Below are 48,419 nucleotides of genomic sequence, written 5' to 3'. Positions count from 1 at the left end.
GTCAACACTTAAAAAAATAAAGCCTCAGTAACTACTAACTTTACCGGGGCTTTTTATTTATGAATGAACAGGAAATTATACCGCATTTATTCAGAACGGAGTTCAGAAAAATAACCGCCGTTTTATGCAAGACTTTTGGCAATGCATTTCATGGGATTGAAATGGCAGAGGATATAGCCAGTGAAACATTTTTATCGGCCATTGAAACATGGACCTATAAAGGAATTCCGGAAAATCCAACAGCATGGTTATACACAGTTGCAAAAAATAAAGCCAAAAATTATATTAACCGTAACCAACTTTTCGCTGGCAAGATTGCTACGGAACTTAAGCAATCGTCACCAACAACGCACGAAATTGAGATTGACCTGTCGGAAAAAAATATTACCGACAGCCAGTTACTGATGTTGTTTGCCGTTTGCCATCCTTCCATTTCAACAGAAGCCCAAATAGGTTTGGCACTTCGCATTCTCTGCGGATTTGGAATAGACGAAATTGCGAATGCCTTACTAAGCAATAAAGAAACTATTAACAAGCGTTTGTTTAGAGCGAAAGAAAAACTGAGGCTTGAGAATGTAAAAATTGAATTTCCCGGCGAGGCGGAAATTGATAACAGGCTCGACACAGTGTTGACAACTTTGTATTTACTTTTCAGCGAAGGTTATTATTCTGAAAGCAATGATAACATTCTACGCGAAGATCTTTGCATGGAAGCCATGAGATTAACTTACCTGTTAGCTGAAGAAGAACAAACCAATCAACCTAATGTAAATGCGTTGTTGGCGTTAATGTGTTTTCAATCGTCACGATTTGAAGCAAGGAAAAACAGCAATGGCGAAATGATTTTATATGAAGACCAGGACGAGACATTGTGGAATGATGAATTGATCTCTAAAGGTGCTTATTTTCTTCACAAAGCGTCGCAGGGTAATAGACTTTCGAAATATCATTTAGAAGCAAGTATAGCTTATTGGTACACGATTAAAGCTGATACGAAAGAGAAGTGGGAGAATATTTTGCAACTCTTTAACCAGCTATTGCAGATAGAGTATTCACCTGTTGCAGCGCTTAACCGAACGTTTGCCCTTTCAAAGGCTAACGGCAAAGCACAAGCGATTGTAGAAGCGGAAAAATTAAAATTAACCAACAATCACTTTTATTTCACGCTACTCGGGGAACTTTACAAAGGAATAGACGATATAAAGGCGAAAGAAAATTTTGTAAAAGCCCTTTCAATTGCAAAGACGGCGGCTGATAAGAAAGTCATTCAAAAGAAAATAGAAAATTTATGAGACCGGCTTAATAAATAAAGAGGCCGAAACAGAAACTGAATGAAGGTCACGAAAAGTGAAAAGAAAATTTAGAAGTTTAGTTTATATTGTTGACTGATTTATTAACTGTAAAATATAGGGATCATGGAAGATTTTGATGATGACAACGCGATTTATAAAGTTGTTGTAAACCACGAAGAACAATACAGTATCTGGCCATCTGCGAGGGAAAATCCATTAGGCTGGAAGGATGCTGGAAAGGTTGGATCCAAAGAAGAATGTTTGAAATTCATAAAAGAAGTATGGACGGATATGCGACCGTTAAGCCTTCGAAAAAAAATGGAAGAAGATCAGAACAATGGATAAAATATGGGGAATGTCGAACTTTGGTAGTTCAAATAAAAGCCCGCACCCGATTTTGCCGCCCGTTTATTCATAACGTAGTGCTTCAATAGGATCGAGCCTGGATGCATTTCTTGCAGGATAATATCCAAAGAACACACCGGTTATTGCACAAACCATAAACGATAAAAAGATGGATGATTCCGAAACAAGCGTAGGCCATGACAGGAAGTAACTAACCAGGCTAGACGCAGTTATGCCTAATGCTACTCCAATAACACCACCTGTTAAACTTATCAGAATCGCCTCTACAAGGAATTGTAGCAGAATGTCTATTCCCCGTGCACCCATAGCCATACGCAAACCAATTTCTTTGGTACGTTCAGTAACGGAAACATACATAATGTTCATAATGCCAATACCGCCAACAACTAATGAAATACCCGCAATTGCGGCTAAGAGTACCGTTAGTAACTGGCTGGTTGAACTAATGGTGCTGATTAATTCAGCTTGTGTTCGCACAGTGAAGTCATCATCATCAGTGGGTTTCAGCTTATGATCTTTACGAAGGATTTCTGTAATCTCAGCAGTAGCCGTATCCGAACTTTTTTCGTCAAGCGCAGACGCGTAAATCGTTTGAATAAATGTGATGGCCAATATTCTTTTTTGTACGGTAGTATAGGGAGCAAGTATAATATCGTCCTGGTCCTGCCCAAATGTATTCTCACCCTTTGCTGATAACACACCAATTATTTTAAAGGGTATTTTATTAAAGCGTATTACTTTGCCTACCGGGTCTTCGCCCGCGGCGAAGATATTAGTCTTAACTGTTTGACCTATGAGGCAAACTTTTGCAGCAGTCTTAACGTCGTTATCAGTAAATACTACGCCAGATTGCAATGGCCAGTCACGGATGCTGAGGTATTCGGGACTAACGCCCTGCATGGTTGTAGGCCAGTTGAGCGCTCCATTTATCGCCTGCCCGTTGGCTTGTACGGCAGGGGATACGGCAGTAACAAAATGAGCATCCTTGCGAATGGCATCTACATCTTCAACTTTTAAGGTCTGGAGGCCTGCTGCACCAAGCCTGGCACCACCGCCAACGGTTTGGTTACTGCTGGGCCTGATGTTAATCATGTTGGATCCCATGCCAGATAACTGGCTTCTTATACTGGCTTTTGAACCTTCGCCTATTGCAACCATTGTTATTACTGAAGCCACACCAATGATGATGCCCAGCATAGTTAGAAATGCCCTGAGCTTATTGCGAAGTAATGCTCTCCACGCTATTCGTAAAAGGTTTACTGCGTTCATTTTTCTTAGAGTTAATATTCATCGCTCTGCGGCAGTGCGGCCAATTCTTCTTTTGCGGAACGAACGTTTTCATTTTTTGAATCCCTTATCACTTTACCATCTTTTAAAGTAATGGTTCGGTTGCTAAATGCTGCTATATCCGGCTCATGCGTTACAAAAACAATTGTTTTTTTCTGTTGTTGATTTAGCTCCTGTATTAACGACATAATCTCATACGATGTCCGGGTATCCAGATTTCCGGTGGCTTCATCCGCAAGTATCATCACCGGTTCGTTTACCAGCGCTCTTGCTATAGCGACTCGTTGTTGCTGGCCGCCTGACAATTGATTAGGCAAATGATCAAGTCGGTCCTGCAGCCGGACAGCCGTTAATGCTATTTTAGCTCTTTCTTCTCTTTCTTTTGTTGATAATTTAGGATTGTACATAAGGGGCAGTTCTACATTCTCCAGTGCGGAGGTTCTTGCGAGTAAATTATAGGATTGAAAAACGAAACCAATTTTACTATTGCGCAAACCCGCGAGTTCGTTGCGGGAGAGTTGTTTAACGTTCACGGCGTCCAGCAGGTAATCACCATCTGTTGGTTTGTCGAGGCATCCCAATATGTTTAATAAAGTTGTTTTGCCAGAGCCGCTGCTACCCATAATCGTAATAAATTCACCTTCTTCAACCGTGAAGGAAACTCCCTTTAACGCATGTACTGTTTCGCTGCCCATTTTAAAATCACGCTTCAAATTATGAATATCCAAAATTTTATTTGCCATATCTTATCATTTTTTGCAGCTTTATTATCTAAAAATAAAATCATGTAAGCGCCTGCGTTAGTGATTAAATAAACCAGTATAAAGCTGATTACATACTTTTAACTTCTCTTATTAATTAACCCGGGGGACGACCTCCGCCACTTTTTTTAGGAGTTCTTGGCCGCCGCTGAGGCATGAAAGGGCTTTTTTGAGTTTTGCTTTTTAAATCTGCTTTCTTTTCCTGCGTATACCCGGTCACCACTTCATCACTAGAATTCAATCCTGATATTACCTGTACTTGTGTTTCATCGTCCATGCCCGTTTTAATACGCTGCAATACAAGAGCGCTATCTTTTTTCAACCATACGAAGGATGTTTTCATGGAGTCATTGCCGGCACTGCTTCCGGGAGATGCACCAGCACCCCCTTGGCGTGACACTCCTTTTTTACCATTGTGCGACTGTGGTATTCCCTGTATCGTATATTTCTTTGCCAAAATCGAGTCGGGCTGAAAACTGAGCGCCCGGGCTGGTATCAGTAAAACATTATCCAATTCCTTTGTATAGATGGTGATGTTGGCTGTCATACCCGGTTTCAATTTCATCTGGTTGTTTGGCGCATCGATAATCGTCGTGTAGGTAACGACGTTAGATGAAACGCTTGAACGTAGCCTGATATCCTTAACTACCCCTGCAAATGTATCTGAAGGAAAAGCATCAACGGAAAAAATAACCCGTTGTCCCTTGGCTACATTACCTATGTCTGCTTCATCGACTGCAGCTTGCACCTGCATCTTGGTAAGATCTTTTGCAATGCTAAAAAGGGTAGGTGTGTTAAAGCTTGATGCGACTGTTTGACCTTCGCTGATATTTCGCGATAGCACTGTGCCATTGATAGGTGAATAAATTTTTGTAAAGGAAAGGTTTTTTTTCGCCGACATTAACTGCGCAGAAATTCCATTTACATTATCTTTTGCACTGTTATAACCATATAAAGCCGTTTCGAGGTCTGCTTTACTTATAGCGCCCACTGCGTACAATTGACTTTGTCTCTCATAATTGCTTTTTTGATAAACCAGGTTCGATTGAGCAGATTGCAGGTTTGCCATGATCTGGTCTACCTGCGCCTGGAAAATGGATGGGTCAATCTGTGCAAGAAGTTGTCCTTTTTTTACGGTGGAATTAAAATCAGCGTATACGCCTTTGATAGTACCCGAAACTTGTGCACCCACATTAACGGTATCAACAGGTTGAATAGTCCCCGTAGCCGTAACCGAAGTTGAAATCGTTCCGTATTGGGGTGTTTCAACCTGCAGTTGTATTATGGTTTCATCTTCCCTGAATCTCCAATACCAGGTGGCTACGCCAACAGCGGCAATCAATAACACCCACCAGATCCATTTAATTTTTTTCATCTTTTAAAACTTTGTTGTTGACTTCATACTTTATAATGTAACAGGCACGCCCGTGTAAAATGAATAAATCTTGGTATATAAAACGGCGGTGTATTTAGCTTGTGTGTAAGCCTGCAATGCCTGCACATAAAGGTTTTTTTGAAGTTGTAAATCAAGGATGTTTATTGCACCCAATCCCAGTTCAGCTGTTGTGATCTTATAACTTTCTTCATTCGCCTTTAATTGTTCTGTTGCTGCAGCATATTGCGCCAATGCATTTTGAAGATTGATATAAGCTTCCTGCACCTGTTGATTTAATATAGTTTCCGTATTGATCAGCGAAAGTGATGCCTGCTGGATTTGTATCTGCGCTTTCGCAATATTTGTTTTATTAACGCGCCTGCTATAAATAGGTATTCCTAACGTAACTCCAAGCGATTGATAAAAATTATTATTCAATTGCGAACCATATTTGTAATTCTGATTGCCTGAATAGTTTGTAGCCAATCCGGCTCCGACACTAACGGTTGGCCTGGCCGCAGCTTTTATCAGTTCGAGATTTGTTTTCGCAAGTTGAATACCCAGCTCACTATTTTTTACTTCGGGCCGTTCATTTTGCGCTGCTGATTGTGCCGAGTCAAGGGCGGGATATAATTGATCTACTATAATAGTATCCGGCACATTTATGTTTAGCTCGTATGCGGATGGTAACTGCAAAATTTGCTTGAGTGTTACCACATTTAAACGGTAACTGTTGTTGGCATTTACGAGGTTATATTGGTCGGTTGCCACCTGTGCCTGTAGTTGTACAAAGTCCTTTCTTGATAGCGCTCCGGCATCAAAACGCTGCTGACCTTGTTTAAGCTGCTCCTGGGATGTGTTAAGTATTTCTTTCAGGTAAGTGATATTTTCACCTGCAAGCAATATATTAAGATATGCCTGCGTAATGCTTAACGTGATATCATTTTCCGTTTCCTGTACATTAAGATTTGAAGATTGTAGGGCAAGCTGGTTGTATTTTATGTTGTTTTTGAGATAGCCACCGTTATAAAGCGTGAGAGAAGAGCTTAAACCATAACTGCTTGAAAAATTAGTATTCGGTTGAAAAATGCCCGTAGTTATATTTTGCGTTTTCCCATTCAACAATGATTGTGATACCGTTCCTGAAAGATTGGGCAAAACTGCAGCTTTCGCTTGTTGTACATCTTCTTCAGCAGAATTTGTATTAAGGCGCAAAGAGTTAATTTGAATATTATTTTGTTTAGCATATTTTATGCATTCTTCCAAACTCCATTTTGCCGGTAAATGCATAAGGGTTGTATCCTGCGCAAACAAAGAAAAGGGTAGAGGAAAAAGCAATAAACTGGTTATTGTAATGATCTTTTTCATGTAAATACGCTCTATCAGTTATTTTACTGTTCGATAAAATATCACTTAATGGGATGTCAAAAAATAAAATTCCCTTCGCCCAAAATATATTTTTACGTACTTTTTCACGGAAGCAAATAATATTTGGTGGACTGCTTTTCAAATGATATTGATTCCAAAGAGTAGGGAAAGCCGCGTCATATTTCTGAAGACCAACACATTTTGTACCAATAAAGGTGTCAGTGAATCAGTTGACGTTTAGAGATTCATCGGAGCTTTCCAAAAAGTATGGTCAATTTAGAAAAGTGACAAATGCTTCGTTCATTTTACTTTGAGAGGCTGCGTCCACTAATGCGAGTAACAAAAACTGTAAAATTCAGGCATTCGGAAAATTTGTAAAAAGTAACATTTCGGCAAAAAGATACAATAGTCCCTGCAAAAGATGTTTGTTTGGCGATTCTATCGGGCGTTAATTTAGCGCCTTGCTATAAAATATTAATTTTCAACCGGCGTTTTATACCTGGCAAATATTATCAAACATTTAATTAAATACTTATTCAGTGGCATTATTTTTAATAACTTGTAGGGTAACTCAAGTGCTGGTATTTTGATAGTGTAGATGCCTGATAATCAAAAGTAAATCTGTAAAAACAATATATCATGAAAAAAATAATCGATCTTAAAGACCTGCTGAAACATGAAATACTTGACTTGTACTCGGCGGAAGAACAAATTATTGATGCCCTGCCCGACATGATTGAAAAAGCAAATGATGCGGGATTAAAGGAATCATTAAGCAATTATCTCAACGTTTCTAAAATACATAAAGACCGTCTTGATTCAATAAAAAAATCTTTAATGGGTAATGAGGAAGAAACAAATGACGGATTTTTTTCCAGCCTTTTTGGTGGAAGTAATAGTGTTACATCCCGGGGAGTAGAAGGATTAGTTAAAGAAGCCGGCAAGATTATGAATGAAGATATGACGACCGAGGCAATGGATGCTGCCATAATCGCCTCCGTACAAAAGATGGGACATTATGAAATAGCAGGATATGGTACTGTCAGAGCTTATGCATCTGAATTGAAGCTTGATTCCATCGCAATTGAACTGGGAAAAACCCTTTTTGAAGTGTATGAGGCAGATCGGTCATTGACAAAATTGGCCGTGGGCCAGGTAAATCCTGATGCAGAAAATGCAATAGGTAGTCACGAAGAGGAGGGAGCAATGGAGGATGATTATGACAGGTTAACCAATTCCATATCAATTATGAGTTCTTCTGACCCAGAAGCGGACGATTAAACTGATCGTATACTAAACAAGTGAATTACCAGGTGTAAAGACAAATTGTTTTTCATTATAAATCCATATTGGCATTTAACGCCGCCCACGTAATTGTTCCGTTCACAAGCTTCAAGGTGTAGTGGTAAATGCAATAACCCTCATGTTTGTATATGTGAAAGGAATTTTTTTCTAAAATTTCCGGAGCTATCGATCTTGCAAATTATTATTGATGCTAAAAGAAAGCCTCAACGCAAACCATAATTTATTTTTTTGCCAATTGCATTTAGGGGTCTGAATAATTGACTTAATTTTAGTTTCTCAACCAGAAAATATTTTTGCAGATGGACAAGATACCAAAGCCCGCTCCTGGTTATCCCACTTTTTTTCAACAATACATGGACAACGTACCCAATGATGGGCGCCTCGTTAAACATCTAACAGATATTATGATAGAAACAGAGAAACTGGTTTCGTCTCTTTCTGAAAATCAACTAAGATATAAATATCGGGAAGACAAATGGACAATTAAAGATATCCTTGTTCATCTCTGCGACTGTGAAAGAATATTTATCTACCGGGCAACAAGAATTGCAAGAGGCGATAATACTGATTTACCCGGGTTTGACGAAAAGCTTTTTGCTTTAAATGCAAATGCGAATAGCCGGTCCGTTAGTAGTATCATAAAGGAGCTAAACGCGTTTAGATTCTCCAGTATTATTTTTATTGAAACACTTGATGACGAAGCGCTGAACAGATCGGGTACGGCTAACGGTTATCCCACTAGCGTAAAGTTGCTGGTGAATCACATTTATGGGCATCACAGGCACCATTTGAATATTATTCGTGAACGATATCTTCAGTAGATTGCCGATTTCGAACTCGTAGTTTTACGATTTGCACAGTATTTTCATTACACCTTTAATTGGGCAATAGTGCGCTTGTACACTATTTGGGAGTGTATATCTTTGTATCAGAAATTAATTGGTATTTAAAAGATATTAATTAAAACATCCAATCCCTTTGAAAAGATCTTCATCCAATTATCTTTAGAGAACTTTTTATCTTCCAATTCCTGTAGATTACCACGTTATTCCGGTGAAAAATAGCCATTGAAAAACAGCAACCTTTTTATCCTTTTGTAAATTACCTACCCCCGGATTTTAAAATATTAAGCTCGCATTAAAATGTGGGCTTTATTTTTTTGTAATATCATTATCTCAACTTTTTGCGTTTATACCGGTAATAACAGATAAGATTTTCCGGAATAAGGAAATCTATCGTTGCTCAATTAATTTTTAAAGCTTGAAGAAAGAAATATTAGTGCTTGCGTTTTCTTCTATTGTTTTTATACTTCGTGCCCAAACAAAAAGAGAATTCAAATCACCTACTGTTATAACAGGGAGAGTTGTTGACTCCTCGTCGGGACGACCTCTCGACTACGCAACTATTTCTGTCTATTTAACATCTAATAAAAAGCCGGTAAACGGCAGTACAACTGATTCCCTCGGCAGGTTCGTAGTGAACGATTTGAAAAATGGAAGCTTTAAAATTGTGATTGAATACATAGGTTATAAAAGCTATACTATAAACAATCTATTAATAAACGAACAAAATTTTGATGTCAACTTAAAAACTATTTTCCTGGGTAAAAAAACGGGTTTGTTAAAAACGGTTACTGTTAACGGTCCCGGGAAGATAATAGAAAATAAAATTGATAAGGTTGTTTTTAATGCGGAGAATGATCTCACTTCACAGGGCGGAGTGGCAACTGATATTTTAAAAAAGTTCCCCAGGTATCTGTTGATGTTGATGGTAATGTAGAATTGGCCGGCAGTTCAAGCATTCGCTTCCTTATTGATGGTAAACCATCCTCTATTTTTGGTAACAATATTACAGACGTGTTGGAATCCATACCGGCAAGCCAGATAAAAAGTATTGAAGTGGTAACTAACCCCGGCGCTAGATATGACGCACAGGGACTAGGCGGCATTATCAATATCATTCTAAAGAAGAATACCGCCGAAGGCGTTAATGGTAATCTCTCCTTAACCGGGAGTACCCGCCAGGAAAATGGCTCTTTCAATTTCAATGCAAGAAAGAATAATTTCGAAATAAACGCTTATCTAAGCGGCGGCGTGAGATTAAATGCGAATACGCCAACTACCTATGATCGCTTCTCAAAAAATTCTTCTAATGGCACAACCGATGTCTTACACCAGGATGGAAGTTCCCGGTTAAATCGTCATGGTATCGAAACGGGGATTGGATTCGATTGGACTTATAGACAAAAGAATATTTTTTCGGGTTCTCTAAATTACAACTCGCTGGGGCATACCGGCAATGGGTTGATAAATCAAACCCAGACTACCTACAATGATGCTGCAGGAAATATTGTTGAAGACATTGCGGCAATTAATAACACAGGTAGTGCTTTCAGGTTTCATAATGTTGATGCCAGTCTTGAGTACAAAAGAACTTTCGATAAAGAAGATCGCGAACTGGACGTAAGCGTAAACAGCAGCTTAGGATATAATTTCGCCACGGCAAATAATGATCAGTATATGTTACCGTCAGATTCGCTTATCTATGGAACCAGTAGTAACAATCCAGGCACAGAAAATGAAGCAGAATTTAATATTGATTATACCGAGCCGCTTTCAAAAAATATTATCCTTGGTTCAGGTGGCAAAATCAGCTTTAACGACATTAACAGCAACTCTGATGTATTAAGTTTTCAGCCTGCGGTTAAAAAATACTTCTTTGACAGTTCTTTATCTGGCAATGTAGAATATCATCAAAAAGTGTATGCTGCGTATTGCGAATTAAGTTTTCCGGTCGGTCGGCTATTTGACGTAAAAACAGGAGGCAGGTACGAACGCACTAATATCAGTGCATTCTATTCGGATGCTCTGCAGCAACCTGGTTCAACGGGCTATAATACATTTGTCCCATCGCTTTTTTTAATGAAAAAACTAAACGATGATGAGAATTTAAAACTTAGTTATTCGAATCGAATTGAACGACCCGATTACAGGGACTTAAATCCATTTATAAATACAAGCGATCCCAAAAATATTACCAGTGGAAATTTATTTCTTACACCTGAAATTGGAAACCGATATGAAATAGGCTATAATAAAGATTTAGGTAAAAATGGTTCGTTTTCAATTACTGTTTTCTACCGGACTAGTAATCATGCTATCCAGAATTATATAATCTACTATCCGTCTTTAAAGATCGGCGACTCAACGTATACAAATGTTTCGGTGAGTACCAGGGAAAATATCGGGCTTGAAAGAAATGTTGGACTGAGCCTGTTTTTTAATCTTAACGTAACCGGTAAATTAAATGTAAGAACCAACTTGTTCGCCTTTTACCGGCACACCATGAACGTAATTGACTCCGGTTATAATTCCAACAGTTTTAATTATCGTTTAAATATGAACGTCAGTTATAGGTTTACAAGTGAATTCGCCGGCGAATTTTTCGGAAATTTCAATTCAGCCCGTAACGAAGCGCAAGGGCGTTATCCTTCTTTCATAAACTACAGTGTTGCGCTTAGGAAACAAATCTGGAAAAAGAAAGGGAGCATTGCTTTAACGGCAGTTAACCCATTCAATGAATATATCAATAGACAAACATCTCTGTTTGGTCCTGGGTTCACGGTCTCCAACCTTCAAAGAATCCCATACAGATCGATCGGTATTAACTTCACCTGGAAGTTTGGTAACCTGCAATTTAAAAAACCTAAGGCCGATGAATCCATTAATTTGAACCCACCCACGGATTAGTTCGGTTATCATTTCAAACGCAAACGTTACCATTAAATTTCTTACGGGATTAATATATTCGCAGCTTTATTTTCTCGTGCGTTTACTTGCATGAAGTGCGTAGTTATACGACTACAACAGTAATTTCAGTAGGGCTATAATTAGGCAGTAATGCTCTTGTTTCGGGTATGCTGGTAGTATATCTTTGTTCCAGAAGTTGATTGATGTTCAACAGACATTAATCAAAAATCCAAATCCATTGAAATGACTATTCCCAATCCAGGAAAAACCAAAAAAAATCCGATGTCAGTCAACTTCTTATTTTTTTATCCAATACCTGTAATAACCAAATATCCAAAGAAAACTGACCAAGAGGTCTGATCCAATTTATCCTTGTAAAACATCTACCCCTGGAATTAAAATTATTCCTTTAAAGAGCCCGCAAAAAACTTGCGGGTTTTTTACTTAAGTAAGGTGATAGAACAACAAGAACAAAATACAAAAGTGAATTCTTTTGGCTTTCCGCAATTATTTTAAAAACGCCTGGTTAATTCGCCTTATAAATGAAGTCAGCAATAATTTTTTCAACCTCAGCTCTTTGTAACTACACAGACTAGACGCAGCCAGCAGCTATATTTATTAAGTTTGACAAAGCGCTATTCTGCCGATGCATTTGAAGAATTCATGTCCCTTAAACTTTATTTTGCTTAAAACGATATTGGTAGGATTTTTTTACTTTACAGCAAAATGGTAATGCCCCGAGCCAACATGCAAAACAACATATCCGTCTTCGGTACTCACAACTTTTATATCCTTTACGGAATTGACAGGCGAGGCATTCTCTGAAACTAAATCTGCACTATTTGCAGGAACATAAATTGTTGCAGTGGTGTTAACAGGAATTTCAACATCCATGTCCAAAGTGTTAGTTTCTTTTTTCCATGCGCTGCTGACTTTGCCATAGTAAGTAATAAGACTCGCAGATACGTTTGTAAAATTACCGCCGATGTGTGGCTTTATTTTTATGTGTTTATAACCAGGGCCATCTTCATAAGTATCAATACCGGCCATTGAACGATACATCCAATCGCCGATGGCACCATAAGAATAATGATTGAACGAATTCATTCCGGGCGTCTCAAATGTACTGTCAGGTTTTATGCCATCCCATCTTTCCCATATAGTTGTAGCACCCATCTTTACAGGATACAACCATGAGGGATATGTTGTTTGTAACAACAGTTTATAAGCGATGCTATCATACCCATAGCGTGAGAGTACATGACATAAATATGGAGTACCGAGAAATCCAGTAGTTAAATGATTATTATAACTTATGACATTATCTGCAAGTCGTGCGGCCGCTTGTTTTCTTAAAGCTTCTGGCAACATGTCAAAATTTAAAGCAAGTACATAAGCTGTTTGCGTGCCCGAAACAAGACGTCCGTTAGGAGTCATGTACTCCTTCAAAAAAGCGTCTTTTATTTTATGTAGTAAATCGGTATAGGTTGAAACATCATCACCCTTCCCCAACACTTTGGCAGCATTAATCAACAACTGGGTTGAATGCGCATAAAAGCATTGTGCTATCAAATATTTATCTGTAACAGCTGCTCTTCCGTCGTTATCATCTTCCGGCCTGTAAAATAACCAATCACCAAAATGAAACCCGGTGTTCCATAAATCATTGTTGCTTTTTCTATGCATGTATTCAACCCATGCTTTCATGCTGCTGTATTGATCTTCGAGAATTCTTTTATCGCCATAGGCTAAATACACATTCCAGGGAACAATCGTTGCAACATCGGCCCAGCCTGTAGACCCGGCGTCATGCGGCCCTAACACGTTTGGAATAACAAATGGAACAGATCCGTCTATTTGATCGGCCGCTATATCCTTGGCCCACTTGGCAAAAAAATTCTCCACGTTCATATTAAAGGTTGCCGTCCTGGAAAATACCTGGGCATCTCCTGTCCATCCCAGACGCTCATCACGTTGCGGACAATCTGTTGGAACATCCAAAAAATTACCTTTTTGTCCCCATTGAATATTATGCTGCAATTGATTGATGAGTGGATTGGAGGTAGTAAAGGTTCCAGTCGGTTCCATATCTGAATAGATGGCAACAGCAGTGAAATCTTCAGGCTTTATTTCACCAGGATAACCCTCCACTTTTATGTACCGGAAACCATGCCATGTGAAATGCGGCTCAAACATTTCTTCTCCTTTTCCGGTTAAAATATATTTATCCTGTGACATAGCCGCACGAAGGTTGGCGGTATAAAAATATCCCTCTTTATCCAGGACTTCTGCGTGAGAAATAGTCACTGTGTCTCCTGCGTTGCCTTTAACTTTTACCTGAACCCATCCCACGAGATTTTGTCCAAAATCAATAACAGTTTTACCCGCCGGTGTTTTGAAAATACGAACCGGCTTAAATGTTTCATGTTTTTTTACCGGCTCATTTTGTGTTGCCAATAAATTGTCTTTCGAATAATCTGCTACAATGACGTCACTCCATTTTGCCTCGTCGTAACCAGGTAAGTTCCAGCCGGTTTTTTCATCACGTGCGTCTACGGTCTCTCCGTTATATATTTCATCGTATCGTATTTCGCCGGTCGAAGATTTCCAGGTATCATCTGTTATTACGGTACTTCTTGATCCATCACCATAAGTTATGTTTATCTGCAACAGCAAAGCAATGTCTTTGCCATACACGTTGATATGATTGCTAAAGCCAATGATACCACGGTACCATCCATTGCCTAATGTTACACCTATTGCATTCGCTCCGCTTTTAATAAGATTAGTAACGTCGTACGCCTGGTATTGCAAACGGCTTTTATAACTGGTCCATCCGGGAGTTAAATAAGCATCTCCAATGCGTTGCCCGTTGATTGTTGCTTCGTAAAAACCGTGAGACGTAATGTAAGCAGTAGCTGAAATAATTTTTTTATTAATAGAAAAGTCTTTTCTGAAAAGAGGAGAGGGCCGCAAAATAGAATCTTCAATATAACCCGGCTGTATCCATTTTGCTTTCCAGTCTGATGTACTTAATAAACCCATTTGCCAAAATGACGGCGAACTCCATGGCGAGGTTTTGCCCATGTTATCCCAGGTGCGGACCTGCCAGTAATATTTTTTATTTGATTGTAACTCACTTCCCTTGTAACTAACATGTACCGATGAGTCTGACAAAACTTTACCTGAACCCCAAATTAAATTTTTATTTTTCAGAAGATCCCTAAATTTATCACTTACCCTGATCTCGTATGCCGTTTGCATAACATTTCTTTTGCCGGATATAAGTTGCCAGGTAAATCTCGGCGTTGTCACATCAATACCAATGGGATTAACTTTATTTTCGACTAAGAGATTTTGCGCCGAAAGACAGACTGGCATTGTGGTAGAACACAAGATTATAAGGGCTAATAACAGGTTTTTTTTTGTCATTATGGTTTAATTAGAAAAAGTATTGTTTGCTAAAGTATTATAAATAAGAAAGGGAGAAAGCAATCGGAAATAAAATTATTTCATTTAATAAAGCTAAATTTATCTGCAACGGCCTAATCGAAAGGTTTTAATTTTTTCAAAGGCGCCAATAAAAAGTGTTAACATTTTCTATTTTTATGTTGATAATTTTTAACAGTTAGCATGAGTTTAGAAACATAGTTACGCGTAAATTTATTACATGGAAGACGAATACATAACATTACAAACCATTTTCGATATCGTAAAAAATGATGCACATCCCCAGACTTATTTATGCAGTGCACGGGAAATCATTTTGCGACAGTTCTGTGGATGGGATGTTATACAGAGGCATTTACAACTATTGGCTGAAAGAGAATTTGTTGTTGTAAAGCAACTTGATAAAATTGCCATTTCAATTACACAAAGCGGTATCGATAAAGTTAAATCCGGAGCTTCACATCATGAATCGCTTTTTGGTATACCCACTAACATAACAGAAGTATAGAGCCTGGTCCATTGATTCAATCCGTTGGGTTGATGTATTCAACTTGATCCGCCTCTTATCAGCTATTGATATACATGAGAAAAAGAAGGCCCAAACCTTCCAATATTGTAACTAATAAAATTCCTTTTAAAGCTTCTTTTTCTTCGTTTTTATTTTGCATTAGCGTATTTTATTGGCGAAGTTAATATACCTACTTCAATAGCCCAAAGTTAATTCGTGTAACTTATATTCCCGAAAGCAGATTCAAAAAAACAGAATTTTGAATTCTTTATTGATTAACCATTCATTACAAAGACATTTGGGTGACCTATCATATGCATTTTTATAATCTCAGATAACTGTACTCGCATCGCATTCTGAGACTATATTTTCACGCCACGCTACACGCAAATAATACGGGATATCGTTAATATCGTTGTGATCCTTATACCCCAAATGGATAAGTCTCCGGTACCAGGTGCCCATCGGGCTCAATATGCAAAGGATGCAATGCCATTGTTTCATCCAGGTAAATGAATGCATCGTACCGCAACGGCACAATCGTTGGCACATAATTTCCGTATTGTTCATAAACAGGATTATACACCACGCCGATGGCACGGTGGCCAAGATGATTTTCCATAAGCATATCGTTATTGGCAAAATCATGCATTAATAATAATTTATTTTCTTTACCGGATTTATGCAATAAATATTCCCAACTTCCCTTTGCAGCTTCGGGAACACTCATCGATTGCATTGGGGCGCCCCAACTGCGGCCGGCCATAACCGTACCGGTATAAGAACCAAAACCAACCAATACAACACCTTTATCATGGAGTTCCAACCTTGCCAGTTCACCGATATTGTACATACCTTCATCTGCCATATCGGTTGCCCTTGCATCGCCTATATGCGTGTTGTGTTCCCACACAATTGCTTTCGAATTTTGTCCATGAAATTCTAATAAGCGTGTAAGCGTATCCGTCATATGGCGGTCACGCACATTCCAGCTATGCGGACCACCTTTAATCATAGCACGGTAATACTTTTCAGCATTCACAGTTATCAAGGCATTTTGTTCAGCGCTAAAAACATTTTCATGATCGGTATTATAAGTCGGCAATTTCTCCCGTATCTCCTTTAACAAATGCACCACTTCATTCTCGCATATTTCGGGAACAAATTGCGAGGCTCTTGCATACGATTGCCCTTCCTCTTTCCGGTAGGGTTCAAAACAGGAAAATGCTTCCTCCGCAACCTTTAGCGCAGCAGGATCTGTTTTTCTTAAGTACTGCATAATACTCTCCATACTCTCCCAAAGGCTGTAAACATCGAGGCCGTACACGCCTGCTTTTTTGTTGGCGGGTAATCCGGCATTATGTTGTTGCAACCAATCTGCGAGCGCAACTATTTCCCAATTGGCCCACATCCACGTAGGCCAGCGATTAAAAGCATGCAATACTTTAAAAGCGCTTTTGTTGTCAATATCGTAACCCTTTACAAAACGATTCAGGCGGTAACAATCGGGCCAATCGCCCTCGACCGCAATGAAATTAAATCCCTTTTCCTCAATTAATTTTTTGGTAATGTGCGACCGCCAGGTATAATATTCATGCGTGCCGTGGCTGGCTTCGCCCAACATCACAATCCTCGAATCTCCTATGTATTCGAACAAAGGGTTTAAATCATTTTTGCTTTGCAGGGGATAAGCCCATTGTTTTATAGAGCCGGTTATTTCTTCTTCATTTAACGATGGCTCTTTTGTAAAATAATGTCGCATGATTTTACTTTTTAATTGCTGCGAAAATTGATTGAATTACCGACTGGAGCACCAAATATAACAGGCGGTAAAACCCTATGTAAAGCAAATTCATATATTAATAAATTTCAATGAGTACAATCAGAAATATTACTGATTCGAATCATGGCTGCCGGGCTGTGGTAATGGTAAATTTGTTGCAACTAAAAAGAGTATTATGGAAAACAATAATCAAACTATCAGCACGCTTCATAACCTGCTGGATTATGATGCCCGTAATTTCGTTGTTGCAGAAATACAACTTGAGAAAAATCTGCACGGTTGGATAAACAGCGCTTCTTCTTTGCAACTTAAGAATGTGCTACAGAAATACCTTGGCTTTGTACAGCAGCACATACCTGCGATGAATGAGTTTTATGAAAATGAGAAAATAGATTCTGTAAGCATTTCAAACCGGATCATGCAGGCTTTTATTGATGAGACGAATGAAAAACTCTCGACATGCCAGGATCTGCAGGTAAAAGATGCCTGTTTATTAGCGTGCATCCAGGCAATTAATCACTACAAAATAAGCGCCTATGGAACGGCAGCCGCATTTGCTTACACGTTAGAAATGGAAGATAAGGGAGGTATATTTCATCAGGCTGAAATAAATGAAAAACAAATAGACGACCGCTTGTCTCAATTGGCTGAACATGAAATAAACGCCAGGGCCAAAGCGCCAATAGTTTTGCCCTGATAAAACTCAGGCTATGGAAGAGGTTTTGCATATTCCCGTAGATATTCCTGTAAGGAATATAAAATTGCCGGGGGAACTAATCATCCCAAACGGTGCAAAATCAATTATTGTTTTCTCTCACGGAAGTGGTAGTAGCAGGTTTAGCAGCCGAAACAAGATGGTAGCGCAATACTTGCATACGAAGAAATTTGCAACCCTATTGTTTGATCTGTTAACTATTGAGGAAGATAAAAACTATAATAACAGGTTTAATATAGACTTAATTACAACCAGATTAGCCGGTGCGACTGAGTGGCTGGAACGAGTTCCTGCTGCTATAAGAGACTTTCGTATCGGCTATTTTGGTGCCAGCACCGGTGCTGCATCTGCATTAAAAGCGGCATCGTCTGTACCCAATATTGCCGCCGTAGTTTCCCGTGGTGGCCGGCCGGATTTAGTCATGAAAGATTTACCAAATGTAAAAGCTCCCACCCTGTTAATTGTTGGCAGTTTAGATTATGACGTACTCCAATTAAACAGGCAAGCTTACTCGCAACTAAAGTGTGAAAAGAAACTGGAAGTGGTTGAAGGCGCTACACACTTGTTTGAAGAGCCTGGTAAAATGGACATCGTATCGGAATTGGCTGGTAGCTGGTTTGAACAGTATTTAATGCCTGTTAACGTGTGATTTAAATTCTTGTTGACAACATGGGTTGAGTGCAAGTAATTTAAAAATTTAAGAAAAGACTTGAAACATGATTGTTGTAAACTTTAAATGCCTAATGAAATGTTTACTAACAGAATTGAAGCCGGAATATTGCTGGCAGCTAAACTAAAAAAATATAAAGATGAGCCGGGAATTGTTTTGGCTGTTCCGCGTGGTGGCGTGCCCGTTGCCTATGCGGTTGCGGGCGAATTAGATTTTCCTGTAGAAGTTGTTTTGACAAAGAAGATTGGACATCCAATGAATAAGGAGTATGCGATAGGTGCCGCAAGCCTTACCGATTATTTTGTAGAGCCACATGAAAATGTTTCTGATTCTTACATACAACAGGAGTTAATCCGCGTCCGCAAAAGGCTTCGTGAAATGTATGTAAAGTTTATGGGCGAAGAAAAACCTGCAAGCCTGGAAGGCAAAACCGTAATTGTTATTGATGATGGAATTGCAACCGGTAATACCATTTTAAGCACCATACAGGTATTAAGAAAAAGCAAGCCGGGTAAAATTATTATTGCCGTTCCTGTAGCTGCGCAAAGCGCCGTTGACAGGATATCAAGAGTGGCCGACGAGGTAATTACCGTTATCACTCCATCTGTTTTTCACGGGGTAGGCGCATTTTATAAAGACTTTAGCCAGGTAAGTGACGAAGAAGTAATTTTTTACCTCAATAGACTGAAAGAATTTCAGAAAGCAGGTTAATTCCTTTACGTCCTTTACGTTCGTGTTTCAACAAAGCTGTAACACTACGCTCACTACCATCCAAACTGTTTCTGATAATTGACTTCCATTATCGATGGAGTTGGCTTTTTCTTATTAAATAAATTTTTTCACTTTTAAAATTAGTAACAATGAAAACAGATTCTCAAATTCAAAAAGATGTGATGGCCCAGTTAAAATGGGAGCCATTTTTAAATGCTTCTGAAATTGGCGTGGCTGTTAAAAATGGAATCGTTACGCTATCAGGTCAAGTTGATTCCTATCTAAAAAAAATCGCTGCTGAAGATGCCGCTAAAAAAATTACAGGTGTGAAAGCCATTGCAGAAGACATCCAGATAGGCGTATCGCCGGCTGATAAGAAAACAGATACTGAAATAGCCGAAGCGGTTGTAAACGCACTGAAATGGCATACTGCCGTGCAGGAAGAGAAAATTAAAATTAAGGTTGAAAACGGGTTGGTAAGACTTGAAGGCGAAGTAGAATGGGAATATCAAAAAACAAATGCAAAATCAGCAGTAGCAAATTTAGCCGGGGTTCTTGGTGTAATTAATTTAATAGTTGTAAAACCTAAACTCGTTTCTTCTGCTATTGAGAAAAGGATTAACGAGGCTTTTCACAGAAGCGCAACCATTGACTCATCAAAAATAACGGCTGACGTTAGTGGAACCCGCGTCATTCTTCGTGGAAAGGTTCGCTCCTACACAGAAAAAGAAGATGCCGAAAATGCAGCATGGAATGCGCCGGGGGTTACAAGTGTGACAAATAATCTGGAAATAGAAGTACCGGAATATGAGCTTGACTACTAAGTGAAGCCGAAATCTGAATTTGGTATACCTAATATTTACAGGGGTACTGTTTAAGTTTTTAGGCAGTACCCTGTAATATGAATTAAGAAGCTACAGAAAAAATCATGGTATAAGAATGCGCCAGGAATATAGAAGCATTAATTGTTTATCACAAGAAGGAAACTGCTTCATTAAGCTCTTCAAAAAATTCTATCTTGTTTTTTTGTAAAAGAGCTTTTGCTGTTTCCGTCATCTCACCTCCTAATAATACAGGTAATACTTTAGTCTTGAATTTTTCATCAATAAAAATCCGGCTTATTTTTTCTGTGTCGGTCATAAACTGTGGCGTAACAATTACGTAAATGGCATCAGCGCTAAAGTCATCTGCTATTTGCAACGCTTTCAAATATCTTTCATAGCCTGCGTCTCCTATAATATCAACAGGATTATTTTTTGACCAATGGGGTGGCAGTACTTCACTTAGTTTGTTAGTTTCTTCAGGAGTTAACTGGTATAGCTTATCATTAACGAGGTCGCTCATAATAGTTCCGGCGCCACCGGCATTGGTGATAATTAATACTTTTTCAAAATGATGCGGATATAAAAGTCCATTAACATCCTCCAAAATCTTAGCTCCTGCACTCCTTGCCAGGTCCACGAACATTTCATAATTGCCGGCCATGTTACCCGTGTGTGAAAAAGCTGCCCTCCTGGCCACCTCACTCTTCCCCGCCTTAAATATTTTTACTAATGATTTTGTTTTGCGAATAGGCCGCAGCAAATTTTTTCCGTTAGCAATTCCTTCAACATATAAATTTAGCGGATTAATGCCCCCGTAAGAATTGATGAGATCACCAAAATCTATATCGGCCATATTTCCTACAGAAATAACATTTTCAAAGCCTATATTTTTTTCTGCGGCCCTATCCATCAGTTCTGCCACAATTGCGCCCGATTGTGAAAACAAATTCACATTGCCGTTTTTAATATCGCCTGTGCCAAAAGTAAGGTTGAGGCCATTGACGAAAATTCCGAGGCAATTGGGTCCGATAATATTCAGATTGTGGGTAGCTGCCAATTCAGTTAGGAAACTTTCATCTTTGCCGGCTTCCTTAAAACCCGCAGTAATTATGATGATATTTTTTACCTGCCTGGTTACCAGTTGTTCAATAGTTTCTTTGATTGCCGCTACGGGTATTGCAATAACTGCAGTATCAATCAAGGGCAGGTCCCCGATACATTTGTACACTTTCTTACCGAACAGTGTATCAATACCTGGGTTTACAAATAAAACTTCAGAATAGTTTGCAGCATTTTTAGCAAGGGCATAGCCAACTTTTTCAGGATGGTTGCTTACCCCTATAATTGCGATTTTCGCCGGCGTAAAAATCTCCGGCAAATATTTAATTGGTTTCTTGGTTATAACAGCAGGCTTTTCCAATAAGCGTGCATCCACAACCGTTAGAGTGTCTCCGTGCAATATTACGGGATTGAGATCCATCTCTCTTACATCAAGCTGTTGGAGTTTTTTTATGAAATCCACGATAACATTGATGTTATATTTCTTTCCTCTGAAGCCCTTTGTAAAAAGAATTGAGATTTTAGTCTGCGTAATTGCTTTTATTATTTCTGCGTCATTTGCCTCGCTGTCTATAAAACAAATGTCTTTAAAAAGCTCGGTGAAAATTCCTCCCGCTCCAAAAACAATTACTCTTTCAAATACGGGATCGTTCATTATTCCGAAAAACAATTCAATTCCGGAATACATCCGGGTCACTAAGAATTTATCTTTCTCATCCAGCTCGATTCCATTCATCCGGAGATTTGAAAGAATTGTTTCTTTCGCAACTTTTAAGTCCTCCTTATCATTCAGGTTGATGGCTACTGCGCCAAATTCACTCTTGTGAATTACTTTAGGCGATTGTATTTTTAAGGCCGCTGGATAAAAGTCTGATACCGGTTCTTCATTAATCCCAAAAATCTTATGCTCGGCTATATGAATCTTCTTTTCTTCTAACCATTCATAGATGTTATTTTCCAGCATTGTGATGAAGTTTCGTTACGTATGTTGTTTTATAAAAAATAGAATCATGGCCCATTAACTGAAGTTTCTTTAGCTACCGCTAATTTTATAAATTTCAATGTTCAACCAATAATGTTTTATGATATTGGTTATACTGTGCATTGATTGTTGTCAACCCGCGAGAAGTGGTTTAATTCACTACACTCAAAGTCTTGCTACAACGTATAATAAACTTGCACCCAAAATAGTCATAAAAGTTGTCCATAATTTTGGATATTGTTGCTGACTTTGAGGCAATAAATCACTTGCGCCGATATACAAGAAAAAACCTGCAAATAGCGCCAACACGATACCGAATGATGACTCAGTCGGCCTGAAAAAAAAAGTTGATAAAATGCCGAGCACCGGCGCTGCCGCATCAATCAGCAGCCATTTAAACGCTGAGCGACTATTGGCCTTATCAATTATTAGAACACCGACTGTATTAATTCCATCAGAAAAATCGTGAGCCACCACTGCTATCGCAATCGCAATACCGATTGATGTAGAAATTTGAAATGCCCAACCTATCGCAATGCCATCCAGAAAACTATGTATTGATAAACTTCCTGCTCCTAATTTGCCCTTTAAACTAGCACGCTCTTCTTTCTCGTGCGAATGTAAAACTGCCAAACGATCAAGGATCATGTAAACGAAAAAACCGACGGCCGCAATAGATGTGATTTTATCAACACCATATTTGCTGCCACTAAGCAACTGGGCCTCGGGAAACAAATCAAAAAATACAACGCCAAGCACAGCGCCAGCGCTAAATCCCAATATAAGGTGAAGCTTGTCTTTAAAACGTAATGCAAATAACCCGCCTGCCAGGGTTGAAAGAAATGTAATAATGCAGATTAATAAAATCAACATGAAAAAATATTAATAGTTGATTGGAGTTTTTTAAATTGTCGCGTTCCCATTAATCTATTACAAGCACTGCTGCCCCGTGAATATTCCCATTTCTTAAGTCGCTCAATGCCTTATTTGCATCCGTAAGTTTATAAGTTGTCACTTCCGTTTTAACCGGCACACCTTGTGCTATAGCTAAAAATTCATTGCCATCTTTTCGTGTAAGATTAGCAACAGAATGAATGGATCTTTCTTCCCACAAAATATTGTAAGGGAAGGAGGGAATATCGCTCATATGAATGCCACCGCAAACCACGATTCCGCCTTTATCCACATCTTGCAATGCCTTTGGCACAAGGCTTCCCGCCGGAGCAAATATAATAGCGGCATCTAATTTTTCAGGAGGCATTTCAGACGAGCCACCTGCCCATGCAGCCCCAAGTTTCAAAGCAAATTGCCGGGCACCAATATCACTGTCACGTGTAAACGCAAATATTCTTTTACCCTGGGAAAGGGCCACCTGTATTAGAATATGAGCTGCAGCCCCAAATCCGTAAATACCAATGTTAATAGCATCTTTATTAATCATACTATACGACCGGTAACTAATAAGCCCGGCACATAAAAGCGGAGCACCTGAAGGATTATTATACATTGGTGGAATCGGAAAACAATATTGTTCACTGGCCACTGTGTATTCGGCGTAACCGCCATCGATAGTATAGCCGGTAAAGCCCGCAAATTCGCAAAGATTCTCCTGGCCCCTTACGCAATATTTGCATTTGCCGCAAGTATAGCCCAACCATGGAACACCAACAATATCACCTTCTTTTAAATGGATAACTGAACTGCCTTTTTTAACTACTGTACCAATAATTTCATGGCCAGGAATTAAAGGAAGTTTGGGTTGCGCAAGTTCTCCATCTATGATGTGGAGATCGGTTCTGCAAACCCCGCATGCTGTTAATTTAATTAATACCTCGCCGGCGGAGACAGGCGGCAATGGAATCTTTTTCAGCACCAAAAGTTTTCGGGGTTCTTCTAATACCATTGCATTCATCGTGGCGGGAAGTTGCATAATAAAAATTCGGTTAAATACTAATTTTAATTTTTGCAAAATGGCTGAACAACCAATCAATTATTTGTCCTCATAAAAATCTTTCACCCATGCTGCTATTTGATTTTCGGTCATACTATCAATTGCCTCACCGCTCTTGGTAATAAATGATTGTAAAGATTTATTCACCAGAAATTTTGCAAACTCTGTTTTCATTTAACATGCTAATTTATATTGAGAAATTTTTCAAAAGGAACGGAACCGGCCTAAACCAGCTCCGTTTTTAATCCCACCCTATTTGTTTTATACAATTTAATTAAGTGTACAATGGTTTCTCAATATTTAATACAAAATACCATATTCCCATATCATATTTAATGAATACAATCATTGATTCTCTTGATACATATCATTTATACTGCGAATATTTAAGGTCAACTTTATTTGATGATTGAAGAAGAAAATCGCAAATCTGATTCTCAGGACCAACCTTCTCCCCGGCGCGGTCTTAAATCGTGGTGGCTTTATCTTCCGGCACTTGCACTTTTGTGGCTTTTCATGTTAATGAATCGTTCAAACGGCGAAAAAGAAATTACGTGGCAGCAGTTTGAAAAAGACATGATTGCCAGGAAAGCTGTTGAAAGAATAGTTGTTATAAACAATGAAAAAGCTGAAATATATATCAAGAGTTCTATGGTGAACGATTCAATTTTTAGTAAAGTGCTTAAGCCTGTATCGGGAAAAAGCATCAATCCCGGTCCACAATATTTCATAACCATTGGTTCTGTGGAAACTTTTGATCGTAAACTGGATGAGGCAGAAAAGAACCTTCCGCTCGATGAAAAAATACCTGTCACCTACACAAGAACCTCCAACTGGTTTTGGAATATTACGACATGGCTGCTGCCATTGATTTTGTTAATTGCTTTTTGGAATTTTTTAATAAGAGGAAGAGGTGGAATGGGTTTGGGTTCCGGTAATTCGTCAGTTTTTAATTTTGGAAAATCTACGGCCACATTAATTGAGAAGCAACAAAGTTCTGTAACTTTTGATGACGTGGCGGGGCTGGCCGAAGCAGAAATGGAAGTGAAAGAAATAGTGGACTTCCTCAAAAATCCAAATGCATTTACCCGATTGGGGGCCAAGATTCCAAAAGGAATTATTTTAGTTGGTTTACCGGGAACAGGTAAGACATTGCTTGCGAAGGCCGTTGCGGGCGAAGCTAAGGTTCCCTTCTTTTCTATTTCGGGTTCGGAGTTTGTTGAAATGTTTGTAGGCGTGGGTGCATCACGGGTGCGTGACCTGTTTAAGCAGGCAAAAGAAAAAGCCCCGTGCATTATTTTTATTGATGAGATAGACGCAATAGGCAGGTCACGCGGAAAGGGAGCATTCATGTCTGGCTCAAATGATGAAAGAGAAAGTACCCTCAATCAATTACTCACCGAAATGGATGGGTTTGGTACCAATAACGGTGTGATTGTATTAGCCGCTACCAACAGGGCAGACATGCTCGATCCTGCGTTACTCAGGCCAGGCAGATTCGACAGGCATATTTATCTCGAGCTTCCAAATCTAAAAGAAAGAGAAGAAATATTTAGAGTTCATCTGCGCCGGATTGTATATGACAATACGATTGACCTTGGTTTTTTAGCCGCCCAAACTCCTGGTTTTTCAGGAGCAGATATTGCGAATATTTGCAATGAGGCAGCATTAATAGCTGCACGCGGAGGAAAAGATAAAGTAGGACGCCAGGATTTTTTGGATGCTATTGACAGAATAGTTGCCGGCCTTGAACGAAAAGGGAAAATCATTTCGCCGGCCGAGAAGAAGATCATCGCTTATCATGAAGCCGGCCATGCCGTGGTAAGTTGGTTGCTGAAGCAAGTTGATCCCTTGGTAAAAGTTTCCATTATTCCACGGGGAAAATCTTTGGGCGCTGCAATGTATCTGCCCGAAGAAAAGCAATTACACAGCGAATCTTATTTTAAAGAACATCTGTGCGCAACTTTGGGCGGAAGAGCGGCTGAACAAATAGTGTTCGGAGAAATATCTTCCGGTGCGTTAGACGACCTGGAGAAAGTAACCAAAGAAGCTTACATGATGGTAACATTTTTTGGGTTCAACAAAAAAATCGGCAATGTAAGTTTTTATGATTCTACCGGGCAAAAAGATATGAGTATTCAAAAACCCTATAGCGAAGAAACCGGCAAACTCATAGACGAAGAAGTACGTGGGCTCGTAGCTAACGCCTACGAACACTCGAAGGAAATTCTTGAGCACAATAAAGAATCACTAAAAAAAGTTGCAGAATTGCTTTTAGATAAGGAAGTGATTTATAAGGAAGACATGGAACGGATTTTGGGAAGCAGAAATGTAGAGACAGTGACAGCCGACACAACCTCCCAAAAAATAATTTCACCGCCTGAAATGGCGCAGAGTTAACAATAATGAAAAAGATTTTTGAAAAACATTAATTCCAGGCTTTTGAAATTTAATTGTTGTGGTTTCGTGCGGAGGGCTTTTTAAAAAATGTATGCAACGCAGTCCAAATATTTTTTTTGAAAATTAAATATCCCGAACTAATAATTCATGGTTCGGTTGTTTTGTATCTCGACAAAATATCTCCCTGACAGCAAAAAATTGGAACACATATTTCAATAGCAAAGATTCGAACTCTTGCACAATTGACGTGACTAACAGGGTATTCGAATCTTTCAAGACAATAGTTATTGACGAATGTGATTATATTGGGCAAACCATTCAGGCAGGTTGTTCAAAATGCTAAAAAAAACTACCTGTTCTTGCAGCTACTGCAGATACAGGTAGTAGATTTTTAGTTTTCAGTTTTCAGCCTTTAATTCTACATTTTTAACAAGTAAAATTAAAAGTTAAATCCGATACCCCCGGTAAGATTAATATGTTCCATTTCTTGCCTTGGCGCATGGGTAAATGTTGCTCCTTCTACATTAGTTACTGTAAATTTGGGCTTCATGTAACTGTAGTCCGCGTTCGCAATAAGATACAGGCTCTCATTGAGATTGTAGCGGAAATCTGTGCCTAATTGAAGTGCAAAGGCAGCTGACCATTGTTCTTTAAAATAGTTGGCCCCATTCACAGTTACACCGGGTGAGTTAACGTTAGAAACCCCTCCAAGTGCTTTAAAATCAAACCGTGCATTTTCTCCGGCGGGTAATGTAAGCATCGGGCCAACGAGTATTCCATAATACTGCCAGTGGTCTGCAGATACATTTACGTCTGTAAATTTAGAAACATTAAGTTTATACTCTGAAAAGAGCAGGTGAGAAACCATACCAAAGTTTTCATGCAACTGGTATCCAAAATGCACATTAATATTAAACCCTGTTTTGGCAAAACCTGAAGTGGAATTATTAGTGATATTGGCATTTTTTGATTCGAAAGCGCTGACAGGAAATGACGGTCCGCCAGAAAGTGAAACGAACAGCTTTTTAGCCGGTTGAACCAATTTCTCCTGGGCGTTTGCGGATATAACTAGTGACATTATACCGGCAATTATTAACATGATCTTTTTCATAAAAAATAATTAATTCGTAACAAAATAAATTACCGATGTAAATGTATGAATGCCAGGGTAGTTGATCGCTGATGAACAATATTAAATACTCTGATATTCATCAGTGGGTAGTAATTGTTCGTCAAAAATTTTGACTGTAATCAGAATAGCAATTTCAAATGACTATAGGGATTAGAATTGACTTTTCTGACAAAAAAATACACGTTTACTTGAAATGCATATGCGAACAACCGATCTTAAAAAATTCACGTTTCGTTTTCAACCCTAAGCCTGACGGACATAATTAACCAGAAATCAATAACTTTTCTGAAAGAAGTTTTTATAAAAAGGGAGCAACTTAATGCATTCTGTATTGTGCGGTCTTGCATATTATTGGCTTGCGTTAGTTATTGATTTCTACGAAGTCTGTCCTTGCATAAGTACCTGGTGAGGCATGATCACCCTCCTTAAAATGCAAGTGAACAAAATTAACATCCTTCAATTCGGTGAGATTATAGGTTACTTCGGCGAGATAAGTTTCAGCGCCGCTTGATCCCATTTGCTGTGTTAAATAGCTGCTGTTATTGATGGACACAAATATAGTGTCATTGAATACTTTTATAAACCGGAGCTGAATTTTCGGATACAGGCTATTAATCTTTTGTATAAGATTTGCGGGGGTTAATTCATCCTTGTTCAACTGAGAAACCTTCTTCATTTCCAGCCGATTTTTTGTATCCCATTCAGAGCTCCAAAAATAATGGGTATCTGTTGCAGCATTCGCAGTATCTATGTGATTCACAGTTGTTGTATCGGCATATGGGCTAATCTTGGAGGGTTTTTTTGTATTACATGCAAGCATCAGAATGATTATTACGATAATAAAATAACGTGTTTTCATTTTTTCATTTTAAAATTATTAGTAGTATCATCAGAAGCTCTGTTCTAATACCTTTGAATCCCTGAGATATTTAATTCATTAAACTTCATCAATTGTTTCATCAGCCTAACTTTTTATTATTCTTTTTTTACGATTGCATTATAAGGAGTACGTTTGGCTATCATCACTGGTCTCTTAATTCCTTTTACTTATTATTTTTTTGTCTTTCCAGTTTTCTGAAGTAACCACGAAATAAAAAGCTATGTTTAATAGCTTCCATATTCTGGTTAAAACCATCAGTGCCTTGCTGAATATTATCAAGGCTTTTATTTATTTTAATTGCCAATAAACTATCTTTTAATAAAGCATTTATGGTTCCCTTGCCACTATTTATATCCGCTTGAATTGCCGAAATTGCGCTTCCTATCTGGTTCGACAACGAATCAGCTTCATCCCCAACAGATTTTATTTTGATGACAGCTTCATTCAGGTTATAAGCAAAAGAAGTATCGTTAAGAATGGCCCCTATCGATCCTTTCCCCATTTTCATGCCATTCACTATTGTGTATAAATCCTTGGCCATGTCGTTGGCTTTCGCCGTTGCCTGGCGAATGTTGCCCGCTGATAATCTTATATTTTCGGGTAATTCTTTTTCATTTAAAATATTCCATAATGCACTACTGTTATTAAGGCGTTGCGTTGTCAACTTCAACTCTTCAGCGATAATGCCAATATCATTATTCGTTACCTCAAGCTTTCTAAGCATTTCATCGGTATCTAATGGCTTCTTTGAAATCAATATGTCACCATTTTCCGCAATCGGCGATGTTTGTTTGACGGCTGTTATATTCATCACTTTATTTCCTACGAGGCCATCGGTGCCGATGGAAACAATAGCATTTTTACGAATAATAGATTTCATTTTATCGTCAATAATCATGGTTACTTCCATGAGTGTATCGTTGACGATGTTTATTTTTTTCACTGTACCCACATCAATGCCGGCATAACGGACATTGTTACCCGCTTTTAATCCCTGTACATTTTCAAATCTTGCTTTTAAAATAAAATTGGAACCGAACATGTTTCGGTTTTTGCCAATCATATACAATAACAATATCAAACAAAATAAGCCTGACAAAACAAATGCACCAAGTCTTACGTTATTCATCATTCTCTTTGCCATAATAATCCTGTTTTTGAATTTTATTCAAAAAATTGCTTCACCTTAACATCCTCAATTTGTTCCAGTTCTGCATAGATTCCATTTGCATAGCATCTCCCTTCCAGCAGTATAATTATTCTGTCGCCAGCCATGCGCACGCAATTCATATCGTGAGAAATGATAAGCGATGACGTTTTATACTTCTTTTGAATCTCTACCATCAACTTTATAATTTCTTTCCCTGTAATAGGATCCAAACCTGTCGTTGGTTCATCATATAGTATAATATCTGGCTTTAAAATAAGTGTGCGGGCCAAAGCAATCCTTTTTCGCATCCCCCCGGATAATTCACCAGGCATCATATCAACGGTATGTTCAAGTCCTACATCTTTAAGGGCGTTCATAACCATGTTATTTACCTCCGGCTGTGAAACTTTTATCCAATGCCTGCGTAGTGGAAATTCCAGGTTTTCTCTTATTGTCATTGAGTCGTACAGTGCATTACTCTGAAAAAGAAATCCAACCCTGGCAATTATCTGGTCAAGTTCATTATCATCCAATTCAGGTATATTTTTTCCAAACACTTCTATGGTTCCTTTGTCTGGTTTTAATAAACCGACTATACATTTTATTAATACCGATTTGCCTGATCCTGATTTACCAAGCACCACCACATTTTCACCTTTATATAGATCCAGGTTGAAATCAATCAATACGTGGTTGGTCTCAAAAGATTTATATAGGTTACGAATAATCATTACAGGTTCATCATTTCTTGCCAACGTATCTTTTTGTATCGTTTTATTTTCTGTAACCATAATCACAATCAATCATTGATAATAAACTATCCATATTCCGGTTCTTAAAAAAAATTAATTGAAGCCTAATAAATCTGTTAACTGTACGGCAAGTAAATCCAACACAAAAATCATAATGGAAGAAATAACTACTGCAGAGTTGGCGCTCCTGCCAACGCCTTCGGTTCCCTTGTTGCTGTTATAACCTTTAAAGCATCCAATAATACCAACTGCAAAACCAAAGAAAAAAGTTTTTATAAATGCAGGAAGCACGTCATAAAAAGCAAGATTATCCACTACCTGCGTCCAGAATAAATGAAAGCTTGTATTTCCGCGAATGTTTACACCCAGGTAAGATCCGTATAGTGAAATTACATCACTTAATATAGCAAGTACCGGTAGCATACAAGTTGAAGCCAATACTCTTGTGACCACCAGGTATTTAAATGGGTTAGTACCGCTCACTTTCATTGCGTCTATCTGTTCCGTTACCTTCATAGAACCTAATTCGGCTCCGATACTTGAGCCAATTTTCCCTGCAAAAATTAAAGCCGTAATCACCGGGCCAATTTCTCTTACAATAGAAATTCCAACGATCGCAGGTAATTGAGATTCCACGCCATATTCAATCATTGATGGTCTCAACTGCATGGTGAGTACGAGTCCCATTATAAAACCTGTGAGCCCAATCAGTGGTAATGAATTATAGCCGATGATATAACACTGTCTCAAAAATTCCGCAACCTCATAACGGGGTTTAAACCATTGCCATAAGAAGCGGGCGGAGAACCGTGACATATTCCCGGCCTCATCTAAAAAAGAGTTTAATGGAGTGGCCTTTGGCATGGCTTATAACATTTGTTGAACATTATTTTCATGAGTAAATTTTGCCTTTTTCTGGGTAATTTTTTATGACGCAGGTTACCAATTGCTTTGATAGGGGTCATCATAAAGAATTCCGACCGGGAATAGCTTTGCAAAAACAATCATTGTTGGAAAAAGTTTTGGCGGCTTTTGTTCGTATGAATTATTCCGAAGCTTCATTTGAGTTTGCACGAAGATAAAATGCGTTTACTCTTTTTAATTTCCGGAGGTAATGCTGTTTAAAAGCCGGCGGTAAATAAATCTCTTTACAAATTCCGCGGTAAATAAATAAATGACCACGATAGCAATAATAAATAGAATTACCTCCCCGGGTAGTTTGTCAAAACCAATAAGTGGGGCAAACGGCAGGTATGGTAACAGCCAGCCGATAGCGAGGCAAAGCAAAACGCTCATAACTAACTTTTTACCAGGCTTGCTTTCCTTGAATGGAATAAGTTTTGTACGGATTATAAATACAACTAAAACCTGCGTGGCTAACGATTCCATAAACCAACCGGTTCGAAATTGTGCTTCATTCACAGAAAAATATTTATACAACAAATAAAAAGTAAGTATATCGAAAATGGAACTGGTTAAACCGAAAATAAACATAAAGCTATATATCATTTTAAGGTTCCATCGCTGCGGTTTTTTAATATAGCTTTCATCCACGTTGTCAGTAGGAATCGTTACCTGGGACGTATCATACAAAAAATTATTGATCAGTATCTGTACCGGCAACATTGGCAAAAACGGAAGAAACATGGTTGCCGCAGCCACCGAAAACATATTGCCAAAGTTAGAGCTCAGGTCCATTAAAATATATTTCATAGTATTACCAAGTGTTTTGCGGCCTTCCAGTATTCCTTCTTTGAGCACCATCAAATCTTTCTGCGTAAGAATAATGTCAGCAGCATCTTTGGTAACATCAGTAGCGCTGTTTACTGAAATGCCGATATCAGCAGCCTTTAATGAGGGCGCATCATTAATACCATCGCCCATATAACCAACGGCATGATGATAGGCCTTCAAAGACGTGATTATCCTGCTTTTTTGTTCAGGAGAAAACCTCGTAAAAATTGTAACGTCCCTTACTCTTCTTTGTAAAGTTGCATCCGTAAGATCATTTACTTCATGCCCCTCCATAACTCCTTTAACAGAGAGACCGATTTCTTTGCAGACTTTTTGAGTCACCAACAGATTATCGCCCGTTATAATTTTTACTTCAACACCAATTTTATTTAATGCTGCTATCATTTCATATGCATCCAATTTGGGAGGATCGAGAAAAGCGATAAAGCCCTGCAACGTCAACTCACACTCATCTTCTTTAGTAAAGATATCGTCTGTTCCTGTTTCTTTGGTAGCAATAGCAAGCACACGAAATCCTTCATTGCTAAGCATTTCATATTGCTTGTCTGCAACCGCTTTATCACCATCATTAATTAAACAGGATTTAAATATTTCTTCAGGTGCGCCTTTACAAATGAGAATATTTCTATTTTGATAAGTAACCACTACACTCATTCTCTTACGCACAAAATCGAATGGAATCTCATCTTTCTTTTTGTAATTATTTATATCAACTTTTTGAAATGAAACAACTGCGTCATCGAGTGGGTTTTTTATTCCGGTTTGATAAAAACTATTTAAATAAGCCAGTAACAATAAATATTCAGAATTATTTCCTTCTTTGTCAACATATTTTACAAGTTCAATTTTATCTTCAGTTATTGTTCCTGTTTTATCAGTGCACAAAACTTCCATACTTCCAAAACTGGGGATTGAAGAAAGCCGCTTTACAATAACGCCTTTTTTAGCCATGTGTGCCGAACCTTTCGACATAGTTATCGCCATAATCATTGGCAGTAGTTCCGGAGTTAACCCCACCGCAACAGCAAGCGAAAACATAAATGAATCAAGCAGGTTGTGCTTCAATACGGCGTTGATCAAAAAAATAAATAACACTAACACTACGGTCACTTTCATTATCAGGTAGCCGAATTCTTTAATTCCTTTGCTAAAATCTGTTTCTCTTTCAGGTTGAATTAACTTCGCGGCAATTTTTCCAAATTCAGTTGCAGCGCCTGTTTTTACAACAATTGCTTTTGCTATCCCGCTGATAATACTCGACCCCATGAAAACGATATTGGATAAATCAGCCAGGCTTGGTTTATCAATATTAATGGCTTCACTGTTTTTTTCGGCAGGAAATGATTCGCCTGTTAGAGAAGATTGATTTACAAAAAAATCTTTTTCGAAAAGTATGCGGGCATCGGCAGGAACAATTTTACCGGCGCTCAGCATTATAATATCGCCAATGCATATTTCTTCATGAAAAATCTCAAGCTGAACATTATTACGGATGATTTGTGCTTTGCTTTTTACACTCTGCTTTAGTTTTTCAGCTGCATTACGGGCATCACGTTCCTGGTAAAAATCGATAGCAATACTAACTACAATAATGAAAAGGATAATAGAAGCATTAATACTTTCACCTAACGAATAAGAGATAATGGCTGCAACGGTTAATATTAATACCAGCGGGCTTTTAAAGTGACTAAGTAATTCAACCAGGAAGTGTTTGTGCTTGTTGGATTCAATTGTATTTTTTCCAAATTCCTTTGTACGTAATTCTGCCTCTTCATTGCTTAGCCCGCTGTCTGCATTGCTCTCCAGCTTTTCAACAATTTCCATTATTGATAAGGAAGAGAGATGATTAAGGGCCGCAGTAAGTATAAATTTATCTTTCATGAAAAATATTCTCTGAAAATACTGATGAACTATGCCTTATGAACTGATATTCATCATAAGAAAGAGTGATGTTGAAACATAAATAAATTCTCCCGCTTTTTTAATATTTGAAATTGAACTTAAAATGGAAACGAAATATTAATTTGGCATCCGTATGTCGCTAAAAAAAAGAGCCAAAATATCAAATGTATATACTTCAAATAACGAGGTTAAACTTGTCAGGGCAGGTAAGCAATATTTTAATCTTCTTTTACAACTGATTCATGAAGCAAAAGAAAATATTCATATTCAATCGTACATCTTTGATGATGATGAAACAGGGCGCTTAGTGGCTGACGCTTTGAAAGATGCAACGAAAAGAAATGTGAGTGTTTACTTAATGGCTGATGGCTATGCCTCACAAAAAATGTCGAGATCTTTTATCCATGAACTGAAAAATGGTGGTATTCATTTTCGTTTTTTTGAACCATTTTTTGCAAGCAAATATTTTTATTTTGGCAGGCGTATGCATCATAAACTTGCAGTGGTTGATATGAAATATGCCCTGGTGGGAGGTGTGAATATAGCGAACCGTTATAACGATTTGCCGGGTAAACCTGCATGGCTCGATTTTGCATTATATGTGGAAGGGGAAATTGCTAAAAGTCTATGCGTTCTTTGCTGGAAAACATGGAATGGCTTTTCGCTAAACATGCCTATAACACCTTGCGAAGAGAAGCAAATTAGCCTTATTATTCCATTAGAAAATCGAAGTGAAGTAAGAATGCGGCGTAATGATTGGGTACGCCGAAAAAATGAAATCTCATCAACGTATGTAGAAATGCTGCGAACGGCAACAACACAGTTAACTATTTTATGCAGTTATTTTTTACCGGGCAAAGTAATACGAAAGCAAATAGTAAACGCAATTAAGCGTGGCGTCACTATCAGGGTAATTGCAGCAGGCCATTCAGATGTGATACTTGCTAAAAATGCAGAGCGTTGGTTATATGATTGGCTCTTAAGAAATGGAGTTGAATTGTATGAATATCAAAAAGCCATTTTGCATGGAAAAATTGCTGTGTGCGATGATCAATGGATGACAATTGGCTCTTACAATATTAATAATATAAGCACCTATGCGAGTATTGAGCTTAACTTAGATGTGCGCAATCCCGGCTTTGCAGTGCACGTTCGTAAAACACTGGAAGAAATTATTACAAATGATTGTATCCGGATTACTACTGAGCATCAAACCAGGAAGAAAAATTTTTTCAGGCAATTTATTCGTTGGCTTTCTTACCAGTTTATAAGAATTGTGTTTTACTTATTCACGTTCTATTTTAAACATCTTAATTAATTTCCCTCAATTCTTTTCCATAAGCCTTTTATGGTTTGCCAATCCCATTTGGCAAAGCGTCCTCTTTGAACAACAAGGCTATTATCTTTCGGATGCTGCAGGTAATAATGGAAAACAAACTTTTCTTTTGGATTTTCCCAGCCAATGATTTGACCAAAGCGCAAATCGTTAAAAACAAGTGTATCGTTATATTTCTCTATCGTATAAAATTGTTTTGAAAAGCGGATCAGCTTTTGCAGATCTTCATGATTAGCAACGGGCGTTAGCAAAGAATCATTACGGGGGAAATATTGAAAGTTGATATGCCTTTTTTTGTCGAACAAAGAACGGAAACCTACATAATAACCACTGTCATTGCCCGCTACTACATACCACAACCAGTTTTGCAAAGGTGCAGGGGTTGTAAAATATCTTTCATGAGGAATATGTTGGGTTGTGAAAATTTGTTTCACATCATGATTAATTTTTAATTTATTAATGCTACAATAACCAAGATAAATAACCGGCATAATTAAACCCAACCTCCACCAGAATTTTCTGTTGGGATTGTACGTATTTAATATCACCAGCATACAAAATGCAATGCCTGGCCCTATAGAAAAAAAAGGGTCGGCAACATAAATAATATTAAAAGAATAACGGGCATGGCTAAACGGCTCCAACCAGCCAACTCCATAATTATTGAAGCCATCAATAAATAAATGAACAAAAACCTCAGCCGCAAAAAATAAAATCCATTTTCGGAATGCAATGTTATGAGGCCGGTGAATTCGTTCTGCAGTTAATGCGAATATTGGAATAATGAGTAGCGCAAATAAAATAGAATGAGTAAAGCCCCTGTGAGCAAGCAATGCTTCCGAAGTATTTAACCACGAAGATGATATGAAATCAATATCAGGAGTGCTTTGTGCCAGCGCTCCCCAAACCATGGCTTTTTTGCCAAATCCTTTTTCAAAAAAAGCCTCGCCAATACAAGCCCCAAGTGCTATGTGAGTGAGTGAATCCATTTATGAATTAAAGATTAGTTTAAACAAATGCGTATTAAATTATGTCATTATTGTGGTTAGCCATAAATATAATATTTGCCCGAAAGCTTGCAAATTAGCGACTTCCGAAAAAGGGAGGAGAGCCTCATTGCAATTATTTGTTTGTTAATGGAGAAAATTAATTGTGAATAAATGTAAATCGATTTCATTTTAAAGTAAGTCCAAATAAAAATGGGAGTTATGATTTCTGTCAATGATTGGAAGATTATCACTTAGGATATTTTGAAGCCTTCCAATGATTCTAAAATATTATTTCCGGTAAATTAATTACTGTCTTTTTTTTATTGATTAGCGACAGCAATTTTTCTTTGTGCTTTGAAGCATTACCATATCCTATTTCAAAAATTTCTTGAGCCTTTTTCACATCATACATTTCAAATGAATTTAACGGCGGCTCCACAAACAGATCGCACCTGTTTAGTTTGGAATAAACAGAGCTGGCAATCGCCAAATGGAAACAACGTTCCAAAATATTGAAAGGGTGAACAAGAGAGGCTTTATTAATTCCCTCTTCTGCCTTATTTACATGCGAGGCAATAATAATATCGCAAATGCTTTCCAATGGCTCTATAGGAAGATTATTCATCACACCTCCATCCACCAGAATTTTATCGCCGATTATAACGGGTTTAAATAAAATAGGTACCGATGCTGAAGCTATTACCGGCTGAAATAATTTGCCTTTGGAGAAGATAACGATATGCCCGCTAACTAAATCTGTGGCGGTTACAAACAGCTTAACCTTCAACGCATCAAAGTCATCTTTTCCAACGTTTTCATGTAACAATTCTTCTAAAGCTTTCATGGAAAAAAAACCTGATCTTCGCCATAATATATTACTCCAGCCGAAGTAAGTATTATTCTTCATAATTTGCAAAATTTCCATCGGCGTTTTCCCCGCCGCATATAAAACACCTATTACTGCACCTACACTTGTTCCGGCTATTGCATAAGGCTTTATACCTAGCTCTTCTAAAAGTTTTATTAAACCCAGGTGGGCAAAACCTCTTGCGCCACCTCCTGAAAAAACATATCCGAACTTTTTCATTGCAGAATATTTTTTAAGATAGACGGAAAATTCCTGTTGCAAATTGTATAATCCTTATACAATCTTTTTCTGATGAAAACTGCTTATGCCTAACAATTTATATAATGGGCAAAAACTAAAGATGCTTGTTAAAACAAGAACGCCGGCAAGTATCAGCAGAACAATACCCACAGTGTCCGCAATTATATTTTGAAGCCATAATACAACAAATATAACAGCCAGGACTAAACGAACTATTCTATCCATATTGCTTAGATTCTTTTTCATGTTATTAATTTTAATATACTGAAAAATCATTTGAGCCTGTTAACAAAAAAATTAATTTCTTAAGAATGAATTTTTTGAAGAGCTGTATGAAACCCCTAAAAGCCCCGTCGTTATGTTTGGCGGGGCTAAGGTGATGAGTAGGCGCCCTATTTAACAGCGATATGCTTTGCTGATGGCTTATTAACGGCTTCTGAGCGAGGTAATGAAATTTTTAATATACCATCCTCATACTTTGCTTCAATCTTTTCCTGTTTTATTTCTTCAGGCAAGGTGAAACAGCGGCTAAAAGATGAATAGCTGTATTCTTTCCGGGTAAATCTTTTATCTTTTTCTTCTTTGTTTTCTTCTTTTTCGCTGCTGATGGTAAGCATATTACCATCCACATCAATTTTGAAGTCGTCCTTTTTTAACCCGGGTGCTGCGAGTGACACCAGATATTGATCTTTTTGCTCGGTAATGTTTACGGCAGGTACATTCATGGTTACGTCCAATGAACTGTCGTCAAACCATTCATTCCATGGTTTAAAAAAATCATTAAATACCAAAGGCCTTCTTTCGCCTAATTTTACTAAAGATTTTGTTGACATATTCCCTCCTTGTTTTTAAATTTTGAAAAATATTATTTACAATGCGAAGATATTTTCTTTAATGCGGTCTGTCCCAAACGCAGGTTAGTGAAAGTAATGATACTGGTCAGGCCGGAAATAAGGACTTAGATTGATGGAAGTAATTATTTCATAATATTCTTTCTCTGCAACGCCGCCATCAAAGTGAGCAAAATTTATTTTTGATTTCATCTCTATGATTTCAAACAGCAGACCACTTGGAACATTTAATTCGTGGGACAAACAATAGCATGACTACTGTTTTAAATCTGCCTGACTCATGTCATTGAATAAATACCCTTTCGGCTATAGCTTTATTTTTATAAATGTGACATTATGAAAATCTCATTAATAGCCGGTTGGGTAGTATTGCTCTTTATGCTGGGTTGCTCACCCGCATCACGAATTACTCATTCCTGGACATCAGATGCAATTGGGCAAAAAAATTATAGTAAAATAATTGTAGTCGGCCTCATGCCTCACAATGACAGAGAACTCAGAGAAAGTATGGAAAATCATTTGGTAGGTGATTTAACTGAAAGAGGGTATAATGCAATTTCTTCATTAAAAGAATACGGGCCCAAATCGTTTGAGAATATGAAAGAAGAAGAGGCTATTGATACTTTACATGCAAGTGGAGTAGATGCCGTAGTTACCATAGTGCTACTCGATAAAAACAGGGAGCAGTCTTACATGCCCGGAAGAGTTTACTTTTCTCCATATTTCATTTACCAGCGTCGCTTCTGGGGATATTATACTACCATTTATAATCGTGTATACTCTCCCGGCTATTACCAGGTAGACACTAAATATTTCTGGGAAAGTAATTTTTACGACCTGGAAACAAAAGAGTTGCTTTATTCAGTGCAAACGACATCATTTAATCCGGGCAGTACGCAAAGCCTGGCAGATGAATATGGTAAAATGATCGTATCTGATATGGCAAAGAAAGGAATTATAAAATGATAAAATCTAACCAGTTTTTCATATATAAACAATAAATATTTAATCAAATTTTTTCATTTTTGGAGAATGATTAAATATTTTTTACCTCACCTGTCCTAAAAAATTAAGGAGGACATTATGTGTTTTTCAGCAACTGCAAGTTTCTTTTCAGGATCAGTACTTTCTATTGCAGGAATCGTTGCCATGCAAAAAGCTGCGACACCACGGCATCTTCCTTTTGCAGGCATCCCATTTATTTTTGCAATACAGCAATTTTCGGAAGGGTTTGTATGGTTATCATTAACCAACGCTACTTACAAAAGCTGGCTTGAGCTATCAGCTAATATCTTTCTAATTTTTGCTCATGTAGTTTGGCCAATATTAATTCCGCTTTCAGTACTGCTTATTGAAAAAAATATCAAGCGTAAAAATATTTTATATCTCTTGCTGGGAGTTGGAATAATGTTAGGCGCTTATCACATTTTTGGTATAATGTATTATTCCTTTTCCGCACGGGTTGATGGTAGTCATATTTTGTATGAATATAATTATCCAGCCTTGCTTATCAACCTTTCTGGTATTTTCTATGGGGTAGCAACTGTACTTCCTCTTTTGGTTTCAAGCGTTAAAAAAATGTGGGTGTTCGGTTTGGCTATCACCTTATCTTATGTTGTCACATCTGTGTTTTACCATGAATATATCACTTCTGTATGGTGCTATTTTGCAGCATTTCTTAGTGTCATTATTTATTGGATATTAGACGGCATTAAAAAAATATCAATTAATGCGTTGTCATTAAAAGTGCAATCGCATTAAACTTATAATTGAAATATTGCTATAGATTTTTTATTGTTATTATCTGCCTTCAAGAATAATTCGCAACTTAATAACATTAAATCATTGCTTTTCCTTTCAACTGAAAAGAAATAAGTATAACTACAACTCCCATAGCCAGGTAAACAATGTGGAGCCAGTGAAAGGAACGAATTAATATCATTTGAGTTATAATCCAACCACATATCATAATCCCTGCTGCCAACGCCCAGGTATATCGTTTGGGATCACGTTTCATGTTATAGAAAACGGCGAGTAAGTTAACAATACCAACAAATATTATTAAGAGTATTCCCGGGATTATATAATTTTTAAAGGGAGTTCCTTCCAACAGGCTCAGCGATAAATTCAGTGCGCTGCCATCTGCATAGCCAATCATCATTAATCCCGACAAAATAGCTGTTACCGAAATAAAAGAAAGAAGGATAAATAAAAATAATTTCATCTCATTTTTTTAAGGTAATAACATATTACGGGCCCTCTCCCGGTGGCGGGATTTCATAAGGAGGGGTTTCAAAAGGATCTTCATCCGGTATAATATCTGGTTCCTCTTCCGGCGGAATTGGAACTGCAGGATCCTCAGACGGATATATTTCAGGCTCTTCCGGCCGTGGAAATTCGATTGGCGCTACTGGTTCTTTTTTCTTTGGCATAATCTTTAAATTGTCTTGAGTATTTGTGCAGGTGCATCAACATAAAAATATAGAATATAGCAACTCATAGTTTGCCATAAAACCCTTAACAAAAATAATTTCGTTTATGATTAAAAAGAATGAGGGTAATTATGCATTCAAGTGATGGACGTCATTAATACTGAGAGTTCGTAAAATTAATTTTGAACAGGAAATGTAGAACTGTGAAAACATAATTAATTAATTTTTAAACATCCCTTAAAATGTCAACTTCAATAATTAATGAATCAGCAATAATACCTGAAACCCTAGAAACTATTTATGAAAGAAGATCTGTGAGAAAATACAAAGACAAAATTGTTGACCAGGAAATTATTGAAAAAATACTTGATGCAGGAAGGATGGCTCCATCAGCTCTAAATGAACAACCGTGGAAATTTTATGTGATAACAAACAAAGAGATTATTAAATCGTTTTCAAAAGAAATTTCAAAGATAACAGCCAAAGAATTTTTGAAGGCCGGCCCCAAACGCATCATAAAAAATATAATTCACCTGCTTAATTTTTCACGAGGATTTCATTATTTAAAGACTGCAGATCATGTGTTTTACGAAGCACCAGTAGTAATTTTTATTACCGGGCCAAGGCATAGCGAATGGGCTGACCTTGACATTGGTATGTGCTCGCAAAATATAATGCTCGCAGCCAAATCTATGGGATTAGATTCCTGCCCTGTGGGGTTTGGAAAATATTTACAACATACCAAGCTGTATGCGCAATTAAAGACCTCACCCAAAGAAGAGATAAAACTTTCCATAATATTAGGCTATGGAGACGAAGCTCCTGAGGTTCATAAAAGGATTAAAAAAAATGCAATCTTTTTTGATTCCGGTAAGAAAAGCTGAGTCTGAAAATAAAAACACTACGACGATTTTAACCATTGCGTGTGGTGACCGCAGTCATTAAAATCAATGACTACTATCATAAGATAATTTAATTTAAAAGCGTCCCTTTGCAGCACAGCATTTTGTTACCCTATTATTACGAAAGCTCGCTAAAAAAAATATCCTACCTGTTTACTTCAAATGTAACCTCAGCAAGAGATCTGATATCAAGGCGGAAAATATTCACTGCAAAAGCAGGAGCAGGCTGTAGAAGATATTAAATTTTCCGAGAAGGAACAATCCTGCCGCCAATGAAATTAGAGTTCGGCAATTTCTGAATTCAATACAATATCCCCTGAATACATTGTAAACGGACAAATTATCTGTAACAATTATTTAAGTAAACCGCCCCGCATTATGGCCATCGCTCAAGCATAAAAAGGAAAACATGAAAAAGATTCTACTTATTGAAGACAACGATGATATTCGCGAAAACACGGCCGAAATATTGGAGCTTTCCAACTACAAAGTAATTGTTGCTGAAAATGGTAAAGTGGGAGTCGAAAAAGCAATCGAGCATACACCAGATCTTATTGTATGCGATATAATGATGCCAGGTCTTGACGGTTATGGCGTGCTACACGCTGTGCATAAAAATGAAACAATAAAAAATACGCCTTTTATTTTTTTAACTGCAAAAACTGAACGTTCTGACTTCCGTAAAGGAATGGAACTTGGCGCCGATGATTATATAACCAAGCCTTTTGAAGGAATTGAATTATTGAATGCCGTTGAAAGTCGTTTAAAGAAAATTGAACTGCTGAAAAGTGAATTGTCACCGGAATTGGAAGGCCCGCAAAACCCTAAAGAAACTGCTGTTGGCAGCAGCACACTTAAATATCTTATTGAAAACCGGAACGTTAATACTTACAGAAAAAAACAGATTATCTATTCACAGGGAAATCATCCCAACCGGCTTTACTATGTAATAAAAGGGAAAGTAAAAACCTTTAGAATTCATGATGATGGCAAGGAACTCGTAACCGAATTATATAGCCCGGGTGATTTCCTGGGTTACATCGCTCTTTTGGAAGAAACCGTTTATAAGGATACTGCAGAAGCATTGGAAGAAACAGAGTTGGCCATAATACCCAAAGAGGAATTCGAAGAACTGTTGAATAAAAATCCGGAGGTAACAAAGAAGTTTATACAATTATTAGCCAAACATATTACTGAAAACGAGAATCATTTACTTGGACTTGCTTATAACTCGTTGCGCAAAAAGGTTGCAGAAGCACTTATAATGCTTGAAAACAAATACAAGAATAACCAGGACGACTTTTCCATAAATATTAGCAGGGAAAACCTGGCACATATTGCAGGGACTGCAACTGAATCCCTGATAAGAACGCTGGGTGATTTTCGACACGAAAAACTGATTGAAATTAACGGGATAGGTATAAAGATTGTTAATTACAAGAACCTGGAAAATATGATTAATTAATAGGAGTATTTGACGTTATCAATTTCCTGATGGTCCATTGTGAAATAGAATGAGATGTTTATAAACCATTGGAAAAGTTCAGTAACAATAAAACTTGTATGATGAAAAAGATATTTTTTGCTTTTACTGCCTTGCTGGTTGGACTACAAGCATTTTCTTTTCGTATTGTGAATGGAACCAGTGTTGTGATTAGTCAACCTGTTCACGACGACCTTTATGTTACGGGCGGATCAATAACTATTGATGCGCCAGTATATGGTGATTTAGTGTGTGCGGGCGGGACTATCAATATTAATGACTCAATTAGTAATGACATTATCGTAGCCGGCGGAACTGTAACCTTTGATGGCTATGTGGGGGATGATATCCGTTGTGCCGGAGGGCGACTATTTATTCGGAAAAGTATTGGAGGTGACCTTGTTGTTGCCGGAGGCAGGGTTACCGTAAGTAGGGATGTTGTTATTGGCGGTGGTTTGTTAATTGGTGGTGGCGACGTCATGTTTAATGGTACGGTAAATAATTCTGTAAAGGCAGGTTTTGGAAGCCTTGTTTTTAACGGCCGTGCCGAAAAAGATATAGATGTAAGGGGAGGCGACCTTCAAATGAATGGCACTGTAATGGGGCCATCAGTCATAGCTGCTAATAAAATTACGATAGGTAATGATGCTTCGTTCAATAATGATGTTCGTTACTGGAACAAGGTAGGTTCAGTGGATTTCCGGCAATCGATAAAGAACGGAAAAGCCATATACGACCCATCACTAAAAATTGAAACCGGTCGCTGGTATTACCTTGGCGGGATATCGGTAATGGGATTGTTATGGTATATTGGCATGGCACTATTAATGATTGCTATAATTCAATATTTGTTCAGTGCAACCATGCAAAAGGCAGGAGATACCGTTTTCAACAAAACTTTAGTATCGTCAGGATTTGGTTTGCTCTTTTTTATCGCTGTACCAGTTGCAATTATTATAGCTTTTATCACCATTATAGGTGTTCCTATAGGCTTATTGTTGCTATTTAACTACATAATACTGATCTTGCTGGCAACTGTTATCACTTCGCTGGTTGCCGCACATTGGCTCAATAACCGCTTTAATCATAAATGGAAATACTGGCAGTTAGTATTTGCAGCACTTGGGGCTTTCGTAGTACTTAAGCTTATCGCATTATTACCTTTCCTGGGATGGCTGATTACATTGCTTGCAATATGTATGGCATTTGGCGCAATATTGCAGAATATAAACTGGAAGCGCTGGCGCCAGAATGAAATAACAGCATAAGTAACTATGCAAGGTCGGTACGGATCCAGCAAGGGAATATCCATCATAAAAAAAGATTGATTTTTCCCTGATTAACTTATGTCAAAATCCTTCCTTTATCCGGCATATTACATTTCAAAAATTGAAAAGACTTCTTAATCCGTCAATCCCTTATCCGCTTAAATAAAATGCCGCTTTTTTATTAGAAATCCTTCTTTTAATCGCTACCTTTAAACAAACCCCAATCACCATGAAACAAAAAATTCTTGTAGTTGAGGATAATGGGTATAACAGGGAAAACACAACTGAATTGCTTGAACTGTCTGATTACAGCGTTTCAACTGCCAATAACGGCGAAGAAGGTCTTAACATGGCCTTACAAGAAACACCCGATTTAATTTTATGCGACATCCAGATGCCCATTATGAATGGTTATGATTTATTGGAGAACTTACGCAAACAACCTTCTCTCAACAATTCACGCTTTGTTTTCTTTACAGCCTCATGCGAAAAGAAAGAAATTGAAATGGGAATGCGGATGGGCGCAGATGATTACCTGGTAAAACCTTTTACGGGAGAAGATCTATTAGGGAAATTAAAGAAACTTCTTGGGTCAATACTACTATTTATCTCCGTTCAATTTGAATCATTTCCATTATTGCATCAGCAGATTGATTTCATATAATAGGCCAGGTTCATTCATCTGCAAATTTTGATACCAGCCTAAATCTCCTACTTTGCCAGGGTATACTTATCACAATTAATAACGTATAACCTATTCAGTTAGATAAGCATATTATAGTTCAGAACGAAACCCGGCAGGAGTATACTTGATAATGTACACTTCATTTATTTCTTTTATATAAGCCAACCAACTCTCCGAAGGCAATTATGTATGCGCTCATGGCTCTCTCCAATTGAAGTTTTGATGTGGTTGAAGGCAAATCCAGCAATGAACTCAATGCATATATTTTAAAGAAATACCGGTGGGTACCTGAAGGAGGACAAGGACCACCATAATTTCGTTTCTCAAAATCGTTGAGGCCCGTTGTTCCATGAATTTCATTCTCATTAATATGGTGAGTTACCGGCATATTCCAAACTACCCAATGTACCCAGATACCATTCGGAGCATCAGGGTCATCCGCTATTAAAGCAAGGCAGGCAGCTTCTTCGGGAATGAGCTGTATATTTAATGGCGGACTAACATTTAAGCCGTCGCAGGTATATTTCGAAGGAATTGATTCGCCATTTTTAAAAGCCGGGCTGGTAATTTTCAACTCCTTATATCTAACGGCTTTTGTAGGTTCATTGTTAGTGAAAGAATGTGACATGTTATTTTTTTAAGGCCTTCCCCAACAGGAGTCGGGTCATATCAAGGTATTTCATAAAGTTCGTCATGTTGTATCAAATCATAACCAGGAATTTCTCCAACCCCTGCAACCTCTGCTAACGATGAGCAATAAACGCTGGTGCTAACCCTTCTTTAATCACATGCAAAACAAAACTTTTTCTAAAAAATTCGGATAAGCCTGAGCGACCGAACGAACCACTTACAACCATAGGATTCTCCTGCACTTTCAGCCAGGCCGCTACACTTCCATCTTTCTTTGGGTAAATAGTTCTGATTGTCAAATCCTTAAAGTGCCTGGCCGCCAATTCTTCTGCGAGCAATTGATCAGGAAACGTTTCGTTCTGTCCTTCAACGCCAGTCGCTTCGTCAACCTTGCGTTCAACATGCAACAGAATTGTTTTTCGATCACACAATTCGGGAAATAAATAAGTAAATTGTTTAATAGAAAACACAGATGACTCTGAGCCATCATACGCCAAAATAATTGTAGAGGGAAAATTAAATTTCTCTGGAACAATAATTACAGGGCATTCTGTATTATGCAAGGTGTCCTTCAAATATTCATCTGTACCTTTTTCCGGGGCTTCCTTAAAGAATTTTTCGACCCCAATGATCATTGCATCAGCAAAGCGTGTTTCCTTCGTTAGGTTTGGGATTGCAAATTCATACAAATTTTTATGTACCCGGTATTGGATGAAATTTTTTTGACAGTTTTGCGAAAATTTCTTCACATTATTTTCTATTTCCTGTTCATCAAAATGCTCGAGCAAAGGCACAAATACCGGTGTCGAATTGGACTTAGGAGAAAAGAAAAATTGGGCGTAATCTACTTCAGGCAAAAATATGCCGGTAAGCAAAATGGGCTTTAAAGAATTGAGCTCATTTGCAAATGAGAAGGCGCCTTCAGAAAAATGTTCTCCTGAAAATGGAATAATTATTTTCTTCATAATAATTATTTTTTGAGTACATGAAATTACCATTTCAATGTCGTTGTGATAATGATTGAAGGCACAATTTTGGCTGACAGTTATCAGTTCTTCAATGCGGTTGGGATGTGTGGGTCTTATACCTGGCATTCTTAACATCTCAGGCCAGTCTGTACTTCATTAAGCTACTAAGAAGAAATGGTTTGTTGTCCGCGAGTTGAATAATCGAGATGTAAATCAGGCTGACCACAATCATTAATTGCATTGACAGCAGGCATGCTGCATCTTTAGCTGTTAATGTATATTTACATCAAATTAATTCGGGTTAGGTCGGTTATAAAAAGAGGACAGATATAGCTGTTTAAAAGACAGTAAACTGACTGACTGAAACGCAGAATAAAAGCTGTTAAGATAACCAGGACGATGGCCGGATTAGAATAAATTGGTGCAGACTACCAAATTTCAAAAGATTTTATCAACTGCACCGGTTGTCTAAAGGCAGGTTTTGCAATCTGCCTTTTTTTTGTGGCGCTACATGAAGAAGTTGAGTGTGTAAATCGGGAATCTATGCCAAAGTAACTTTCAACACACCAAACTATATTCCTCTTCTACTACAGATATTTTCTCACTCATTAAGGGCACATTCTTTAATATCTCTCAAAATTCAAATTTCCTTGATAACCATCATAACTCTTACTAATAACAATCATTGGTGAAAGGTAAACCGTTGAATAGCTTTGATAATAAGAAATGGCCGTCATAGCAAACAGCTACTCGTTCAACAAATCAAAAAAAACAGAAAAGGTTGGGTTGTAATTGTCCTGTTTCACATTAAAAAAGCAAATTATGCCCACAACAATAGCCGGATATTACTTAGATGAATTGGTTGATTGGACTCGCCTGATTGGCTTTTACAATCGCGAAATAATTGAGTTTGGAAATAAGCTTGCTGAAGTAATACGACGAAATACCATACCCAATATTGCCATAAAAGTAGAAGTACAACAGCGTAGCCTAAACGCAGTTGCGGCAAGATTCAAAAAGCTGCATAAAAATATCGATGAACAACATAAGGAACTCAAGTTTGATCACGAACTCATTGATAATAGATCAATCAATTTGGAAACAGAAAAAAGACAAGGTGAATTAAGGCAGAAAATGGAAGAGGCAGAAAAACTCTACGTGGACGTAAAATATTCTTGCTATCATTTTTTGTCCGAAACACTTAAAAAGCAAAAATAATTGGCAGCAAGTCCTTATTTACGCCAATATTTAACCACCAATTCAAAATAAAAAAATAAAATTTATGAATATCAATTTGCAATTTGTACAAACAAGAACCTATCCGAAAGTAGCACCCTTAGTTTATGAAATGCTGGAAAATCTTCAGAAAAAATTCAACTGGATCATCAATGCAGAGGTGTTTTTCAGGGACGAGAAAAACGCCCATGGTAAGGGCAAAATTTGTGAAATAAGATTAAGTGTTCCGGGGCCTGTGATTTATGCATCATCCAATAAAGCAAGTTTTGAGGCGGCAGTTGCAGAAACAACTGATAACCTTGAAAGAAAACTCAAAAGCCACAAAGAAAAATGGGAGCCGCAACGGCGCTCATCAATTAAAAATAAGGCTTGAGATAACAAGATGCTTGCCTTAGAATAAATAT

46 protein-coding genes are annotated in these 48,419 nt (G+C 37.9%); 21 read left to right on the top strand and 25 right to left on the bottom strand.

What is annotated here, in order from left to right; translation table 11 throughout:
• Positions 1–59 precede the first annotated feature (59 nt).
• Together ACO1O5_RS13190 and ACO1O5_RS13185 are read left to right on the top strand one after the other, a co-directional pair.
• Positions 60–1,292 carry an RNA polymerase sigma factor gene (locus tag ACO1O5_RS13190; RefSeq protein ID WP_486270929.1) on the top strand — a complete coding sequence of 411 codons (1,233 nt, stop codon included), beginning with the start codon at positions 60–62 and terminating at the stop codon, positions 1,290–1,292.
• Between the two features lie 123 nt (positions 1,293–1,415).
• Positions 1,416–1,637 carry an MbtH family protein gene (locus ACO1O5_RS13185; RefSeq protein ID WP_486270927.1) on the top strand — a complete coding sequence of 74 codons (222 nt, stop codon included), beginning with the start codon at positions 1,416–1,418 and terminating at the stop codon, positions 1,635–1,637.
• A 63-nt stretch (positions 1,638–1,700) separates the two neighbouring features.
• On the opposite strand, the gene ACO1O5_RS13180 is transcribed toward ACO1O5_RS13185, so the two are convergent.
• The 4 genes from ACO1O5_RS13180 to ACO1O5_RS13165 form a co-directional block, all read right to left on the bottom strand.
• Positions 1,701–2,927 (bottom strand): ABC transporter permease, encoded by a 1,227-nt coding sequence (locus ACO1O5_RS13180; protein ID WP_486270925.1) that lies wholly within the window; start codon positions 2,925–2,927, stop codon positions 1,701–1,703.
• A gap of 11 nt (positions 2,928–2,938) precedes the next feature.
• A complete protein-coding gene (locus ACO1O5_RS13175; protein ID WP_486270923.1) occupies positions 2,939–3,688 on the bottom strand; it encodes an ABC transporter ATP-binding protein in 750 nt (249 codons plus the stop codon).
• Positions 3,689–3,803: 115 nt separating this feature from the next.
• On the bottom strand, positions 3,804–5,081 hold the full coding sequence (locus tag ACO1O5_RS13170) for an efflux RND transporter periplasmic adaptor subunit (RefSeq protein ID WP_486270921.1): 1,278 nt from the start codon (positions 5,079–5,081) through the stop codon (positions 3,804–3,806).
• Between the two features lie 30 nt (positions 5,082–5,111).
• Positions 5,112–6,449, bottom strand: a complete 1,338-nt coding sequence (locus ACO1O5_RS13165) for a TolC family protein (RefSeq protein WP_486270919.1) — start codon at positions 6,447–6,449, stop codon at positions 5,112–5,114.
• A 639-nt stretch (positions 6,450–7,088) separates the two neighbouring features.
• On the opposite strand from ACO1O5_RS13165, the gene ACO1O5_RS13160 reads away from it, so the two are divergent.
• The 4 genes from ACO1O5_RS13160 (at position 7,089) to ACO1O5_RS13145 (ending at position 11,503) form a co-directional block, all read left to right on the top strand.
• Entirely contained in the window at positions 7,089–7,730 is a 642-nt protein-coding gene (locus ACO1O5_RS13160) for a DUF892 family protein (protein WP_486270917.1), read from the top strand.
• A 323-nt stretch (positions 7,731–8,053) separates the two neighbouring features.
• Positions 8,054–8,575 (top strand): DinB family protein, encoded by a 522-nt coding sequence (locus tag ACO1O5_RS13155; RefSeq protein WP_486270916.1) that lies wholly within the window; start codon positions 8,054–8,056, stop codon positions 8,573–8,575.
• A gap of 439 nt (positions 8,576–9,014) precedes the next feature.
• Positions 9,015–9,533, top strand: a complete 519-nt coding sequence (locus tag ACO1O5_RS13150) for a carboxypeptidase regulatory-like domain-containing protein (protein WP_486270914.1) — start codon at positions 9,015–9,017, stop codon at positions 9,531–9,533.
• Positions 9,534–9,535: 2 nt separating this feature from the next.
• Positions 9,536–11,503 carry a TonB-dependent receptor domain-containing protein gene (locus ACO1O5_RS13145; RefSeq protein WP_486270912.1) on the top strand — a complete coding sequence of 656 codons (1,968 nt, stop codon included), beginning with the start codon at positions 9,536–9,538 and terminating at the stop codon, positions 11,501–11,503.
• A 711-nt stretch (positions 11,504–12,214) separates the two neighbouring features.
• Here ACO1O5_RS13145 and ACO1O5_RS13140 read toward each other — a convergent pair.
• The gene (locus ACO1O5_RS13140; RefSeq protein ID WP_486270911.1) at positions 12,215–14,884 is read right to left on the bottom strand and encodes a family 78 glycoside hydrolase catalytic domain; all 2,670 of its coding nucleotides are present in this window, start codon (positions 14,882–14,884) and stop codon (positions 12,215–12,217) included.
• A gap of 289 nt (positions 14,885–15,173) precedes the next feature.
• On the opposite strand from ACO1O5_RS13140, the gene ACO1O5_RS13135 reads away from it, so the two are divergent.
• On the top strand, positions 15,174–15,461 hold the full coding sequence (locus tag ACO1O5_RS13135; RefSeq protein ID WP_486270909.1) for a hypothetical protein: 288 nt from the start codon (positions 15,174–15,176) through the stop codon (positions 15,459–15,461).
• Positions 15,462–15,885: 424 nt separating this feature from the next.
• On the opposite strand, the gene ACO1O5_RS13130 is transcribed toward ACO1O5_RS13135, so the two are convergent.
• A complete protein-coding gene (locus tag ACO1O5_RS13130; RefSeq protein ID WP_486270908.1) occupies positions 15,886–17,223 on the bottom strand; it encodes an erythromycin esterase family protein in 1,338 nt (445 codons plus the stop codon).
• A gap of 196 nt (positions 17,224–17,419) precedes the next feature.
• On the opposite strand from ACO1O5_RS13130, the gene ACO1O5_RS13125 reads away from it, so the two are divergent.
• The 4 genes from ACO1O5_RS13125 (at position 17,420) to ACO1O5_RS13110 (ending at position 20,164) form a co-directional block, all read left to right on the top strand.
• Positions 17,420–17,941 (top strand): YciE/YciF ferroxidase family protein, encoded by a 522-nt coding sequence (locus ACO1O5_RS13125; protein WP_486270906.1) that lies wholly within the window; start codon positions 17,420–17,422, stop codon positions 17,939–17,941.
• A 13-nt stretch (positions 17,942–17,954) separates the two neighbouring features.
• On the top strand, positions 17,955–18,608 hold the full coding sequence (locus ACO1O5_RS13120) for a dienelactone hydrolase family protein (RefSeq protein WP_486270904.1): 654 nt from the start codon (positions 17,955–17,957) through the stop codon (positions 18,606–18,608).
• Positions 18,609–18,707: 99 nt separating this feature from the next.
• Positions 18,708–19,340 (top strand): phosphoribosyltransferase, encoded by a 633-nt coding sequence (locus tag ACO1O5_RS13115; protein WP_486270902.1) that lies wholly within the window; start codon positions 18,708–18,710, stop codon positions 19,338–19,340.
• Between the two features lie 149 nt (positions 19,341–19,489).
• On the top strand, positions 19,490–20,164 hold the full coding sequence (locus ACO1O5_RS13110) for a BON domain-containing protein (protein ID WP_486270901.1): 675 nt from the start codon (positions 19,490–19,492) through the stop codon (positions 20,162–20,164).
• Positions 20,165–20,312: 148 nt separating this feature from the next.
• On the opposite strand, the gene ACO1O5_RS13105 is transcribed toward ACO1O5_RS13110, so the two are convergent.
• From ACO1O5_RS13105 to ACO1O5_RS13090, 4 genes are all read right to left on the bottom strand, one after another.
• Complete coding sequence (locus ACO1O5_RS13105) at positions 20,313–22,187, bottom strand: acetate--CoA ligase family protein (protein WP_486270899.1); 1,875 nt, start codon at positions 22,185–22,187, stop codon at positions 20,313–20,315.
• Between the two features lie 183 nt (positions 22,188–22,370).
• Positions 22,371–23,078: a ZIP family metal transporter gene (locus ACO1O5_RS13100; RefSeq protein ID WP_486270897.1), complete on the bottom strand. Its 708-nt coding sequence runs from the start codon at positions 23,076–23,078 to the stop codon at positions 22,371–22,373.
• Between the two features lie 49 nt (positions 23,079–23,127).
• Entirely contained in the window at positions 23,128–24,135 is a 1,008-nt protein-coding gene (locus tag ACO1O5_RS13095) for a zinc-dependent alcohol dehydrogenase family protein (RefSeq protein WP_486270895.1), read from the bottom strand.
• A 60-nt stretch (positions 24,136–24,195) separates the two neighbouring features.
• Positions 24,196–24,330 carry a hypothetical protein gene (locus ACO1O5_RS13090; protein WP_486270893.1) on the bottom strand — a complete coding sequence of 45 codons (135 nt, stop codon included), beginning with the start codon at positions 24,328–24,330 and terminating at the stop codon, positions 24,196–24,198.
• 231 nt (positions 24,331–24,561) lie between these two features.
• Between ACO1O5_RS13090 and ftsH the strand changes: the two genes are divergently transcribed.
• On the top strand, positions 24,562–26,556 hold the full coding sequence (ftsH, locus tag ACO1O5_RS13085; RefSeq protein WP_486270892.1) for an ATP-dependent zinc metalloprotease FtsH: 1,995 nt from the start codon (positions 24,562–24,564) through the stop codon (positions 26,554–26,556).
• A 439-nt stretch (positions 26,557–26,995) separates the two neighbouring features.
• On the opposite strand, the gene ACO1O5_RS13080 is transcribed toward ftsH, so the two are convergent.
• The 6 genes from ACO1O5_RS13080 to mgtA all read right to left on the bottom strand — a co-directional run bounded on the left by ACO1O5_RS13080 (position 26,996) and on the right by mgtA (position 34,106).
• Entirely contained in the window at positions 26,996–27,667 is a 672-nt protein-coding gene (locus tag ACO1O5_RS13080; RefSeq protein ID WP_486270890.1) for a hypothetical protein, read from the bottom strand.
• Between the two features lie 382 nt (positions 27,668–28,049).
• Complete coding sequence (locus tag ACO1O5_RS13075) at positions 28,050–28,547, bottom strand: hypothetical protein (RefSeq protein ID WP_486270888.1); 498 nt, start codon at positions 28,545–28,547, stop codon at positions 28,050–28,052.
• Between the two features lie 184 nt (positions 28,548–28,731).
• Positions 28,732–29,712: an MlaD family protein gene (locus ACO1O5_RS13070; protein WP_486270886.1), complete on the bottom strand. Its 981-nt coding sequence runs from the start codon at positions 29,710–29,712 to the stop codon at positions 28,732–28,734.
• 20 nt (positions 29,713–29,732) lie between these two features.
• On the bottom strand, positions 29,733–30,509 hold the full coding sequence (locus ACO1O5_RS13065) for an ABC transporter ATP-binding protein (protein WP_486270884.1): 777 nt from the start codon (positions 30,507–30,509) through the stop codon (positions 29,733–29,735).
• 54 nt (positions 30,510–30,563) lie between these two features.
• On the bottom strand, positions 30,564–31,334 hold the full coding sequence (locus tag ACO1O5_RS13060) for an MlaE family ABC transporter permease (RefSeq protein ID WP_486270882.1): 771 nt from the start codon (positions 31,332–31,334) through the stop codon (positions 30,564–30,566).
• Between the two features lie 234 nt (positions 31,335–31,568).
• On the bottom strand, positions 31,569–34,106 hold the full coding sequence (gene mgtA, locus ACO1O5_RS13055; RefSeq protein WP_486270880.1) for a magnesium-translocating P-type ATPase: 2,538 nt from the start codon (positions 34,104–34,106) through the stop codon (positions 31,569–31,571).
• Between the two features lie 154 nt (positions 34,107–34,260).
• Here mgtA and ACO1O5_RS13050 point away from each other — a divergent pair, with 154 nt between their 5' ends.
• Positions 34,261–35,445 (top strand): phospholipase D-like domain-containing protein, encoded by a 1,185-nt coding sequence (locus ACO1O5_RS13050; RefSeq protein ID WP_486270878.1) that lies wholly within the window; start codon positions 34,261–34,263, stop codon positions 35,443–35,445.
• Here ACO1O5_RS13050 and ACO1O5_RS13045 read toward each other — a convergent pair.
• The 5 genes from ACO1O5_RS13045 to ACO1O5_RS13025 all read right to left on the bottom strand — a co-directional run bounded on the left by ACO1O5_RS13045 (position 35,442) and on the right by ACO1O5_RS13025 (position 38,603).
• A complete protein-coding gene (locus ACO1O5_RS13045) occupies positions 35,442–36,452 on the bottom strand; it encodes a metal-dependent hydrolase (protein WP_486270876.1) in 1,011 nt (336 codons plus the stop codon). The two genes, ACO1O5_RS13050 and ACO1O5_RS13045, sit on opposite strands and share 4 nt — an antisense overlap.
• 280 nt (positions 36,453–36,732) lie before the next feature.
• Entirely contained in the window at positions 36,733–37,539 is an 807-nt protein-coding gene (locus tag ACO1O5_RS13040) for a patatin-like phospholipase family protein (RefSeq protein WP_486270875.1), read from the bottom strand.
• A gap of 54 nt (positions 37,540–37,593) precedes the next feature.
• On the bottom strand, positions 37,594–37,806 hold the full coding sequence (locus ACO1O5_RS13035) for a YgaP family membrane protein (protein ID WP_486270873.1): 213 nt from the start codon (positions 37,804–37,806) through the stop codon (positions 37,594–37,596).
• Between the two features lie 146 nt (positions 37,807–37,952).
• Complete coding sequence (locus ACO1O5_RS13030; RefSeq protein ID WP_486270871.1) at positions 37,953–38,393, bottom strand: Hsp20/alpha crystallin family protein; 441 nt, start codon at positions 38,391–38,393, stop codon at positions 37,953–37,955.
• An 84-nt stretch (positions 38,394–38,477) separates the two neighbouring features.
• Positions 38,478–38,603, bottom strand: coding sequence for a hypothetical protein (locus ACO1O5_RS13025; RefSeq protein ID WP_486270869.1), 126 nt, complete (start codon positions 38,601–38,603; stop codon positions 38,478–38,480).
• Between the two features lie 144 nt (positions 38,604–38,747).
• On the opposite strand from ACO1O5_RS13025, the gene ACO1O5_RS13020 reads away from it, so the two are divergent.
• Positions 38,748–39,377, top strand: a complete 630-nt coding sequence (locus tag ACO1O5_RS13020; RefSeq protein ID WP_486270867.1) for a hypothetical protein — start codon at positions 38,748–38,750, stop codon at positions 39,375–39,377.
• A gap of 117 nt (positions 39,378–39,494) precedes the next feature.
• Positions 39,495–40,172, top strand: a complete 678-nt coding sequence (locus tag ACO1O5_RS13015) for a DUF6629 family protein (protein ID WP_486270866.1) — start codon at positions 39,495–39,497, stop codon at positions 40,170–40,172.
• A gap of 76 nt (positions 40,173–40,248) precedes the next feature.
• On the opposite strand, the gene ACO1O5_RS13010 is transcribed toward ACO1O5_RS13015, so the two are convergent.
• Both ACO1O5_RS13010 and ACO1O5_RS13005 read right to left on the bottom strand, forming a co-directional pair.
• Positions 40,249–40,635, bottom strand: a complete 387-nt coding sequence (locus ACO1O5_RS13010; RefSeq protein ID WP_486270864.1) for a hypothetical protein — start codon at positions 40,633–40,635, stop codon at positions 40,249–40,251.
• A 25-nt stretch (positions 40,636–40,660) separates the two neighbouring features.
• A complete protein-coding gene (locus ACO1O5_RS13005; RefSeq protein ID WP_486270862.1) occupies positions 40,661–40,843 on the bottom strand; it encodes a hypothetical protein in 183 nt (60 codons plus the stop codon).
• Positions 40,844–41,085: 242 nt separating this feature from the next.
• Here ACO1O5_RS13005 and ACO1O5_RS13000 point away from each other — a divergent pair, with 242 nt between their 5' ends.
• The 4 genes from ACO1O5_RS13000 (at position 41,086) to ACO1O5_RS12985 (ending at position 45,160) form a co-directional block, all read left to right on the top strand.
• Positions 41,086–41,727 (top strand): nitroreductase, encoded by a 642-nt coding sequence (locus tag ACO1O5_RS13000; protein ID WP_486270860.1) that lies wholly within the window; start codon positions 41,086–41,088, stop codon positions 41,725–41,727.
• A gap of 427 nt (positions 41,728–42,154) precedes the next feature.
• Complete coding sequence (locus ACO1O5_RS12995; RefSeq protein ID WP_486270858.1) at positions 42,155–43,210, top strand: response regulator; 1,056 nt, start codon at positions 42,155–42,157, stop codon at positions 43,208–43,210.
• Between the two features lie 101 nt (positions 43,211–43,311).
• Entirely contained in the window at positions 43,312–44,496 is a 1,185-nt protein-coding gene (locus ACO1O5_RS12990) for a hypothetical protein (protein WP_486270856.1), read from the top strand.
• Between the two features lie 229 nt (positions 44,497–44,725).
• Complete coding sequence (locus ACO1O5_RS12985) at positions 44,726–45,160, top strand: response regulator (protein ID WP_486270854.1); 435 nt, start codon at positions 44,726–44,728, stop codon at positions 45,158–45,160.
• A 160-nt stretch (positions 45,161–45,320) separates the two neighbouring features.
• Here ACO1O5_RS12985 and ACO1O5_RS12980 read toward each other — a convergent pair whose 3' ends face one another.
• Together ACO1O5_RS12980 and ACO1O5_RS12975 are read right to left on the bottom strand one after the other, a co-directional pair.
• A complete protein-coding gene (locus ACO1O5_RS12980; RefSeq protein ID WP_486270852.1) occupies positions 45,321–45,809 on the bottom strand; it encodes a YbhB/YbcL family Raf kinase inhibitor-like protein in 489 nt (162 codons plus the stop codon).
• Between the two features lie 115 nt (positions 45,810–45,924).
• On the bottom strand, positions 45,925–46,776 hold the full coding sequence (locus ACO1O5_RS12975) for a hypothetical protein (RefSeq protein WP_486270850.1): 852 nt from the start codon (positions 46,774–46,776) through the stop codon (positions 45,925–45,927).
• Positions 46,777–47,601: 825 nt separating this feature from the next.
• Here ACO1O5_RS12975 and ACO1O5_RS12970 point away from each other — a divergent pair.
• Both ACO1O5_RS12970 and ACO1O5_RS12965 read left to right on the top strand, forming a co-directional pair.
• The gene (locus tag ACO1O5_RS12970; protein ID WP_486270848.1) at positions 47,602–47,997 is read left to right on the top strand and encodes a hypothetical protein; all 396 of its coding nucleotides are present in this window, start codon (positions 47,602–47,604) and stop codon (positions 47,995–47,997) included.
• Between the two features lie 64 nt (positions 47,998–48,061).
• Complete coding sequence (locus ACO1O5_RS12965; RefSeq protein WP_486270847.1) at positions 48,062–48,388, top strand: HPF/RaiA family ribosome-associated protein; 327 nt, start codon at positions 48,062–48,064, stop codon at positions 48,386–48,388.
• Positions 48,389–48,419 lie beyond the last annotated feature (31 nt).

This window comes from Ginsengibacter sp., from assembly GCF_057362405.1.
The sequence above is the reverse complement of the archived record's forward strand: the minus strand, read 5'-3'. Positions and strand labels throughout refer to the sequence as shown.

What these genes read in the sequence shown, in the direction of transcription:
- ACO1O5_RS13190 (WP_486270929.1), top strand. Translation starts at nt 60, where the DNA reads ATGAATGAACAGGAAATTATACCGCATTTATTCAGAACGGAGTTCAGA.
- ACO1O5_RS13185 (WP_486270927.1), top strand. Translation starts at nt 1,416, where the DNA reads ATGGAAGATTTTGATGATGACAACGCGATTTATAAAGTTGTTGTAAAC.
- ACO1O5_RS13180 (WP_486270925.1), bottom strand. Translation starts at nt 2,927, where the DNA reads ATGAACGCAGTAAACCTTTTACGAATAGCGTGGAGAGCATTACTTCGC.
- ACO1O5_RS13175 (WP_486270923.1), bottom strand. Translation starts at nt 3,688, where the DNA reads ATGGCAAATAAAATTTTGGATATTCATAATTTGAAGCGTGATTTTAAA.
- ACO1O5_RS13170 (WP_486270921.1), bottom strand. Translation starts at nt 5,081, where the DNA reads ATGAAAAAAATTAAATGGATCTGGTGGGTGTTATTGATTGCCGCTGTT.
- ACO1O5_RS13165 (WP_486270919.1), bottom strand. Translation starts at nt 6,449, where the DNA reads ATGAAAAAGATCATTACAATAACCAGTTTATTGCTTTTTCCTCTACCC.
- ACO1O5_RS13160 (WP_486270917.1), top strand. Translation starts at nt 7,089, where the DNA reads ATGAAAAAAATAATCGATCTTAAAGACCTGCTGAAACATGAAATACTT.
- ACO1O5_RS13155 (WP_486270916.1), top strand. Translation starts at nt 8,054, where the DNA reads ATGGACAAGATACCAAAGCCCGCTCCTGGTTATCCCACTTTTTTTCAA.
- ACO1O5_RS13140 (WP_486270911.1), bottom strand. Translation starts at nt 14,884, where the DNA reads ATGCCAGTCTGTCTTTCGGCGCAAAATCTCTTAGTCGAAAATAAAGTT.
- ACO1O5_RS13135 (WP_486270909.1), top strand. Translation starts at nt 15,174, where the DNA reads ATGGAAGACGAATACATAACATTACAAACCATTTTCGATATCGTAAAA.
- ACO1O5_RS13130 (WP_486270908.1), bottom strand. Translation starts at nt 17,223, where the DNA reads ATGCGACATTATTTTACAAAAGAGCCATCGTTAAATGAAGAAGAAATA.
- ACO1O5_RS13125 (WP_486270906.1), top strand. Translation starts at nt 17,420, where the DNA reads ATGGAAAACAATAATCAAACTATCAGCACGCTTCATAACCTGCTGGAT.
- ACO1O5_RS13120 (WP_486270904.1), top strand. Translation starts at nt 17,955, where the DNA reads ATGGAAGAGGTTTTGCATATTCCCGTAGATATTCCTGTAAGGAATATA.
- ACO1O5_RS13115 (WP_486270902.1), top strand. Translation starts at nt 18,708, where the DNA reads ATGTTTACTAACAGAATTGAAGCCGGAATATTGCTGGCAGCTAAACTA.
- ACO1O5_RS13110 (WP_486270901.1), top strand. Translation starts at nt 19,490, where the DNA reads ATGAAAACAGATTCTCAAATTCAAAAAGATGTGATGGCCCAGTTAAAA.
- ACO1O5_RS13105 (WP_486270899.1), bottom strand. Translation starts at nt 22,187, where the DNA reads ATGCTGGAAAATAACATCTATGAATGGTTAGAAGAAAAGAAGATTCAT.
- ACO1O5_RS13100 (WP_486270897.1), bottom strand. Translation starts at nt 23,078, where the DNA reads ATGTTGATTTTATTAATCTGCATTATTACATTTCTTTCAACCCTGGCA.
- ACO1O5_RS13095 (WP_486270895.1), bottom strand. Translation starts at nt 24,135, where the DNA reads ATGCAACTTCCCGCCACGATGAATGCAATGGTATTAGAAGAACCCCGA.
- ACO1O5_RS13090 (WP_486270893.1), bottom strand. Translation starts at nt 24,330, where the DNA reads ATGAAAACAGAGTTTGCAAAATTTCTGGTGAATAAATCTTTACAATCA.
- ftsH (WP_486270892.1), top strand. Translation starts at nt 24,562, where the DNA reads ATGATTGAAGAAGAAAATCGCAAATCTGATTCTCAGGACCAACCTTCT.
- ACO1O5_RS13080 (WP_486270890.1), bottom strand. Translation starts at nt 27,667, where the DNA reads ATGAAAAAGATCATGTTAATAATTGCCGGTATAATGTCACTAGTTATA.
- ACO1O5_RS13075 (WP_486270888.1), bottom strand. Translation starts at nt 28,547, where the DNA reads ATGAAAACACGTTATTTTATTATCGTAATAATCATTCTGATGCTTGCA.
- ACO1O5_RS13070 (WP_486270886.1), bottom strand. Translation starts at nt 29,712, where the DNA reads ATGGCAAAGAGAATGATGAATAACGTAAGACTTGGTGCATTTGTTTTG.
- ACO1O5_RS13065 (WP_486270884.1), bottom strand. Translation starts at nt 30,509, where the DNA reads ATGGTTACAGAAAATAAAACGATACAAAAAGATACGTTGGCAAGAAAT.
- ACO1O5_RS13060 (WP_486270882.1), bottom strand. Translation starts at nt 31,334, where the DNA reads ATGCCAAAGGCCACTCCATTAAACTCTTTTTTAGATGAGGCCGGGAAT.
- mgtA (WP_486270880.1), bottom strand. Translation starts at nt 34,106, where the DNA reads ATGAAAGATAAATTTATACTTACTGCGGCCCTTAATCATCTCTCTTCC.
- ACO1O5_RS13050 (WP_486270878.1), top strand. Translation starts at nt 34,261, where the DNA reads ATGTCGCTAAAAAAAAGAGCCAAAATATCAAATGTATATACTTCAAAT.
- ACO1O5_RS13045 (WP_486270876.1), bottom strand. Translation starts at nt 36,452, where the DNA reads ATGGATTCACTCACTCACATAGCACTTGGGGCTTGTATTGGCGAGGCT.
- ACO1O5_RS13040 (WP_486270875.1), bottom strand. Translation starts at nt 37,539, where the DNA reads ATGAAAAAGTTCGGATATGTTTTTTCAGGAGGTGGCGCAAGAGGTTTT.
- ACO1O5_RS13035 (WP_486270873.1), bottom strand. Translation starts at nt 37,806, where the DNA reads ATGAAAAAGAATCTAAGCAATATGGATAGAATAGTTCGTTTAGTCCTG.
- ACO1O5_RS13030 (WP_486270871.1), bottom strand. Translation starts at nt 38,393, where the DNA reads ATGTCAACAAAATCTTTAGTAAAATTAGGCGAAAGAAGGCCTTTGGTA.
- ACO1O5_RS13025 (WP_486270869.1), bottom strand. Translation starts at nt 38,603, where the DNA reads ATGAAATCAAAAATAAATTTTGCTCACTTTGATGGCGGCGTTGCAGAG.
- ACO1O5_RS13020 (WP_486270867.1), top strand. Translation starts at nt 38,748, where the DNA reads ATGAAAATCTCATTAATAGCCGGTTGGGTAGTATTGCTCTTTATGCTG.
- ACO1O5_RS13015 (WP_486270866.1), top strand. Translation starts at nt 39,495, where the DNA reads ATGTGTTTTTCAGCAACTGCAAGTTTCTTTTCAGGATCAGTACTTTCT.
- ACO1O5_RS13010 (WP_486270864.1), bottom strand. Translation starts at nt 40,635, where the DNA reads ATGAAATTATTTTTATTTATCCTTCTTTCTTTTATTTCGGTAACAGCT.
- ACO1O5_RS13005 (WP_486270862.1), bottom strand. Translation starts at nt 40,843, where the DNA reads ATGCCAAAGAAAAAAGAACCAGTAGCGCCAATCGAATTTCCACGGCCG.
- ACO1O5_RS13000 (WP_486270860.1), top strand. Translation starts at nt 41,086, where the DNA reads ATGTCAACTTCAATAATTAATGAATCAGCAATAATACCTGAAACCCTA.
- ACO1O5_RS12995 (WP_486270858.1), top strand. Translation starts at nt 42,155, where the DNA reads ATGAAAAAGATTCTACTTATTGAAGACAACGATGATATTCGCGAAAAC.
- ACO1O5_RS12990 (WP_486270856.1), top strand. Translation starts at nt 43,312, where the DNA reads ATGAAAAAGATATTTTTTGCTTTTACTGCCTTGCTGGTTGGACTACAA.
- ACO1O5_RS12985 (WP_486270854.1), top strand. Translation starts at nt 44,726, where the DNA reads ATGAAACAAAAAATTCTTGTAGTTGAGGATAATGGGTATAACAGGGAA.
- ACO1O5_RS12980 (WP_486270852.1), bottom strand. Translation starts at nt 45,809, where the DNA reads ATGTCACATTCTTTCACTAACAATGAACCTACAAAAGCCGTTAGATAT.
- ACO1O5_RS12975 (WP_486270850.1), bottom strand. Translation starts at nt 46,776, where the DNA reads ATGAAGAAAATAATTATTCCATTTTCAGGAGAACATTTTTCTGAAGGC.
- ACO1O5_RS12970 (WP_486270848.1), top strand. Translation starts at nt 47,602, where the DNA reads ATGCCCACAACAATAGCCGGATATTACTTAGATGAATTGGTTGATTGG.
- ACO1O5_RS12965 (WP_486270847.1), top strand. Translation starts at nt 48,062, where the DNA reads ATGAATATCAATTTGCAATTTGTACAAACAAGAACCTATCCGAAAGTA.